Origin of the sequence: Streptomyces sp. NPDC087420, assembly GCF_044744165.1 — a bacterium.
GTDB lineage: Bacteria > Actinomycetota > Actinomycetes > Streptomycetales > Streptomycetaceae > Streptomyces.
In genome coordinates, this window is sequence record NZ_JBIUXU010000013.1 from 112,125 (window position 1) to 169,795 (window position 57,671).

40 protein-coding genes, 1 tRNA gene and 3 pseudogenes (1 of these 44 only partly in view) are annotated in these 57,671 nt (G+C 69.7%); 16 read left to right on the top strand and 28 right to left on the bottom strand.

All coding sequences use genetic code 11. The features are described 5' to 3' along the window. The 3 genes in view from ACIO1C_RS26665 to ACIO1C_RS26675 are tightly spaced (at most 7 nt apart) and all read left to right on the top strand, a layout consistent with a single transcriptional unit that may run on beyond the window. Positions 1 to 1,044 carry the 3' portion of a type III PLP-dependent enzyme gene (locus tag ACIO1C_RS26665; protein ID WP_401867702.1) on the top strand. Its footprint begins 165 nt before the window's first position, so 1,044 of the gene's 1,209 nt are visible here — the last part of the coding sequence; its start codon lies off the left edge, out of view; its stop codon occupies positions 1,042 to 1,044. Beyond that, positions 1,045 to 1,638 carry a GNAT family N-acetyltransferase gene (locus tag ACIO1C_RS26670; RefSeq protein WP_401867705.1) on the top strand — a complete coding sequence of 198 codons (594 nt, stop codon included), beginning with the start codon at positions 1,045 to 1,047 and terminating at the stop codon, positions 1,636 to 1,638. 7 nt (positions 1,639 to 1,645) lie between these two features. Then, a complete protein-coding gene (locus ACIO1C_RS26675; RefSeq protein WP_401868123.1) occupies positions 1,646 to 2,875 on the top strand; it encodes an MFS transporter in 1,230 nt (409 codons plus the stop codon). Between the two features lie 387 nt (positions 2,876 to 3,262). On the opposite strand, the gene ACIO1C_RS26680 is transcribed toward ACIO1C_RS26675, so the two are convergent. Beyond that, positions 3,263 to 6,361 carry an AfsR/SARP family transcriptional regulator gene (locus tag ACIO1C_RS26680; RefSeq protein ID WP_401867708.1) on the bottom strand — a complete coding sequence of 1,033 codons (3,099 nt, stop codon included), beginning with the start codon at positions 6,359 to 6,361 and terminating at the stop codon, positions 3,263 to 3,265. A gap of 523 nt (positions 6,362 to 6,884) precedes the next feature. Between ACIO1C_RS26680 and ACIO1C_RS26685 the strand changes: the two genes are divergently transcribed. Further along, the gene (locus ACIO1C_RS26685) at positions 6,885 to 9,230 is read left to right on the top strand and encodes a hypothetical protein (RefSeq protein ID WP_401867710.1); all 2,346 of its coding nucleotides are present in this window, start codon (positions 6,885 to 6,887) and stop codon (positions 9,228 to 9,230) included. Between the two features lie 667 nt (positions 9,231 to 9,897). Here ACIO1C_RS26685 and ACIO1C_RS26690 read toward each other — a convergent pair. The 5 genes from ACIO1C_RS26690 to ACIO1C_RS26710 all read right to left on the bottom strand — a co-directional run bounded on the left by ACIO1C_RS26690 (position 9,898) and on the right by ACIO1C_RS26710 (position 13,213). Then, the gene (locus ACIO1C_RS26690) at positions 9,898 to 11,112 is read right to left on the bottom strand and encodes a hypothetical protein (protein WP_401867713.1); all 1,215 of its coding nucleotides are present in this window, start codon (positions 11,110 to 11,112) and stop codon (positions 9,898 to 9,900) included. 179 nt (positions 11,113 to 11,291) lie between these two features. Continuing rightward, entirely contained in the window at positions 11,292 to 11,888 is a 597-nt protein-coding gene (locus ACIO1C_RS26695) for a hypothetical protein (protein WP_401867716.1), read from the bottom strand. A gap of 5 nt (positions 11,889 to 11,893) precedes the next feature. Continuing rightward, the gene (locus tag ACIO1C_RS26700; RefSeq protein WP_401867719.1) at positions 11,894 to 12,151 is read right to left on the bottom strand and encodes a hypothetical protein; all 258 of its coding nucleotides are present in this window, start codon (positions 12,149 to 12,151) and stop codon (positions 11,894 to 11,896) included. 424 nt (positions 12,152 to 12,575) lie between these two features. Beyond that, complete coding sequence (locus tag ACIO1C_RS26705; RefSeq protein ID WP_401867721.1) at positions 12,576 to 12,869, bottom strand: hypothetical protein; 294 nt, start codon at positions 12,867 to 12,869, stop codon at positions 12,576 to 12,578. Beyond that, the gene (locus ACIO1C_RS26710; protein ID WP_401867723.1) at positions 12,866 to 13,213 is read right to left on the bottom strand and encodes a hypothetical protein; all 348 of its coding nucleotides are present in this window, start codon (positions 13,211 to 13,213) and stop codon (positions 12,866 to 12,868) included. Before ACIO1C_RS26710 ends, ACIO1C_RS26705 begins: the two co-directional genes overlap by 4 nt. 796 nt (positions 13,214 to 14,009) lie before the next feature. Here ACIO1C_RS26710 and ACIO1C_RS26715 point away from each other — a divergent pair. Next, entirely contained in the window at positions 14,010 to 14,597 is a 588-nt protein-coding gene (locus ACIO1C_RS26715) for a WD40 repeat domain-containing protein (RefSeq protein ID WP_401867726.1), read from the top strand. Positions 14,598 to 14,977: 380 nt separating this feature from the next. Here ACIO1C_RS26715 and ACIO1C_RS26720 read toward each other — a convergent pair. The 10 genes from ACIO1C_RS26720 to ACIO1C_RS26765 all read right to left on the bottom strand — a co-directional run bounded on the left by ACIO1C_RS26720 (position 14,978) and on the right by ACIO1C_RS26765 (position 29,579). Beyond that, a tRNA-Thr gene (locus tag ACIO1C_RS26720) sits at positions 14,978 to 15,051 on the bottom strand. A 97-nt stretch (positions 15,052 to 15,148) separates the two neighbouring features. Continuing rightward, positions 15,149 to 16,681 (bottom strand): alpha/beta hydrolase, encoded by a 1,533-nt coding sequence (locus tag ACIO1C_RS26725; protein WP_401867728.1) that lies wholly within the window; start codon positions 16,679 to 16,681, stop codon positions 15,149 to 15,151. 189 nt (positions 16,682 to 16,870) lie between these two features. Further along, positions 16,871 to 18,076, bottom strand: a complete 1,206-nt coding sequence (locus ACIO1C_RS26730) for a DNA polymerase III subunit delta' (protein ID WP_401867731.1) — start codon at positions 18,074 to 18,076, stop codon at positions 16,871 to 16,873. 220 nt (positions 18,077 to 18,296) lie between these two features. Further along, entirely contained in the window at positions 18,297 to 22,325 is a 4,029-nt protein-coding gene (tmk, locus tag ACIO1C_RS26735; protein WP_401867734.1) for a dTMP kinase, read from the bottom strand. Positions 22,326 to 22,501: 176 nt separating this feature from the next. After that, on the bottom strand, positions 22,502 to 25,366 hold the full coding sequence (gene topA / locus ACIO1C_RS26740) for a type I DNA topoisomerase (protein ID WP_401867737.1): 2,865 nt from the start codon (positions 25,364 to 25,366) through the stop codon (positions 22,502 to 22,504). A 508-nt stretch (positions 25,367 to 25,874) separates the two neighbouring features. Continuing rightward, the gene (locus tag ACIO1C_RS26745; protein WP_401867740.1) at positions 25,875 to 26,072 is read right to left on the bottom strand and encodes a hypothetical protein; all 198 of its coding nucleotides are present in this window, start codon (positions 26,070 to 26,072) and stop codon (positions 25,875 to 25,877) included. Positions 26,073 to 26,194: 122 nt separating this feature from the next. Beyond that, positions 26,195 to 27,709 carry a methyltransferase gene (locus ACIO1C_RS26750; protein ID WP_401867743.1) on the bottom strand — a complete coding sequence of 505 codons (1,515 nt, stop codon included), beginning with the start codon at positions 27,707 to 27,709 and terminating at the stop codon, positions 26,195 to 26,197. Between the two features lie 130 nt (positions 27,710 to 27,839). Continuing rightward, positions 27,840 to 28,430 carry a small secreted protein gene (locus tag ACIO1C_RS26755; protein ID WP_401867746.1) on the bottom strand — a complete coding sequence of 197 codons (591 nt, stop codon included), beginning with the start codon at positions 28,428 to 28,430 and terminating at the stop codon, positions 27,840 to 27,842. A gap of 236 nt (positions 28,431 to 28,666) precedes the next feature. Continuing rightward, positions 28,667 to 29,122 (bottom strand): ATP-binding protein, encoded by a 456-nt coding sequence (locus tag ACIO1C_RS26760; protein WP_401867748.1) that lies wholly within the window; start codon positions 29,120 to 29,122, stop codon positions 28,667 to 28,669. 103 nt (positions 29,123 to 29,225) lie between these two features. Continuing rightward, positions 29,226 to 29,579, bottom strand: coding sequence for an STAS domain-containing protein (locus ACIO1C_RS26765; RefSeq protein ID WP_003967428.1), 354 nt, complete (start codon positions 29,577 to 29,579; stop codon positions 29,226 to 29,228). Positions 29,580 to 29,658: 79 nt separating this feature from the next. Here ACIO1C_RS26765 and ACIO1C_RS26770 point away from each other — a divergent pair, with 79 nt between their 5' ends. Then, the gene (locus ACIO1C_RS26770) at positions 29,659 to 32,460 is read left to right on the top strand and encodes a DEAD/DEAH box helicase (RefSeq protein ID WP_401867751.1); all 2,802 of its coding nucleotides are present in this window, start codon (positions 29,659 to 29,661) and stop codon (positions 32,458 to 32,460) included. Between the two features lie 40 nt (positions 32,461 to 32,500). Here ACIO1C_RS26770 and ACIO1C_RS26775 read toward each other — a convergent pair. From ACIO1C_RS26775 to ACIO1C_RS26800, 6 genes and pseudogenes are all read right to left on the bottom strand, one after another. Next, positions 32,501 to 32,761 (bottom strand): annotated as a pseudogene (locus ACIO1C_RS26775) (Rv3654c family TadE-like protein); the annotation flags it as partial. Next, complete coding sequence (locus tag ACIO1C_RS26780) at positions 32,758 to 33,210, bottom strand: TadE family type IV pilus minor pilin (RefSeq protein WP_401867754.1); 453 nt, start codon at positions 33,208 to 33,210, stop codon at positions 32,758 to 32,760. The pseudogene ACIO1C_RS26775 and the gene ACIO1C_RS26780, both read right to left, overlap by 4 nt. A 55-nt stretch (positions 33,211 to 33,265) precedes the next feature. Continuing rightward, positions 33,266 to 33,478, bottom strand: coding sequence for a DUF4244 domain-containing protein (locus tag ACIO1C_RS26785; RefSeq protein WP_401867757.1), 213 nt, complete (start codon positions 33,476 to 33,478; stop codon positions 33,266 to 33,268). Between the two features lie 80 nt (positions 33,479 to 33,558). Next, positions 33,559 to 34,338, bottom strand: a complete 780-nt coding sequence (locus ACIO1C_RS26790; protein ID WP_401867760.1) for a type II secretion system F family protein — start codon at positions 34,336 to 34,338, stop codon at positions 33,559 to 33,561. Further along, positions 34,335 to 35,228: a type II secretion system F family protein gene (locus ACIO1C_RS26795; RefSeq protein ID WP_401867762.1), complete on the bottom strand. Its 894-nt coding sequence runs from the start codon at positions 35,226 to 35,228 to the stop codon at positions 34,335 to 34,337. Before ACIO1C_RS26795 ends, ACIO1C_RS26790 begins: the two co-directional genes overlap by 4 nt. 11 nt (positions 35,229 to 35,239) lie before the next feature. Continuing rightward, positions 35,240 to 35,539: pseudogene (locus tag ACIO1C_RS26800) on the bottom strand (secretion protein); the annotation flags it as partial. Positions 35,540 to 35,715: 176 nt separating this feature from the next. Here ACIO1C_RS26800 and ACIO1C_RS26805 point away from each other — a divergent pair. Beyond that, a complete protein-coding gene (locus ACIO1C_RS26805; RefSeq protein ID WP_401867764.1) occupies positions 35,716 to 36,771 on the top strand; it encodes a hypothetical protein in 1,056 nt (351 codons plus the stop codon). 77 nt (positions 36,772 to 36,848) lie between these two features. After that, positions 36,849 to 37,853, top strand: a complete 1,005-nt coding sequence (locus ACIO1C_RS26810; protein ID WP_401867767.1) for a hypothetical protein — start codon at positions 36,849 to 36,851, stop codon at positions 37,851 to 37,853. A 35-nt stretch (positions 37,854 to 37,888) separates the two neighbouring features. Here ACIO1C_RS26810 and ACIO1C_RS26815 read toward each other — a convergent pair whose 3' ends face one another. The 4 genes and pseudogenes from ACIO1C_RS26815 to ssd form a co-directional block, all read right to left on the bottom strand. Then, entirely contained in the window at positions 37,889 to 39,784 is a 1,896-nt protein-coding gene (locus tag ACIO1C_RS26815; RefSeq protein WP_401867770.1) for a tyrosine-type recombinase/integrase, read from the bottom strand. A 569-nt stretch (positions 39,785 to 40,353) separates the two neighbouring features. Continuing rightward, on the bottom strand, positions 40,354 to 41,643 hold the full coding sequence (locus tag ACIO1C_RS26820) for a tyrosine-type recombinase/integrase (protein ID WP_401867772.1): 1,290 nt from the start codon (positions 41,641 to 41,643) through the stop codon (positions 40,354 to 40,356). A gap of 63 nt (positions 41,644 to 41,706) precedes the next feature. Continuing rightward, positions 41,707 to 42,606, bottom strand: a pseudogene (locus tag ACIO1C_RS26825) (TadA family conjugal transfer-associated ATPase); the annotation flags it as partial. After that, positions 42,603 to 43,700, bottom strand: coding sequence for a septum site-determining protein Ssd (gene ssd, locus ACIO1C_RS26830; protein WP_401867775.1), 1,098 nt, complete (start codon positions 43,698 to 43,700; stop codon positions 42,603 to 42,605). The pseudogene ACIO1C_RS26825 and the gene ssd, both read right to left, overlap by 4 nt. Before the next feature lie 533 nt (positions 43,701 to 44,233). Between ssd and ACIO1C_RS26835 the strand changes: the two genes are divergently transcribed. After that, positions 44,234 to 45,070 (top strand): HAD family hydrolase, encoded by an 837-nt coding sequence (locus ACIO1C_RS26835; RefSeq protein ID WP_401867777.1) that lies wholly within the window; start codon positions 44,234 to 44,236, stop codon positions 45,068 to 45,070. A gap of 564 nt (positions 45,071 to 45,634) precedes the next feature. Here ACIO1C_RS26835 and ACIO1C_RS26840 read toward each other — a convergent pair. Next, positions 45,635 to 46,513 carry an oxidoreductase gene (locus ACIO1C_RS26840; protein WP_401867780.1) on the bottom strand — a complete coding sequence of 293 codons (879 nt, stop codon included), beginning with the start codon at positions 46,511 to 46,513 and terminating at the stop codon, positions 45,635 to 45,637. A gap of 101 nt (positions 46,514 to 46,614) precedes the next feature. Here ACIO1C_RS26840 and ACIO1C_RS26845 point away from each other — a divergent pair, with 101 nt between their 5' ends. Beyond that, positions 46,615 to 47,601 carry an ATP-binding protein gene (locus ACIO1C_RS26845; protein ID WP_401867782.1) on the top strand — a complete coding sequence of 329 codons (987 nt, stop codon included), beginning with the start codon at positions 46,615 to 46,617 and terminating at the stop codon, positions 47,599 to 47,601. Between the two features lie 43 nt (positions 47,602 to 47,644). On the opposite strand, the gene ACIO1C_RS26850 is transcribed toward ACIO1C_RS26845, so the two are convergent. Next, positions 47,645 to 48,928 carry a hypothetical protein gene (locus ACIO1C_RS26850; RefSeq protein WP_401867785.1) on the bottom strand — a complete coding sequence of 428 codons (1,284 nt, stop codon included), beginning with the start codon at positions 48,926 to 48,928 and terminating at the stop codon, positions 47,645 to 47,647. 304 nt (positions 48,929 to 49,232) lie between these two features. Between ACIO1C_RS26850 and ACIO1C_RS26855 the strand changes: the two genes are divergently transcribed. From ACIO1C_RS26855 to ACIO1C_RS26880, 6 genes are all read left to right on the top strand, one after another. Beyond that, the gene (locus ACIO1C_RS26855; RefSeq protein WP_401867788.1) at positions 49,233 to 52,016 is read left to right on the top strand and encodes a bifunctional SulP family inorganic anion transporter/carbonic anhydrase; all 2,784 of its coding nucleotides are present in this window, start codon (positions 49,233 to 49,235) and stop codon (positions 52,014 to 52,016) included. Positions 52,017 to 52,289: 273 nt separating this feature from the next. Further along, positions 52,290 to 54,245: an acetate--CoA ligase gene (gene acs, locus ACIO1C_RS26860; RefSeq protein ID WP_401867791.1), complete on the top strand. Its 1,956-nt coding sequence runs from the start codon at positions 52,290 to 52,292 to the stop codon at positions 54,243 to 54,245. Positions 54,246 to 54,453: 208 nt separating this feature from the next. Further along, entirely contained in the window at positions 54,454 to 55,851 is a 1,398-nt protein-coding gene (nhaA, locus tag ACIO1C_RS26865) for a Na+/H+ antiporter NhaA (RefSeq protein WP_401867794.1), read from the top strand. 56 nt (positions 55,852 to 55,907) lie between these two features. Further along, on the top strand, positions 55,908 to 56,402 hold the full coding sequence (locus ACIO1C_RS26870) for a phage holin family protein (protein WP_401867797.1): 495 nt from the start codon (positions 55,908 to 55,910) through the stop codon (positions 56,400 to 56,402). Beyond that, positions 56,399 to 57,322 (top strand): alpha/beta fold hydrolase, encoded by a 924-nt coding sequence (locus tag ACIO1C_RS26875; RefSeq protein ID WP_401867799.1) that lies wholly within the window; start codon positions 56,399 to 56,401, stop codon positions 57,320 to 57,322. The genes ACIO1C_RS26870 and ACIO1C_RS26875 overlap by 4 nt, the downstream gene beginning before the upstream one ends. A 155-nt stretch (positions 57,323 to 57,477) precedes the next feature. Beyond that, positions 57,478 to 57,657: a hypothetical protein gene (locus ACIO1C_RS26880; RefSeq protein ID WP_401867801.1), complete on the top strand. Its 180-nt coding sequence runs from the start codon at positions 57,478 to 57,480 to the stop codon at positions 57,655 to 57,657. The last annotated feature ends 14 nt before the right edge of the window (positions 57,658 to 57,671 follow it).

The following is a 57,671-nucleotide window of genomic DNA, read 5'->3' on the forward strand; positions in this document are numbered from 1 at the left end:
ATCTCCTGCCTCGCGGAAAGAGGAGCGGGAGTCGACGCGGCGAACCCGAACGAGATCGCGCAGGCGATCAGTTCGGGTGTGCCGCTCGAACGCATTCATTACGGCAACACCATCAAGTCCGACCGGAACATCCTCGACGCACACCGTCTCGGCATCAGGGACTTCGCGACCGACAGCCTGGAAGACGTCACGGCGATCGCGGAAAACGCCCCCGGCTCCCGCGTGTTCTGCCGGCTGGCGACCGACGGGCAGGGCGCGCTCTGGGGCCTCACCAACAAGTTCGGCTGCTCGGCCGCCGACGCGGTGCTCGTACTGGAAAGGGCCAGGGAAACGGGCCTGACCCCGTCCGGCCTGTCCGTGCACGTCGGTTCGCAGCAGATGACCGCGGAAGCCTGGCGCAGCGCCTTCGACAAGCTGGTCGATGTGCTCGAAGTCCTGCACGGGCGAGGCATCTCCCTGGATCACGTCAACCTGGGCGGGGGTCTGCCGGCGCTCGGCTACCTCAACAAGCGGGGCGAGCGGCTCGACCCGCCGCTGGACAAGATCTTCGCCGTCATCCGCGAGGGCATGCGGCGCTGCCGCGAAGTGCCCGGGCACGACCTCGGGTTCATCGTGGAGCCGGGGCGGTATCTCGTCGCCGACCACGGGGCCATCCGGGCGCACGTCTCCCGGCTGTCCACGCGGCAGACGCCGGGCGGTGAACACGAGCACTGGCTGTATCTGAGCTGCGGGAAGTTCAACGGCCTTTATGAGATGGACGAGTTGCAGTACCGGCTCACCTTCCCGACGCACCGTGACGCCGTTCACGTACCGGCCGTGGTCGCGGGGCCCACCTGCGACAGCGACGACGCCTACTCACGTGAGCACGGGCTGGTCCTCGTGCCCGGGACGGTCGCGTCCGGCGATCCGGTCTGGGTGCTCTCCAGCGGTGCGTACGCCATCAGTTACATGACGCAGGGGTTCAACGGCTTCAGTCCGCTTCCCTACACGTGCATACGCGGCGACCGCCACCTGGCGGGAGCGAGCGGGGGAGGGAGGGGCTAGATGAACCACGACGTGCGCATACGACCGGTCTCCGAGGGTGATTGGGGCGGGATCGTCGCGCTGGAGTCCGGTGCGTACGCCGCTCTCGGGCTGTCCGAGGAGCGGAGCGCCCTGGAGTCCAGGGTGCGCGCGTCGCCGGGCACCTGCTTCGTCATCGACGCCGAACAGCAGCTGGCGGGCTACGTGTTGGCGCTGCCGTACCCGGAGCACGGGTACCCGGACCTGACGCGGGCGGAGGAGACGGTTGCGGTACGCGTACCTCACCCGAACCTGCATCTGCACGATCTCGTGATCGACGAGGGTCTTCGCGGCAGGGGGCTCGCGAAGACCCTCCTGCACCACCTCCTCGCCACGGCCCGGGCGGAGGGGTACGAGCAGATCTCCCTGATCGCCGTCAACGGCAGCGACACCTTCTGGGCGGCGAACGGATTCACCGCCCGCCACGGGGTCGCTCCCACGGAGAGCTACGGACCGGGCGCGGTCTACATGTCCAGGGCCGTACCAGCGGTTGCCGTACCAGCCCTGGCCGTACCAGCAGCACAAGCCGTACCAGCAGTACAAGCCGTACCAGCGGCACAAGAAGAAGTGGGCTGATCACACCATGTTCCGTGTTCACGACGATCCCTTCCGCCGGGCACAGTGGGCGATCGCCGCGCTGTTCAGCTCGCTGGGGTTCCAGTACGCCACCTGGGCCGCGCGGCTCCCCGCGATCAAGACCCACCTCGACCTGACCGCGGCGGAGGTCGGCCTGCTGCTGATGGCCACCGGCATCGGCGCGGCGGCGTCGTTCCCCCTGGTGGCCGTCCTCATGCGGCGGTTGGGCTCCCGGCGCCTCGCCCTGGTGTCGGCGCTCGGCCTGGCCCTGCTGCTCCTCGTCCTGGCCGAAGCGCCGAACTACCCCGTCGCCCTGCTGATCATGGCGGTCGACGGCGCTCTGGTGGCGTGTCTCAACGTCGCCATGAACGCGCAGGGCGCGGAGCTGGAGGTGAAGTACGAGCGCAACGCCATGTCCAAGCTGCACGCGACGTTCAGCGGCGGCTCGCTGGCCGCCGCGCTGCTGGCGTCGGGCATGAACACCGTGACGTCCACCGTGATCGTGCACTTCGGGGTGGCGGCCGTCCTGCTCCTGCTGCTGGCGGGGTACGCGCGGCCGGGGCTGCTGGCGCAGGAGCGGCCGGCGGAGGAGAAGGCGGACACGGCGGAGACAGCGGACGCACCGGAGAAGAAGACCCGCGCCAAGTGGACCTTGCCGGCCGCGATGACGCTGTGGATGGGCGCCGCGATGGCGTTCGGCACGGTCACCGAGGGCGCCATGAACGACTGGTCGGCCATCTACCTCAAGGACGTCGCCAAGGCGTCGGCGCAACTCGCGCCCCTGGGCATCGCCGTCGTCTCCGGAATGATGGTGCTGGCCCGCCTCTTCGCCGACGGCTGGCGCAGCCGCTGGGGCGACGCCCGCATCGTCCGTACCGGCAGCGCCCTGGCCGGCGTGGGCCTGGCCCTCGCCCTCCTCACCGGTGGCGTGGTCCCGGCCCTCATCGGCTTCGCCTGCGTCGGCCTGGGCATCGCGGCCGTGACGCCCTGTGTGTACGTGGCGGCGGCGTCGCAGGGCTCGGACGCGCTGACCCTGGTGGCCACGATGGGTACGGTGGGCCTCCTGGCGGGCCCCCCGGTGATCGGCTTCATCGCGAACGGGAGCGGCCTGGTGTGGGGCATGGGCGCGGTGGCGGCGTCGGCGATCGTCGTGTCGCTGTGCAGCACGCAGATCAGCTGGCCCACACCACACCAGGTGGCGGACGCGGACCCACTGGACGATCCCTTGGCCGCCTGACGCTTCCCGCCGACGTCGGACCCTACGCAGATGTGATGGTGTCCGACGTCGGCGCGGTGTGCCACACGACGTACGGCATGCACACCAGAGTCATCCCCAAGACGGAAGCTATTGCCCAACGGACCGTCCTGGGCGTGCGAGAACGCGCGACTTTACTTTCGCCAAGTGTCACAGGCGCTTTTCCTTGATTCCTAAAGCTTTTCCGGGCAGGTGTGAGGGCGTGGCGAAGTCCGCGAAAGCGGTGCGGATCGTCAACAACGCTCGAAGATCAGCCTAGCCCCTTCGGGTGACTGCCCGAACACGCGCACCCCTGCCCGTCGGCCCCCTCGGCGGAATGTTCATCACCCTCAGAACACCCCCGGTCACGCGGACGCCGGGCGTCGGCGACTACCCCGCGAAACCCCTCGCCCGCCGCAGCGACGACAGCGCCTCCAAGGCCCGCTCCTCCTCACCGCGAGCGCCCGTGTGCCGGCAGATCGCGAGGGTCTCCTCCAAGTGCGCCTCGGCCTGCTCCAGCCGCCCCGTATCCAGCTGGGCCTGGGCCAGATCGAACAGCACTTCGGCCACCTCCCCAGTGGCCCCGATCCGCCTCAGCACCGCCAGCGAGGCGATGAACTGGGCCAACGCCGGCTCACTGCGACCAGCCGTCCGGTACGCCCTGCCGATCCCGGCCAGAGCGATGCCCTCCCCCCGAAGGTCTCCCACCCCCCGCAGCACTGGCAGGACACGAGCGTAGAGACCGAGCGCTTCGTCCGTCTTCCGGAGCGGGGTCAACACGCTCGCGAGGTTCATCCAGAGCGTCGCGCGGTCACCCTTGCTCCCCAGGGTCCCCGCGACGTCGATCGCTTCTCGGTACGACCGCTCCGCGGCTTCCAGATTTCCCATCCGCTGCTGCAATTCCCCCAGATTGTTCAAGGTGCGATATCGACCTCGGTCATCAGTACCCGTAAAACCGGCGATAGCCCGCAGAAAATATTCGAGCGCGATCTCATTCTGCCCAAGCTGAAGATGAGTGATGCCGAGTAAATTCAGGCTGCGCGCCACCTGTAATCGATCGTTTGATCGCAGTCGCAAATCAAGAGAGCGTTCCAGGAGCGGCTGAGCCAATGCGTACTGCCCGGTGTGCCACAGAAGAATCGAAACCTGGTGCGCTGATTCACTTTCCAGATCTTCATCCTTCAACGACCGCGCGATACTGAGGGCCTCACGTGCCGTCGAGTCCCCCTCGTCGTACTGACCGCTGTGCGCACACACCGCACTCAGGTCCAGCAGAGCCCGCGCCCGCGCGCTGTTGTCCCCGACGGCACGCCAGTGGGCGACGGCGCGACGCAGAAGGGGTTCGGCCACCTCCAGATGGCCCTCCAGATCCAAGAACCCCGCCAACACGTGCGTATGCAGCGCCAGTTCGGCCTCGGAGCCGTACCGGCGCGTCCAGTCCAGCGCCCTCAGCAGATTGGCGCCCTCGGTGATCAACCACTGCTCGGCCGCCTGCGCGTCGACGATCTCCGGCTCCCGCGCTACAAACTGACCGCCACCGTCGGCATCGACAACGATCCGGCAGCGGAACGGATAGGCCAACCGGTCCGCCCGGTCGGCGACCCGTACGTAGTGATCGACAAGACGCCGAAGTGCCTGCTCCGAGGCCCCTTGGACTTCGCCGCCAGAACCAGGAGCGGAATCGCCAGTATTGTCGATCAACGTACGCGCGTATTCGCGCAGAAGATCGTGGACCGCGAACCGATGCGGTGACGGCTCGGAAATCAGGTGGTGGGCCTGGAGTTCCTCCAGCGCACGTTCGGTCTCCTCGAAGGAGAGGCCGGCCAGGGCCGCCACCGCATGTGCCCCGAACCGCACGCCGAAGTGCAGTCCCACATGCCGGAAGACAAGCTGTTGCACAGGCGTGAGTGCGCGGTACGACAATCCGAAAACATGGGACAACGTTCTCTCGCCGTCGCGCATTTCGGAGAGATGCTCCATCCCGCTCGTCAACTGCTTGAGCAGGTCGGACGTCGTCCACGAGGGCCTGGAGAGCAGACGGCTGGCGACGAGTTCGACGGCCAGCGGCAGATATCCACAGATGCGGACGATCTCCGCCGCGTCGGACGCCAAAACGGTACGCCGGCCACCGAGCCGCTGTGCGAAGAGCGCGACGGCGTCCTCACGGGGCAGCACGTCGAGGGAGACGGGCCGTACACCCGGCAGGCCGGGAAGCCGCTGCCGGCTGGTCACGATGACGGCCGTCGGAGACGCCCCCGGAAGCAGGGGCCGGACCTGGGCGGCCCCTGCGGCGTCGTCCAGGATCACCAGCATGCGGCGGTCCCGCACCGTGGTGCGCCAGAGCGAGACCAACCCGTCCAGATCCTTGGGCAGTTCCCCCGGCGGGGTGTCGAGCAGGCGCAGCAGTTCCGTGAGCGCGCGGACGGCCGTCAGCGGCTCCCGGTCGGAGGCGTGGCCGTGCAAATGAAGATAAATCCGCCCTTCCGGGAATTCCTCCCGCAGTTGATGCCCGAGATGCACCGCCATCGACGTTTTTCCGATGCCCCCCATGCCGTCGATGGCCTCGATGGTGACCACCGGAGCCGAGGTACGGCTCGTCTCGGAGAGCGCCGCCGTGAGCAGCCGCAGTTCGTCATGCCGCCCCACCCACGGAACATCACGCGGCAGGTTGTCGGGAACCCGGTTTGTTGTCCGGGAGGGGGTGCGCCTGCCGATCCCGGCCTGCCCCAACAGCGCTGAAGCGGGCGTTCCGGAGAGAATTCCCTGATGGACCCGGTGCAGGCGACGGCCCGCGTCGAGGCCGATGTCACGGACGACACGCTGCCGCGTCCTCTGCACCAGCTTGGTCGCCTCGGCGGAACGGCTGCTGCCGTACAGGGCGAGGGCCAGTCGTTCGACCAGGGCTTCGTCGACCGGATGCTCTTCGACCAGGGGCAGCAATACGGGAACGGCCTCCGCGAACTTCCCCGCCCCCATGAGGATTTCGGCCCGGACCATGGCGGCGGTGAGACTGCTCTCGGCGACCGTGGCACGCAGGTGAGCCGCCCAGTACGCGGAAATCCCGGCCAAGGCCTCGCCGCGCCAGAGGCCCGCCGCCAGGTCGAGCAGGCGAATGGCCTCGCTCTCGTCGTCGCTGTCCTTCAGAGAGCGGGCCTGGTCGACATAACTGGTGTAGCGCCGCAGGTCGACCCGGTCCGGATCGACGTTCATGACATACGAGTTCGTACGGCTGATGACCGCGGGCGCGTCACCCCCGGCGATCCGAAAGGCCTTTCGGATACGCGATACGTGCGTGTGCAGCGCTTCTCTCGCTTTGGCCGGCGGGTTGTCGTCCCAGATCCGGTGGATCAGCGTATCCACACTCACCGTACGACTGGCGTCCCAGGCCAGAGCGGCGAGCGCCAGGCGGGTCTTGGTGGAACCGAGATCATTGCGTCGGCCGAGGGCCCGTACTTCGACCGATCCTGAAAGTCGAATCTCGAACTCCACCAGCGTCCTTCCGCCGGTCCGGCCTCTCCTGGCCGGGTATCCGAGGATGTCACGCGGTACTCGCGCGTGGCTATCAAGGCCCTCTTTAAGTCCGAAACTGACTCATCCTCGAACGATTCTGTTCAGCCGTACCCGAGGCAGGGGAAGGACTCTACGACGGTCACTGACGAAGCACGTCTGGTGCATATGCTGTTGGCATGAGCCGGGCAGTGCCTATGGGGGTACGGACGTGCCATTTCCTCAATCCGGCAAACCGGAAGCATTGTTATCGGCCATGGCCCTATGCGCCACGGACCGCGAATCCCTCGCGTGGCGGGAATTGGCCCGCGTCCTTCGCGCGACGGCTCGGGTGGATCACGGGGTGGCCGAGTTGTGGCGCGCAGTGGAGACGGCCACGGCCGCTCCCGGCTCCCCGGACGCACCGGGAGCGGCGCCGGGAACGGTGTCGGGAACGGCGCCGGGAACGGTGTCGGGAACGGCGCCGGGAACGGCGCCGGAAGCCGTGCCCGGAGTCACCCCGGCGATGGCACAACTGGCCCGGGCGGTGGCCGCGTTGGCCTCCCACGACCCCGGCACGGACGCCGCGGTGACCGACTGGCTCCGGCGCCACACACCGCCCACGGTCGGCTCGGACCCTGCGAACGCGGACCGTACGAACGCCATCGGCGGGGCCGCCACCATCCACGGCCCGGCCGTGCAGGCACGCGACATCCACGGCGGCATCCATGTTCACCATTCCGCCCCGCAGGAGAGACCCCGGCCTCCGGCGCCGCGCCAATTTCCCCCTTTGCGGAGGCAGTTGGTCGACCGGGAGAGTGACGTACAAGCCCTGGACGCCCTCCGCGCGCAGCATCCTCCGCACACCCATCCACTCCTGGTGGTCAGTGGGTTCGCGGGCGTCGGTAAGACAACACTCGTCTCCCGCTGGCTGCGTGATCACGCGGACAGCTTCCCCGACGGCCAGCTGTACGCCGATCTGGGCGGTCACTCCACCGGCGGGGAGACCGGGGGGCCGGTACGGCCGGTCCGCCCCACCGCCGTACTGGAAGGCTTTCTGCACGCGCTCGGAGCCGCTTCCGTACCGGCGGACCTCGCCCAACGGATCGCTCTCTGGCGGTCGTTGACCGCGGAACTGCGGCTCGGCGTCTTCCTGGACAACGCGTTCACCGCGGCGCAGGTGCGTCCGCTCCTGTTCGGCTCCCCGACGGGCCTCACCGTGGTGACCAGCAGAAACCATCTCACCGGACTGCTGGCCGACGGCGCGGCCCTCCACCGCCTGGGAACCCTCACCACCGAATCGGCCGTCGAACTGCTGGCCGCCGGCGGTGGCGGCAGCCGTGTCGCGCGGGACCCGGCCGCCGCGCGCGAGGTCGTCACCCTGTGCGCCTGCCTGCCCCTCGCCGTCTGTCTGGCGGCGGCCCAACTCGCCGTCCGTCCGAACCGTTCCGTATCCGCCCTCGCCGCGAGTCTGTCCCAGGGACAAGGATCGCTCGACGCCCTACGTATCGATGGAGAAGCCGTGGTGCGCACCGCACTTGACCTCTCGTACGAACTGCTGCCCCAGGACAGCGCGACGCTCTACCGGCGGATGGGGCTCCTGCCCACGGACCGCTACGACCTCTTCATGCTGACCGCGAGCGCCGCCGACGACACCACCACAACCACCACCACGACAGGGGACGTCGAACTGGCCCTCGACGCACTCCTGGAGGCGAATCTCCTGGAGGAGACGGGCTCGGCTGTCTACCGCTTCCACGACCTCGTACGGCCCCACGCGCGGCGGCTCGGCACGGCGGAGGAATCCGCTTCGCAGCACGCGCACACACTGCGCCGCTACGTGGACTGGTGCCTGGCCACCGCGAGCGCGGCGGAGAGCATCCTCACGCCCAGCCACCGGATGCCGGCCCCCGATGGCGTGCCAGTACCGGATCCCGGTGACACACCGACCGCCGCACCGACCGCCGCACCGACCGTCACACCGGCTGTGGCACCGGCTGTCGTACCGACTCCGCTCGCGGGGCCGGCCGAGGCGCTGGACTGGCTCGACACCCACCGTGACGGTCTGATGGGCGCCGTACGGCACTGTGCCCGTGCCGGATGGCACACCGCCTGCTGGCACCTCGTGGACGTAATGTGGCCTTTGTTCCTTCGCCTCCGCCCTACGGAGATGTGGATCGAGGCACACCGCGAGGGCCTCGCGGCGGCCCGCGCATGCGGATCCAGAGCGGGCGAGGGACGCATGCTGACCTCGGGCGCGATCGGCCTGCGCACCGCCGGCCGGTATGCGGAGTCCGCCGACTGGTACAGGCAGGCACTGGAGCACGCCGCGTACGACGGCGACGTACGACAGCAGGCGCAGGCCCTCAACGGTCTCGGCCACCTCAGCCTGCTGACCTCACAACTGGACGAGGCACGCGCGTACTTCGAGAACGCCCTGGGGCTGAGGGAGTCCATCGGATACCTGCGGGGCGCCGCGCTCTCCCGAAGACGCTTGGGGGAAACCGCCCTGGCGGCGGGCGAACTCTCCACAGCGGCGAATCACTTGGTACGCGCACACGCCGAACTCGACGCGCAGGATGAGCACTACGAGGCGGCCCGCGCCCTGGCCCTCCTCGGGCACGTCCTGGCGTCCGACGGCGATCACGAAGGGGGCACGGCGCGGCTGCGGGAGGCGCTGGGGATGTTCCGCGGGGCGGGCGCCCGGTCGGAACACTGGCAGGCGCGCTCCCTGGAATGGCTCGGGCAGGCCGCTGAACAGCGGGGCGACGGGGAGGAGGCCGGTCGCTGTTACGAGGCGGCCCGGGAGCTGTACGGGCGCCAGGACCCGTCGGACGCGCAGCGCGTGGAGGAACGGCTGCGGCACCTGTGAGCGGTGCCGCAGCCGGTGCTGTGTTCCTACTCCCCGCCTCCCTCAAAGGCGACGGACCGCAGGTCTCCCAACGACCCCCCGGCAACAAGCCAGGCATGCGCCACAGAGGCAACAGCAAACGGAGGAGCCGGAAAGCGACCGACGGCCGGCCACGCGGGCAGGACGACACTCCCGCCACCCCGCGCCCCCAGCGCACACCCACCGCCCGACTCGGGTACGGCGGCGACGAGGCAGCCCGGCCACCGCGCGATCAACTCCTCCGCCCGGGTACGAGCCGCCGTCGGCGGACGCGGCACCCGCGCGACGAGCACATCGGCGTACTCCGCGCGGCCGACTCCGCCTGGGGCGTCCGGGTTCACCAACAGGTGCACATCACAAGCCTGTTGACGAGAGAACTCCAACGACCCCCCGTCCGACGGGACGGCCGCATCGACCCGTACGCGCACCACACCGCTCCCCGTCACCGACCTCCACGCGACGGAGGCGGCGACGGAGAACGTCCCGCCGAGGGAACCCGTAACGGTGTCGTCGTACCCACCGTCGAAGCGAACCCACCCCCACCACATGGCATCCGACACCCCACCCAGTCCCACGCAAGGCACAGGTCGCTCGAAGCGAGGTTCCTCAGTCCCGGCCCTTCCCCTCCCCCTTCCTCTCCCCCGGCCCCTCACTGCGCCATTCCCAGGTGACCGGCCTCCCACTGCTCCAGCGGAGAGGGCAGCGGCAGGGGCGGGACAGGGGCGGCGCTGGCGGGTTCGCCCAGCTCCAGCATGGAGTAGATGATCGTGCGCATCCGCTGGTGGAACTCTCCGGGCACCGACGAGAGCAGGGCGGCGACCTGGGCGTACTGCCCCGGACGATGCTGTCGCGCCGCGTACCGCAACTGCTCGTCCAGCGGATGCCCGGGGGTGACCACCGGCGCGACGGTGGCGAGAAGCGCCGCCGGGGAGTACGCCGCGATCTCACGCCTCGGTCCGGGCGTGAGCAGTACGGCGGCATCGGTGAGAGTGCTGTACGCCGTAAGGGATCCATGGTCCCCGATGACCCAGTCGGCCGCGATCAGCAGAGCCTGCCAGTCCGCCTCCGGTGGCACTACGGAGATCCCGCGCCCACGGCAGCCGGCCAGCCAGCTCCGTACCTGCCAGTTCCCGTGGCCCGAGAAGATGTTCGGGTGGAAGAGGAACGCCACCCGGTAGTCCTGGCCCGGGAGTTGACTCAACAGCTGTGGCAGCAGCGCGTCGATCCGCCCGAACGTGGAGGTGGGCCCCCAGGTCGAGGTAACCACCACAAACGGCTGCCCCTCGTCGAGCCCCAGCGCCCGCCGGTACTCCTCGCGCCGGGGCATGCCGGCCACGATGCGATCGACGCAGGGGTCCCCCACCACGTGGGCCACCGCCAGCGCCTCGGGGCACGAGTGCGCCAGTTCCTCCAGATCACGCTCATGCGCGTAGACGATCGCCGCGGGCCCAACGCGCCCCTCGTGCAGCAAATGCTGACGACTCAACATCCCCGGCACCCGCGCCTCCCCCGGCGCCAGCGACGAAGTATCGGTCAGCAGTTTGATGTGGCCGGCCCCGTGCGACATGCGCAGGACCGGCGCGTTCAGCTCATGCACCCCGCGGGACCCGGCCGCGAGCACCAGGTCGAACTCGGCGCGCAGCGCCTCTTCCCAGGGCACGGTGGCGATACCCAGACTCTCCAGGTACCGCCCGACACCGCCACCGAACGCGTGCGGCGCGGCGGTGAAGACCACCTGAATACGGAAGTCGGCCTCCAGCAGGCAGAAGGCCTCGCGCAGACGCTGGGCGAAGGCCACGGTGTGGACGACGACCAACATCTGCTTGCAGTCCGGTACGGTCAGCCACCGGCCTTGTTCGATCAACGCCGATTGAGTGGTTTTGACAGACACAACGCTCCCCCATGTTTGTCGGCTGCGTGCAGCAGTCGACGGGGGGATTCCCGGCGTGTACGACGCTTTCCTTGCAACCACCTTGCAGCCACCTTGCCCGACCGCACCTCACCGAGGAGGCCCCAGGTCAGGGCGAGATGTCCCGTGACAGATCAGACGGTTTCCCTCAAAGGGCCCATGGCATCGTCGGGTTCTTCCCGGCCCGCCAGGCGGGTTGTCATCATCAGTGTGGTGCCCAGGTCAAGGGCCAGGGCGGCCGGCACCGGAACTCGGCCGTCGGGGGCGAAGTCCCGGGTGGCGAAGTAGGTGAGGGCGGCGACGCTGGTCGGCAGACCGAGCCACGGGGGCCGGGCGCGGCGCACGTCGAAGCGCGGCCGGGTACGTTCGTACAGTCGCGCCTGCCACCGCTCCAGCGGCCGCAGCACCACCAGCACACCGACCAGAACCACACCAAGCACCAGCAGCCACGGCACCCGCAGCGCCCACCACGCCCCGGACCCGAATGCGGGGTCGGGCGCGATCCGGGGCAGGTAGAAGACGGTGGCGACTACCAGCACCGGCAGCGTGTGCCACAGGTAGAGGGACATGCTGGCGCCGCCGACGCGGCGGACGGCCCGCCACACCCGCTCGCGGCCGAGGAGCCGCCGTACCGCCGGCGCGGCGAGCAGACACAGACCGACCTGGGCCACCACCCAGGCCAGCATCGCCGCCGACGGCGGGTCGGCGTTGCTAGGGGTCTGCCCGGTCACCCGGATCAGACCGACCGGAAGGGCCCGAACGTGATCAACGCCGCGAACACCAACCCCCCGCCGACCACCAGAGCGGCGGCGCCCATCACCACCGGCACGTGGAGTCCCCAGCGCCGGTGCGCGGCGGGCAGCGGTGGAGTCAGGACGCCAAGGAGCAGGTACACCGGCAGGAACCAGAACTGCATCGCCATCGCCCACCCCACCAGCGCGAGGGTGCCCGGGTCCGCGCCGACGGCCGAGCAGATCCCGACGGCGAGCAGCACCAGCCCGCTGTACACCGCCGCCGGAAGCAGCAGCCGCGACGTCCGCCGCCCGACCCAACCGGCAGCCGTACCGCCCGCCGGCCAGGAAGAACAGCGGCATGATCTGGAAGCCCAGCGTCAGCCACTGGGTCCATGGAACGGTCGCCGGCAGCTCCGACGCGGTGATCTCACCGCCGGGCCCCTGAACCAGCGCGGTGATCAGCCAATGGCCCAGCACCACCAGGGCGATCGCCCATGCGCGTGTGAAGTCGACATAGCGGTCTCTGCCCATGCGTCGTCATGCTGTCGCAGGCCGGACGTGATCCCGTGGGGGGGGGAGCCGAGACCGCACCCAACTCGTGCTCGGTACGACACCACCGGGACGCGCGACACCTCCCGTACACGAGCCCGCCGTTCCCGCGCCGAATCCCACCGCCCAACAGCGTCAGGCGCGTTCGGGCTCGTCGACGTCCCCCTCGGTGGCTCTGTCCCGGTTACGACGACGGCTCAGCAGGGCGCTTCCCGCGAGCACTGTGCCGACGGCGAGGACTTTGGCTGCCTGGTAGTAGCCGGAGGCCGGGTTCTCCTCGAATCCGGGCAGCCCGAGAAAGACCCACGCCGCAGCGACCCCACCGAGAACGATCAGACCGACGGCCCCCACCGTCCCGAGCTCGGTCCACCAGGGCCCTGCGCCGTAGCCGTGTTCGTCGGTCCCCGCATCGGTCGGCTTGTCGGTCAAGGTCTCTTCTCCTGAGTGGTGGCGACGAGCGCGAGGAGGGAGCTGAGCCCGTACGCGTACGACGCATCGGACCTTCCCTCACTGGGAGTCGACATCCTGCCAGCCCTGAAGACCCCGCCACTCACCCACTCCCTCTCGAAGTCCCCCTCAGGCCGGCCGAACGCGTCACCGCCGCAGGTGCCGTGACCGCCACCGACATCGACGCGTCCCGGACCCGTTACGTCGCCGGGGAGGTGATGGAGGTGCTGCCCCACGACGTCCCACCCGACCTGCCACCACCCGAGGCGTTCGGCCTCATACACGCCCGGCTGCCCCTGGCCCACGTCACCGACCGCGCCCGCCATTCAGCGGCATTGGCGACGGAAAACAGTCACCCCGACACCAAAAGCCACGGAGTGGCCACTCTCCGCTACCGTTCTCCCCGTGACTGGCTTACAGGCTGCGCTCTGGGGATTGCTGGGAACCAGCATCGCCGAAGCACTGAATCTCTACACACTCATGTGTCCGAACGACCGCCACCGGAGATGGCGCTGGCCTTGGCACAGCAAGGCCGACCGGTCGGCGCTGCTGGTGGCGGTCGCGCTTCGGCTGTTCGCGGGGGCCGGGCTCATGGCAGCCCTGGGGGCATCCGGATATCTCGACAACGAGACGGCGGCACTGGTAGCCGGGGGCGCCGCACCGCCCATGGTCGCCAGGCTGTTCCTCTCCTTCCGTTGTGCAACGAAAATTCGGTGGTCGGCGAGCTCGTGCGGCATACCGAGGGAGAGGGCTGTGCGCCGCCGACACGTGAGAGGTCTAACGTCACGGCCTCGCCCCGCTCGTCCGGAACCCCGCTCTGCCGTCAGTTGGTCCCCCGGCCTCCCGGCCGCCTTCGCGGTGGCCTTGACCTGTCTCACGGCGGCGGTCGCTCAGGGGATTCTGCCGGCGCCCTGGTCTCATAAGGGGCCACAGAGGGAGGTCCCGATCGAGCAGTGGCGACTGGTCGACAACGGGAGGCTCTGGACGGACCAGGGTGCCGATGCGTTGGCTTTCTCACCGACGGACGACCATGTGCTGCTGACCGTCTCCCCCAAGGGACTGGACAGTTGGGATGTGAAGGAACCAGAGCACCCTGAACGGGTCACCCCGGGAGGACCCGGCGTGACGAGCAGAGCGCCCCTGGCGCTCAGCCCCGACGGCTGGACGCTCTTCGTAGCTGACGGCCGGGACGTCTTCGGGATGCGGACCGACACCGGGCAACGCGTCTGGTCGATCACCAAGCCGCCCAATACGGTGAAAGCGATCCACGCAAGCCAGTACGGCGTGATGCTCGCGGTGCCCGACGCGACCCACTTCACCCAGCTGCAGAGTGCGTCTCCGGCCGACAGCATGCGCCCCAGAGCGAGGGGGCAGATCCCGCTGGGCGCCGCAGCGGCCCAGTTCTCCCCGGACGGAAAGACCCTGGCCATTGCCACCGGCGACGGCACGCTGCACCTCTGGGACGTCTTCTCCCCCAACGAACCGCGCCGCGCCGGCCCGCCGTTCGCGGCGGAGAACGGCAGAACAACCGACCTCGCCTTCAGCGCGGACGGCCGCCTGCTCGCGGCGGTCGGCGCGGATCACGTCGCCCGGTTGTGGGACGTGGAGAATCCGAAACGGCCTCGGTCCCTCGGCAGTCCCCTGGCCCCGAACGTGCCTGTCAGCGCCGTAGCGTTCAGGCGAGATCCCCGCCTCGTCGCGACCCTCTGAACCGACCGCACCGCCTACCTCTGGCGACGAAAATGACGTTCGCCACCACATCGACGACGCACTTCCTTCCGCCCCAGGGAGTCGGCCCACACCTCACTCGAAGTGGCTGCCCCTGCTGCCCCGGTGGGCTACGTCGCAGCCCTCCCCGCACAGTCCAGCTGTTCGAAGGACAGCGACGGTCGGTGGCACACTCGCGTCACCATGGGCACGAGGAACGACGGGAGCCCGGACCACCGGCACCATCCTCAACGAGCTGGGCGTGGACATGCCCACCATCATGGGGATCCCACAGCCGGCCGAGCGGCCCGCGCCCGGCGCCGCAGGATCCGTGACATAGCAAAAGCCCCAGGTCATGGCGAGATGTCCTGGGGCTTCTACAGAGCCGCCTTCGGGATTCGAACCCGAGACCTACGCATTACGAGTGCGTTGCTCTGGCCAACTGAGCTAAGGCGGCTTGCCATCCGGACCATAGTGCGGTCAGCGGCGGGGCCAAGTCTACACAGTTTCCGGGGGTGCTCCTCACCCCCTGGGTGCTGGGGCCTTTTTGCAGGTCAGGAGCACTTTGTGGCGGGTTTGGGGGGTGTGCCCTCCAGGAGGTAGATGTTGATCGCCGTGTCGATGCAGTCGCTGCCCCGGCCGTACGCCGTGTGGCCGTCGCCGTCGTACGTGAGCAGGGTGCCCGAGGAGAGCTGGTCGGCCAGGGAGACCGCCCATTTGTATGGGGTCGCCGGGTCGCGGGTGGTGCCGACCACCACGATCGGGGCCGCGCCCTTCGCCTCGATGCGGTGTGCGGTGCCGGTGGCCTTCGTGGGCCAGTACGCGCAGTTCAGGGACGCCCACGCGAGGCCTTCGCCGAAGACCGGGGAAGCCTGTTCGAAGGAGGGCAGGGCCTCGGTGACCTCGGCGGGGCCGGTGAAGGCCGGCGGGAGGTCGAGGCAGTTGACGGCGGAGTTGGCGAACATCAGGTTCGCGTATGAGCCGTCGCCGCCGCGTTCGTAGTACGAGTCGGCGAGGGTGAGGAGCGCCGAGCCGTCGCCCGCCATCGCCGTCGTGAGGGCCTCGCGGAGCTGTGGCCAGGCGGACTCGTCGTACATCGCGGCGATCACCCCCGTCGTCGCCAGCGACTCGGTCAGGGGGCGGCTCTCGCCCGTGGCCACGGGTTTGGCGTCCAGGGTGTTGAAGAACGCCTTCATCCGGGCGCCGACGTCCGCGACGGACTTCGTGCCGAGCGGACAGTCCGTCTGCTTGACGCAGTCGGCCGCGAAGGACGTGAAGGCCGTCTCGAAGCCGGCGGTCTGGTCGCGGTTCAGCTCGCGGGCCGGGAGGGACGGGTCCATCGCGCCGTCGAGGACGAGCCGGCCGGTGTTCTTCGGGAACAACTCGGCGTACGTCGCGCCGAGGAAGGTGCCGTACGACGCCCCTACGTACGTCAGCTTCTTGTCGCCCAGCACCGCGCGGAAGACGTCCATGTCGCGGGCCGCGTCGACGGTGGAGACGTGCGGCAGGATCGTGGCCGACCGCTTCTCGCAGCCCGCCGCGAACTTCTTGAACGACGTGGTGAGGAGTGTCTCCTCGCCCTGGTCGTCCGGGGTCTGGTCGACCTGGGTGTACGCGTCCATCTCCTTGCCCGTCAGGCATTCCACGGGCTCGCTGTCGGCCACCCCACGCGGGTCGATCGCCACCATGTCGTACCGCGCGCGGACCGGAGCCGGGTAACCGATGCCCGCGTACGCCTGGAGGTAGCCGACGGCCGAACCGCCCGGGCCTCCGGGGTTGACCTGGAGGGAACCGAGGCGCTTGCCGGGGCCCGTGGCCTTCTTGCGGGCCACCGCCAGGCTGATCTCGGTCCCGTCCGGCTTCGTGTAGTCCAGCGGCGCCTTCATCTTGGCGCATTCAAAGCCGGTCACCCCGCACGAACGCCACGCGAGCTTCTGCCCGTAGAACTTCTTCAACGCGGCCGGATCCGCCGTCGAGCCCGCTCCCGTACCCGCTCCCGACGCCGAGTCGGAGCTGCAACCCGAGAGCAGGAGACCGGCCGCCACGAGGGCGGTGGCGGAGATGCGGAAGAGGCGCCTGGTGTCCATTCCGCGAGCCTAGCCGCCGTGTGTTGCGTCCCGTGTTTCCGCGCTCGAACGGGTGAATCCCAGGTCGTGCGGGTGCATCCCAGGTCGCACGGTCTCTGAGCGTGCTGCCGTGTCGGAGCTGGGCGTGTCCGCCGAGGTGCGACGGCAGGACGGGGCGTGTTCGTGCGCGGCCGGCGGTCCGGCTCCCGGTCAGCCCGCTCGCAGCGACACCGCCATCGCCTCGACCGCCAGCAGCGGCGCCACATTGCGGTCCAGCGCCTGGCGGCAGGCGCTGATCGACTCGATGCGGCGCAGCGTCCGCTCCGGGGTGGAGGCCCTGGCGACCCGGTCCAGCGCGTCCCGTACGTCCACGTTGGCGAGCTGGACACGGGAGCCCAGCTGGAGGGCGAGCACGTCGCGGTAGAAGCCGGTGAGTTCGGTCAGGGCCAGATCGAGGCTGTCGCGCTGCGTACGGGTCGAACGGCGCTTCTGGCGGTCGGCCAGCTCCTTCATCACGCCCGCCGTACCGCGCGGCATCCTGCCGCCCGCCGACGCGCCGAGCGCCGCCTTCATGTCCTCCGTCTCCTTGACGTCGACATCCTCGGCCACCTGCTTGGCGTCCTCCGTCGCGGCGTCGATCAGCTCCTGGGCCGCCCGGAGACAGCCCCCGATGTCGTCGACGCGCAACGGCATCTTCAGGACCGTGGCACGGCGGGCGCGCGCCCGTTCGTCCGTGGCGAGCCGGCGGGCCCGGCCGATGTGCCCCTGGGTCGCGCGCGCGGCGGCGTGCGCGGCCTCGGGATCGATGCCGTCGCGCCGGATCAGGACATCCGCCACCGCCTCCACGGACGGCGTACGCAGGACGAGGTGGCGGCAGCGGGAGCGGATCGTGGGCAGGACGTCCTCCAGCGAGGGGGCACAGAGCAGCCATACGGTGCGCTGCGCCGGCTCCTCCACGGCTTTCAGCAGGACGTTGCCCGCGCCCTCGGTGAGGCGGTCGGCGTCCTCCAGCACGTTGACCTGCCAGCGGCCGCCGGCCGGGGAGAGCTGCGAGCGGCGGACCAGCTCACGGGTCTCCTTCACCCCGATGGAGAGCAGGTCGGTACGGATCACGTCCACATCCGCGTGCGTCCCGATCAGGCTCGTATGGCATCCGTCGCAGAACCCACAGCCCGGCTCGCCGCCCAGCGCCCGGTCCGGGCTGGTGCACTGGAGGGCGGCGGCGAAGGCGCGGGCGGCGGTGGAGCGGCCGGAGCCGGGCGGTCCCGTGAAGAGCCAGGCGTGCGTCATCCTCGACGCCTCGGGGGGTGCGAGGCCCGCCGCCTCGGCCGTGACACGCGCGTCCGCGTCACGCGCGGCCGCGGCCAGCGTCGCCTGGACGCGCTCCTGCCCGACCAGGTCGTCCCATACGGTCATGTGCCGCCATCACCTCCGTGCCGTGCCGGTATGCATGCCGTACGGCGCGGGTGTGCCGTACGGAATCCATTGTGGGGCCGGGGTCTGACACTCCCGGCCCCACCAAGGTCATCCGCAGGCTGATCCCACGAACCCATGAACCCGCGAACCCATGAACCCGCGAACCCATGAACCCGCGAATCCGCGAACCCGCGAACCCGCGAAGATCCGCCGGAAGGCCCTAGCGCCGCCGCCGCCGTCCGCCGTTGTCGTCGCGGTCGTCGTCGTGCGGGCCGAGCAGTTCGTCGGCCAGGGTCGGGAGGTCGTCCAAGGGGGTCTCCTCCGCCCAGTCCGAGCGGCGGCGCGGACGCTCCGCCTCCGGCGCCTGCGCGTATCCGGTCACCAGCCCCTGTCCGCCGTCCGGATACGGCTGCGGCAGCTCACGCGTGCGCTCGTTGGCGCCCTCGGCGACCGCCGGATCCGGCGTCTCCTCGCGGAAGAAGCCCGGCGGCACCCTGTCTGCCGGAACAGCGTCCTGTACGGGTCGTACCGGCGGAAGGACGGCCGTCTCGTCGGTGGCGCGCACCTCACGCGCGTCCCTGGCGTCCCGTCCGCCCCGGAGACCAGGGGTGGACGGCGCGTCCCACGACTGCCTCGGATCGCGCGCGTCACGCGGATCCCGCGAGCCCGGAGCGTCCTGCGAACCCCCGGCATCCGCCGAGCCGTTCCGGCCCCGCGAATCCTCCGTGTCCCTCGAATCCCCCGCGTCCCGCCGATCCTCCGCGTTCCCCGGACCCTCGGAGTCCCGGGGATCGCGCGTGTCCCGCTCCCCCTGGCGGTCCGCGTCCCGCTGCCCGTCCCGTACCGGCGGAATCACCGCCGTCTCGTCGGCCGCCGGATCCTGGATCCGCGGGATCACCCGGGTCTCGTCTCCCGCCGGTTCCTGGACCTGCGGGATGACCGCCGTCTCCTCGGCGTCGGAGCCCGCCGCCGGCCGCTCGTCCTCCGGCTCCGGACGTACCGCCGGGACCTCCCGCGTCACCTCGTCCGGAGCGAACTCCGGCTTCTTCAGGAAGCGCGAGCCGGGCGCAAGCGGCGTCTGAACCGTGGTCTCGTGCGGCGGATACGCCGGCGGCGCAGGCCGTGCAGCCTCTACAGAAGCGTGAGCAGACGCCTGTGCGGCAGCCTCGTCGGCGGCCTCGGCCGCCTCCCGGGCAGCAGCCGCCTCCCGGGCAGCACCCTGACGCGCCGCCTCCTCAGCAGCGGCCCTCTCCGCGACAACCCGCTCAGCGGCGGCCCGTTCAGCGACAGCCCGCTCCGCGGCGGCCCGCTCGGCGGCAGCCCTCTCCGCAGCGGCCCTTTCCACAGCGGCCCGTTCAGCCGCCGCCTTCTCCGCAGCGGCCCGCCCCGCAGCCGCCTCGGCCTCCGCCACCCTGGCCGAAGCCGCCGCAGCGGCAGCCGCGGACTCCTCCGCGAGCCGCCGCGCCTCCTCGGCCCTCAGCAGCGCCTCCTCCGCCTTGCGCTGCTTCTCCCGGCGCCGCTCCTCCGCCTCGGCGCGGAGCCTGGCCTCGTCCTCGGCCTGCCTCCTCAGACGCGCCTGCTCCGCCTCGTGCGCCTGCTGCTCGGCCTCCCGGCGCCTGCGCTCCTCCTCGGCCAGCCGGCGCTCCTCCTCGGCGCGCTGCCTGGCCTCCTCCGCCTGCCGTTCGGCCTCGCGCTGCCGCGCCTCCTCCAGCTCACGGCGCTTGCGCTCCTCCTCCTCGGCGCGGAGCTTGGCCAGCTGCGCCTGGCGCTCGCGCTCCAGCCGCTCCTCCTCCGCCTTGCGCGCCGCCTCTTCCTCGGCCCGGCGCCTGGCCTCCTCGATGGCGGCCCGCCGCGCGTCCTCCCGGGCCTTCACCTCGGCCTCGGACAGCGGCAGCATCTGGTCGAGCCGGTGCCGTACGACCGTGGTGACGGCGGCGGGATCCTGTCCCGCGTCCACGACCAGGTACCGGGCGGGGTCGGCCGCCGCGAGCGTCAGGAAGCCGGACCGTACGCGCTGGTGGAACTCGGCGGGCTCCGACTCCAGCCGGTCCGGCGCCTCCGTGAAGCGTTCACGCGCCGTCTCCGGGGAGACGTCGAGCAGCACCGTCAGGTGCGGTACGAGACCGTCCGTCGCCCAGCGCGAGATCCGCGCGATCTCGGTCGGCGAGAGGTCACGGCCCGCGCCCTGGTACGCGACGGACGAGTCGATGTAGCGGTCCGAGATGACGATCGCACCGCGCTCCAGGGCGGGACGGACGACCGAATCAACGTGCTCGGCGCGGTCGGCCGCGTACAGCAGCGCCTCCGCGCGGTTCGACAGACCGGCGCTCGACACGTCGAGCAGGATCGAACGCAGCCGCTTGCCGACCGGCGTGGCGCCGGGCTCGCGTGTGACGACCACTTCGTGTCCCTTGCCGCGGATCCACTCCGCCAGCGCCTCCACCTGCGTGGACTTGCCGGCGCCGTCACCGCCCTCCACCGCCAGGAAGAAGCCCGACGCGGCCGGGGCCTGCGCCGGGTCGGCGCCGCCCCGCACCGCGTCCCTCAGGTCCCTGCGCAGCGGCACTCCGGCGCGGTCGTCGGTCTTGGCGAGCACCACCGCCGCGACGGGCAGCAGCAGCGCGCCGACCAGCATGAGCGTGAAGGCAGCGCCCCCGTGCGCGAAGACGAAGTCCTCGTTGGCGAGGCGGTGCGGGCCGATGGCGGCGGCGAGCAGGGGCGCGATCACCACGCCGGCCGCCACGAAGAGCCGTACCACCGCGTGGAGGTGCTCCGTCACGCGCGTACGGAGCGATTCCTCGGTCTCCAGGTCGATGAGCGTGTGTCCGGTATTCGCCGCGACACCGGCGGCGAAGCCGGTGAACAGCGCGAGGAACAGCACGGTCGCCGTGTCCGGTACGAGGCCCATGGCGAGCAGGGCGATACCGGTGAGCGCGATCGCCAGCGGGAGCAGGCGGCGGCGGGACAGGGAGGGCAGCACCTTGGCCGCGCCCCGGATGCCGAGCCCGGTACCACCGGTCAGGAAGAGGACGAGCAGCGCGAACGCGACGGGGCCGCCGCCGAGGTCCTTGGCGTGCAGGACGGACACGGACACGGCCGCCGCGACGGCGCCGGCCACGGCGGAGCAGGCCAGGACGAACAGCGGCACGCCGCCCGTACGCCCCTTGCCCGCGCCGGAACCAGAGCCGGAGCCGGAACCAGAGGCGGAAGCCGAACCAGAAGCCGAAGAAGAGCCGGACGCCGAAGAGGAGCCGGAAACGGAAGCCGACGGCCGCCGCAGCCCCGCCAGCGGGGAGCGCGGCCGGGGCGTACGCCCGTCGGGCAGCTCGATGAAGTAGAGCGTCGACACGGAGGCGGCGAAGAGCCCCGCCGCCACGTACGACCCAAGGGCCGCCTGGTGCAGCGAGAACCAGTCGATGCCCGTACCGAGCAGATTGCCGATCAGCGTGGCCACGAGCAGCACGGCCGCCGCCGCGGGCACGGCGAGGAACGCCGTACGCAGCGAGAGGCGGTGCAGGGCGTCGAAGTGGTCGGGCAGCGGGCGGACCGCCGCGCCCTCCAACGGAGGCGCCGGGAGCAGGGCGGGAGCCGCGCTCTCCTTGGCGACCGTCCAGAAACGCTCGGCGACCCCGGCCACGAAGACCGTGCTGAGCAGGATGGGCAGGGCGCGGTCGGGGGTCCAGTCGATCCACAGCGGCGCGATGATCAGGAGCGCGAGGCGTACGACGTCCGCGCCGATCATCGTCCAGCGACGGTCGAGCGGCCCGCCCTCCCGCGGCGGCTTGCGCGGCTTGGCGCGCTTGCCGGAGGTGGCGCCCGGCAGGGGACGGCCGTCGGCCCCGACGGCCGAAGCCCCGGTCCCACCGCTCTCCCCCGCTCCGGAAGCGGCACCGGCAGCTGCCCTGGGACGATTGCCCGGCGTCACCAACGCCGTCAGCGGTCCCAGAAGCACCACCCCGAACAGCACCGTGGCCACGACCCGCGCCCCGAACACCGCCGCGACGGCGAACGCCGCCCCCCGGTATCCCGCGCCGAACGAGCCCTCGGAGATCGCCGCTTGCAACGACAGGAGCAGAAGCACGAGAACGGCGAGCGCGTCGCCCACACCGCCGATGAGCTGGGCGCCCCACAGCCGCCGCAGCGGTGGGAGGCGCAGCAGTGATCGTACGGCGCGCTCTCGTGAGTCTGCGGCAAGTGCGTCGGAGTCGGAGGTGGGGCTCACGACCGTTGGCTGCTCGGCTCGCGTCATCCGCCCAGCCTATCCGCAGCCGGTGACAGTCCGTGCGGCCGGTGCGGAGCGGGTGGTCCCGGTGTGGTGATTACCGCCCGGTTGCCGCCCTGTTGCCCTCCCCGACCCGCCTATTCGTCCGCTTTTATTCGCCGGCTCTTATTCGTTCTACTCGTCTTAACTCGTCTTACTCCGTCTTACTCGTCTGCTTTCGCCGACCTCGACGCCGATGCGGTCGACTTCTTCGCCGCGGTCGCCTTGGTCGTCCCGCTCGTCTTCTTCGCCGTCGTCTTCTTGGCGGCCGTCGCCGTGGTCTTCTTCGCGACGGCCTTCTTCGCCGTCGTCGCCTTCTTGGCCGGGGCCCGCTTCGCGGGAGCCTTCTTCGCCGTCTTCTTCGCCGGCGACTTGGCGCGCTTCTCCGCGAGCAGTTCGTAACCCCGCTCCGGGGTGATCGCCTCGACGCTGTCGTCCGTCCGCAGGGTCGCGTTGGTCTCGCCGTCGGTGACGTACGGCCCGAAACGGCCGTCCTTCACGACCACGGGCCGCTCGCTCACCGGGTCCGTACCCAGCTCCTTGAGCGGCGGCTTGGCCGCGGCGCGGCCCCGCTGCTTCGGCTGCGCGTAGATCGCCAGCGCCTCGTCCAGCGTGATGTCGAAAAGCTGGTTCTCGGTCTCCAAGGACCGCGAATCGGTGCCCTTCTTAAGATACGGGCCGTACCGGCCGTTCTGCGCCGTGATCTCGACCCCCTCGGCGTCCGTCCCCACCACACGCGGCAGCGACATCAGCTTGAGGGCGTCGTCGATGGTGACCGTGTCCAAGGACATCGACTTGAAGAGGGAGGCGGTACGCGGCTTGACCGCGTTCTTGCCCGTCTTCGGGGTGTTCTCCGGGAGGATCTCGGTGACGTACGGGCCGTACCGGCCGTCCTTCGCCACGATCTGGTTCCCCGTCACCGGGTCCGCGCCCAGCTCGAAGTCGCCGCTCGGCTTGGCCAGCAGCTCCTCCGCGTACTCGACCGTCAGCTCGTCCGGTGCCATCTCCTCCGGCACGTCGGCGCGCTGGTGGCCCTCTTCGTCCTTCTCGCCGCGCTCCACGTACGGCCCGTACCGGCCGACGCGCAGCATGATGCCGTCGCCTACGGGGAACGAGGAGATCTCCCGGGCGTCGATGGCGCCGAGGTCCGTGACCAGTTCCTTGAGGCCGCCGAGGTGGTCCCCGTCGCCGTTGCCCGCGGCCGAGGCGGCGCCGACGTCCTCGCCGTCCCCGCCCTCACCGAAGTAGAAGCGCTTGAGCCACGGCACGGAGTGCGCCTCGCCCCGCGCGATGCGGTCGAGGTCGTCCTCCATGCGGGCCGTGAAGTCGTAGTCGACCAGCCGGCCGAAGTGCGTCTCCAGCAGGTTGACCACGGCGAAGGAGAGGAAGGACGGGACGAGCGCCGTGCCCTTCTTGAACACGTAACCGCGGTCGAGGATCGTCCCGATGATCGAGGCGTACGTGGACGGGCGGCCGATCTCGCGCTCTTCCAGCTCCTTGACCAGCGACGCCTCGGTGTAGCGGGCCGGGGGCTTGGTGGCGTGGCCGTCGACCGACAGCTCCTCGGCGGAGAGCGCGTCACCCTCGGCGACCTGCGGCAGCCGGCGCTCGCGGTCGTCCAGCTCGGCGTTCGGGTCGTCCGCGCCTTCGACGTACGCCTTCATGAAGCCGTGGAAGGTGATCGTCTTGCCGGACGCGGAGAATTCCGCCTCGCGGCCGTCGGAGGCGGAGCCGACGATCTTGACGGTGACGCTGTTGCCGACCGCGTCCTTCATCTGGGAGGCGACGGTCCGCTTCCAGATCAGCTCGTAGAGGCGGAACTGGTCGCCGGACAGACCCGTCTCGGCGGGGGTGCGGAAACGATCACCCGAAGGCCGGATCGCCTCGTGCGCCTCCTGCGCGTTCTTGACCTTGCCGGCGTACGTGCGCGGCTTGTCCGGCAGGTAGTTCGCCCCGTAGAGCTGCGTGACCTGCGCGCGGGCCGCCGAGATCGCGGTGTCGGAGAGCGTCGTGGAGTCCGTACGCATATAGGTGATGAAGCCGTTCTCGTACAGCTTCTGCGCGACCTGCATCGTGGACTTGGCCCCGAAGCCCAGCTTGCGCGAGGCCTCCTGCTGGAGCGTCGTCGTACGGAAGGGGGCGTACGGGGAGCGGCGGTACGGCTTCGACTCGACGGACCGCACCGAGAACGAGGCGTTCTCCAGCGCGGCGGCCAGGGCGCGCGCGTTCGCCTCGTCCAGGTGGAGCGTCTGGTCGGACTTGATGCGGCCGTCGGAACCGAAGTCACGGCCCTGGGCGACCCGCTTGCCGTCGATCGCGTTGAGCCGGGCGATCAGCGAGGACGGGTCGGAGGCGTCACCGGCGCGGCCGGTGGAAAACGTGCCGGTCAGGTCCCAGTACTCGGCGGAGCGGAACGCGATGCGCTCGCGTTCGCGCTCGACGACGAGGCGGGTGGCGACGGACTGCACGCGGCCGGCGGACAGGCCCCGCATGACCTTCTTCCACAGGACCGGCGAGACCTCGTAGCCGTACAGCCGGTCGAGGATCCGGCGTGTCTCCTGGGCGTCGACCATGCGCGTGTTCAGCTCGCGCGGGTTGGCGACGGCGGCCCTGATCGCGTCCTTGGTGATCTCGTGGAAGACCATCCGGTGGACGGGGACCTTGGGCTTGAGGACTTCCTGGAGGTGCCACGCGATGGCCTCGCCCTCGCGGTCCTCATCAGTGGCGAGGTAGAGCTCGTCGGACTCGGCCAGCAGCTCCTTGAGCTTTCTGACCTGCGCCTTCTTGTCGGCGTTGACCACGTAGATCGGCTGGAAGTCGTTGTCCACGTCGACGCCGAGACGCCGTACCTCGCCCGTGTACTTCTCCGGCACCTCGGCGGCACCGTTCGGGAGGTCGCGGATGTGACCGACGCTCGCCTCGACGACATAGCCGGGGCCGAGGTAGCCCTTGATCGTCTTCGCCTTGGCAGGCGACTCGACGATGACAAGTCGGCGGCCGCCGTGTGCGGCTTCGCTGGTCGGGGACAACTTCGCTCTTCTCTCCGGATCGACACTCGGTGGGCCCGTACGCCAGTACGGCAGAACGGCACGGCGGGACCGGTACGGCCCAGCGGTGACGCTGCTTCGCTGCGGAGTGTGACGGTACAACCCGCCCCCGTGTCAAACGGCAAAAGACCGCAACGGCCACTCGAACGGTAACCCGACTCCGGGCATTCCTGCCGCCCGGACCCCCGGGCCCGTCGCGTCGGAGCACTTCCCCGGTGGTTCCGGGGCGGCCCGGGAGAGGGGTAGTGCGCCGGAGGTACAGGGAGGGTCCTGCGCAGGTCCGGCGGGTTCGGGGCGCTGTGCGGAGGTGCCTGTCGATCATGGACGGAAGATTCCGGTCCTGGATCGGAAAGCAAGGCTCGAAAGCAAGGCTCAGATCGACGATCAGATCTCGGATCTCAGATCGAGGACCGGATCGGAGCGCACGGACCGGACGCGGGAATCAGGCGCGGGAATCGGCGAGGGGCTCGGACGCGGGGATCGGAGGGGCTCAGATACGACCGAAACACCAGACGCCGAGCGCGAGAAAGACCACGCCCGAGAGTGTCGCGACCGTGATGGAGGCCGCGGCACCGACCCCGTGGGCCACCGGCACGCGGTGCAGGACCCGCACCCCGGTCCACAGCAGCAGCGCGGCGCCGAACAGCGCGAAGGCCGTCCCCGCGAAGATCGCCGGTCCGCTCTCCATGCCCGCACCCCGTTCACTCCGTCGTACCCGGCGCCCGTTCCGGACCGCCGGGACCCAGGAGCCCGAGGCTGGCACCCCGGGACGTCAGGAGTACGAATTTCGGGTGAACGCCACGCGCGGGTTCACCCGGAAGCCGGTTCCCCGGAAGCCGGCTCCAGGAAGCCCTCCTCCACCAGCAGCCGGATCGACCCCGGCGTACGGTCCCGGAGCAGCACCGGGTCCTCGCCCATGACCTGCGCGATGGCGTCCAGGATCCGGCCGGCGCTCAGCGTCCCGTCACAGACCCCGGCGAAGCCCGCCCCGACCGTGTCGACCTTCGTCGCCCGCCGCATCCCGCGGTGCTGGCGCAGCACCACATGCTCGGGGTCCTCCGCGCCCGGCAGCCCGACCTGCTCCTGGACCACCTCGGTCGCCAGCACGAAGTGGTCGGCGAGCAGCGCCGCGTCGTCGTGCGCCCGCAGGTAGTCCTGCCGCTCGAAGTGCGCCTGTACGGCGTCGCCGAGCGGCTGCTCCACCGAGTGCGGCCACTCCTCCGCGACGACCGACGGCTGCTCGGCGCCGGACTTCCTGAGCGTGATCCAGCCGAAGCCGACCGCCTTGGTCTTACGGGACTCGAACTCGTCCAGCCACGCCCCGTACCGCTCCGCGTACGCCTCCGGGTCGCTCCGGTGGTCGCCGCTGTCGCGCAGCCACAACTCCGCGTACTGCGTGATGTCCTGGACCTCCCGCTGGACGATCCACGCGTCGCAGCCGCGTGGCACCCAGGAGCGCAGCCGCTCCTGCCACTCCTCCCCCTCCACGTGCTCCCAGTTGGCGAGAAACTGCGCGTACCCGCCCAGGTTCAACCGGTCCCCCGCCTGCGACACCAGCGTCCGGCACAGGTCGTCGCCCGCCATGCCGCCGTCCCGGTAGGTGAGCCGGGCGCCGGGCGAGATCACGAAGGGGGGATTCGACACGATGAGGTCGTACGTCTCGTCCGCGACCGGCTCGAACAGGGATCCCTCGCGCAGGTCGGCCTCGGGCGCCCCGGAGAGCGCCAGGGTCAGGCGGGTGAAGGCGAGGGCGCGCGGGTTGAGGTCGGTGGCCGTCACGCGTGTGGCGTGCCGGCTCGCGTGCAGCGCCTGGATGCCGGAGCCCGTGCCGAGGTCGAGGGCGCTCTCCACCGGGGTCCGTACGGTGATTCCGGCCAAGGTCGTCGAGGCCCCGCCGACGCCGAGCACGACTCCTTCGTCGTGGTCCCCCACGCCTCCGGCGCCACCGACGGCGCAGCCGAGGTCGGAGACGATGAACCAGTCCTGCCCCTCGGGGCCGCCGTACGGCCGTACGTCGACCGTGGCGCGGATCTCGTCCCCGTCCTCGGCGATCCAGCCGCCGGCCAGCGCCTCGGGGAGCGCCAGGGCGCGCTCCGCGTGCTCCCGGGCGACAGGGCGCTGGAGCAGGAAGAGCCGTACGAGCGATTCGAGCGCGGTGTGGCCCTGGGTGGCGCGCAGGGCGGGAACGGTCTCGCTGCGGGCGAGCGCGGTGTAGGCCGGGGCGCCGAGCAGGTCGAGCAGACCGTCGGCGGTGAAGTCCGCGGCGAGGAGGACCTCACGGAGTCGGGACGAGTGGTCGGGCGAGGGAAGGCTGGTCGTACTCACGCCTCCATTGTGGCGGTTGTCACTGACAGCGGCCTGCGGCCCGCCGCCCGGAAGGGGCGACGGGCCGCGGTGTCACACGTCTTTCCCGTCCATACCGGTCTGCGGACGGGGTCACGAGTCCGCAGACGGGTTACGACTCCGCGGACGGGCTCGCGGCGTCCGAGGCGGACGGGGAGGGCTTCTGGCAGCCGGGCTGCTTCGCCATGGCCTTGCCGACCTCGCCGGACTGGAGCTTCTGGAGCGCGTCGTCCCCGCTCTTGCTGAGCTTGTCGAGCTCGTCGGCGACGCCGGTCAGGCCGTCGGCGAACTTCGCCTGGTCCTTGGTGTCGAGCGCGTCGACCTTCTGCTTGAGGCCCGCGTAGGCCGCCGAGGTGGCGTTGAGTTCCTTGACGGCTTCCTGCTGGGTCGTCTCGCCGTCCTTGACGGGCGGGGCGCCCGCGCCGTTCACGGCGGATCCCAGGGCCTTGTAGGCGTCCGAGATGGACTGGAAGGCCGCCGAGTCCGTCTTCTGGACGTCGGCCGGCTTGCTGCTGTCCGAGGTCACCTGCTGGATGGAGACGTTGGCGTCCGCGATCTTCTTCAGCTGTGGCTGTACCTGGTCGCAGACCTGCTTCGCCCAGTCGTTCACCTTGTTGTCGCTGTCGTCGCCGCTGCTGCAGCCGGTCAGCGCCATGAGCAGTGCCGCACCGCCGGACAGCGCGGCCACAAGCTTCTTGTTCACCGGTTTGGTCCCTTCCAAGGCTCTCGGCCCCGGAACATACACGCCATGTGGGCTACATCCGCGCGCCGGACGTCCGGTTCATATCGCATTGGAGCCATTTGCACCAGGACCAGGGGAGAGACACCTCACCCTCCCCGCCCTTCTGTGCCTGGGGCGATGGGCAACGCGGCGGGCAACGCCCCGGGAAACAAGAAGAGCCCTGCTCGGCAGGGCCTTTCTTGAAGGGAATCAAGAATTCATGGCAGCGCCACGGCGTGGGCCGTCGGCCAGGTCATCCGGATGACACCACCGTCGTCGTCCGAGGTGACTTCGACGTCGTCGACGAGCCCGCTGATGACCGCGAGTCCCATCTCGTCCTCACCGTCGGCGTCATGGTCGTAGAGATCGCCCGCCGGCGCTCCACCGCTCGCCTCCGGGGCTTCGGTGGCGGCGCTGCCCGTGCTCGGCACCTCGTCGCCGACCTCGATGGAGAAACTCTTCTCCTCCTCGATCAGGACAACTCGCACCGGGGCGGTGATGCCGTGACTGCGATGCAGCCCGACCGCCCGGCTGCATGCCTCACCGACCGCGAGTCTGACCTCGTCCAACACAGCTTCATCGACGCCGGCCCGGCGCGCCACGGCGGCCGCCACCAGACGGGCCGTCCTGACATGTTCGGGCTGGGCGCTGAAGCGGAGTTCAACGGTGGCCATGCGATCCCCCTCGAACGTACGAGCGTGCAGACTCACAGGACGCGGGCGCCCGGGCACACGGCCCGGAGCCCACCGTCCTTCCTCCGGAAGGTGACGACCGACCTCAGTCGGTGGCCGCCACGGCCTCGTCGACCGTGGTGTGGATGGGGAACACCTTGGTCAGACCGGTGATCCGGAAGATCTTGAGAATGCGCTCCTGGTTGCAGACCAGGCGCAGCGAGCCTTCATGCGCACGCACCCGCTTGAGTCCGCCCACGAGCACGCCGAGACCGGTGGAGTCAAGGAAGTCCACGCCTTCCATATCGACAACCAGGTGGTAGCTGCCGTCGTTCACCAACTCGACCAACTGCTCGCGCAGCTTGGGCGCGGTATACACATCAATCTCGCCACCGACCTCGACGACCGTACGGTCGCCACCAGGGCCGGACACATTGCGAGTCGACAGAGACAGGTCCACGGATCCTCCAGCACCTTGCTATCGAGCGGTCGCCCCTCGGGTCTCCCCGACGGAGCCAGGGGACGTATCGCCAGCCGCGATGGCATTCAATCACTTACCAGCAGCCATGCACGACGCCTTGGGACCATTGTCCGTCATGCCAGTGACACACTCGATGCCGATGGCCAGGAATCACCGCCCCCAAGGACCCGCCGCGAGCGGGGAAAGCCGCCCCTCCCCCGGTACGGTCCTCGACCGGCTCGCCGCGGGGGCGGGCCGTGCTGCGCGCATCACCCATACGGAGCACCTGCCCCCGAGGGCGGGTCGTCATGCGGTCTGGCCTGATCGCATCCGCGCGGAGGTGATCGACGCGATCCAGCGGGCCGGGATCGATCATCCGTGGGTCCACCAGGCGACCGCCGCCGAGCACGCCCTGGACGGCGAATCCGTCGTGATCGCCACCGGCACCGCCTCCGGCAAGTCCCTCGCCTACCTCGCTCCCGTGCTGAGCACCCTCCTGGACGGCTCCGAGGCTCCCAACGGGCGTGGCGCGACCGCCCTCTACCTGGCCCCCACGAAGGCCCTGGCCGCCGACCAGCGGCGCTCCGTGAAGGCACTCGCCGCCCCGCTGGGCACCCGCGTACGCCCCGCCGTCTACGACGGGGACACACCCGTCGAGGAACGCGAATGGGTCAGGCAGTACGCCAACTACGTCCTGACCAATCCGGACATGCTGCACCGGGGCATACTCCCGTCCCACCCCCGCTGGGCCTCCTTCCTGCGCTCCCTGCGCTATGTCGTGATCGACGAGTGCCACACCTACCGCGGCGTCTTCGGCTCCCACGTGGCCCAGGTGCTGCGCCGGCTGCGCCGCGTCTGCGCCCGCTACGGGGCGGACCCCGTCTTCCTCCTGGCCTCCGCCACCGCGGCGCGGCCCGCCCTGGCCGCCGGCCGGCTCACCGGCCTGCCCGTCCACGAGGTCGCCGACGACGCCTCCCCGCGCGGCGAGCTGGTCTTCGCCCTCTGGGAACCCCCGCTCACCGACCTCCACGGCGAGAAGGGCGCCCCCGTCCGCCGTACCGCCACCGCCGAGACGGCCGAGCTCCTCACCGACCTCACCCTCCAGGGCGTCCGTACGGTCGCGTTCGTACGCTCCCGGCGCGGCGCCGAGCTCATCTCCGTCATCGCCCAGGAACGGCTGGCCCAGGTCGACCGCTCCCTGGTCCGCCGGGTCGCCGCCTACCGGGGCGGCTACCTGCCCGAGGAACGCCGCGCCCTGGAGAAGGCCCTGCACTCCGGCGAACTCCTCGGCCTCGCGGCCACCACCGCCCTGGAACTCGGCATCGACGTGTCCGGCCTGGAGGCCGTCCTGATCGCCGGCTACCCCGGCACCCGCGCCTCGCTGTGGCAGCAGGCGGGGCGCGCGGGACGCGCCGGGCAGGGGGCGCTGGCCGTCCTGGTCGCTCGGGACGACCCGCTGGACACCTTCCTCGTCCACCACCCCGAGGCGCTGTTCCAGCAGCCCGTGGAATCGACCGTCCTCGACCCGGACAACCCGTACGTCCTCGCCCCCCACCTGTGCGCGGCCGCTGCGGAGCTGCCCCTCACCGAAGCCGACCTGCCGCTCTTCGGCCCGGCCGCCGCGGGCCTGCTCCCCCAGCTGGAGAGCGCGGGGCTGCTGCGGCGGCGCGCGTCCGGCTGGTACTGGACCCGCAGGCAGCGCGCCGCCGATCTCGCCGACATCCGGGGCGAGGGGGGCCGGCCCGTCCAGATCGTCGAGGCGGCGACCGGCCGGCTGCTCGGCACCGTCGACGAGCCCGCCTCGCACGCCGCCGTCCACGACGGCGCCGTCCACCTCCACCAGGGCCGCACCTACCTGGTGAAACAGCTCGACCTGGAGGACTCGGTCGCCCTGGTCGAGGAGGCCAGCCCGCCGTACTCCACGACCGCCCGCGACACCACCGCCATCTCCGTCCTGGAAACCGACACCGAGATCCCCTGGGGCGCCGGACGCCTTTGTTACGGCTCCGTCGAGGTCACCAACCAGGTCGTCTCCTTCCTTCGCCGCAGGCTCATCACGGGCGAGGTGCTCGGCGAGAGCAAGCTCGACCTCCCGCCCCGCACCCTGCGCACCCGGGCGGTCTGGTGGACGGTCACCGAGGACCAGCTGGACGCCGCCCGGGTCAACCCGGAACAGCTGGCCGGCGCCCTGCACGCCGCCGAGCACGCCTCGATCGGGATGCTCCCGCTCTTCGCGACCTGCGACCGCTGGGACATCGGCGGGGTGTCCGTACCGCTCCACCCGGACACGCTGCTGCCCACGGTCTTCGTGTACGACGGCCATCCCGGCGGCGCGGGCTTCGCCGAGCGGGCGTTCCAGACGGCCCGCGAATGGCTCACGGCCACCCGCGAGGCGATCTCCTCCTGCGAGTGCGAGGCGGGCTGCCCCTCCTGCGTCCAGTCCCCGAAGTGCGGCAACGGCAACGAGCCCCTGCACAAACGCGGCGCCGTCCGCCTCCTCACCGAACTGCTCAAGGGGTCCCCGGCGGACTCCGGGGCAGTGGCCGCCCCCAGCACACGGCCTCCGGCCGCGTCACGGGACCCAGAGCACGAGCCGACGGCGCAGGCCCCGCACCGGTCACAGGCCCCGCAGCCCGAGCCGGACCAGGCCCCGACACCGGCACGGCAGCCGGAGCACGGGCCGACGGCAGCGGCACCGGAGCCGACGGCAACCAAGCCGCCTGCCACCACCACGCCGACCGTGCCGTCGGCCCGGACCGATCCCGACCCCCGGCCGGAACCTGAGCCCCGGTCGGGACCTGAGCCCCGATCCGAACCTGAGCCCCGACCCGGACCCGAGCAGGGACCGGCGCCGGTGGTGGTGGCCCCGCCCGGGCCCTGACCACCGGGCCATACGGGCCGAAGCGCGCCCGTACGCTCACATCCGCGATCTCCCCCGTCAGCGCGCACCGCACCAGCTCCGCCCCCTGGGCCGCGGCCACCTCCGCCGCCCGGTCGCAGGCGGCGGCCCGGCCCTGGAGCGCCCGCCCGGCCGCGCCGAGGGCCGCCAGGTCGGCGGCGCCCCCGGCGCGGTGACGGGCGGCGACCGCCTGGCCGAGGGCGAGGACCACCGCGAACACCGCGCACATCGCCGTCGTCGCCATCGCCGCCCAGACCGTCGCGGACCCCCGGTCCCCGCTCATGACGCCACCCCCACGGTCCCAGGGCCTCCAAGGCGCCCTCCAGCGCCGTCCCGGGCGTCCTCAGCCGGAGCCACCGCCTCCGCACCGAGCGTCAGGGCCAGCGCACCCGGCCCCGGGGTCGGCGCCTCCACCCGTACCCGCCACAGGTCCCCGGACCGCGCCATCGTGATCCGCGCGCCGTCCGGAGCGGCCGAGCGGGCCGCCGCCAGTGCCTCCGCCTCCGGCTCCGACCGGGCAGCGGCCCGCGCCCCGGCCCGCGCCGCGTCCACGCACCGGATCTGCGCGGAGGCCGCCGTCAGGGCCCAGACCAGCGCCAGGGTGAACGCCACCAGCGCCGGCACGGCCATCGCCGCCTCCACCGTCACGGACCCCCGGTCGCCCGTCATCAACCGTCGTCGCCCCGTCGTGGATCGCCCGGTGGCCGACTCGGATCGACGGACCTGCCCCATCGGCCGCCGGTGGGCCCTCACCGGTCGCCGGTGGCCCCTCGCCAGGCGCCCACCGTCAGAACCGCGCACCGAGCGCCTCCCCGATCACCGACCGCAGCGCGTCGGAGACCTGTCCGCCGGTGACCACCTTGTAGAGCACCGCCGCCAGCGCGGCGGCGGCCAGCGTCACCATGGCGAACTCCGTCGTCGCCATCCCCGCGTCCGTCCGCGTCCCGCGCAGCCGCAACCACCGCACACCCGCACGCACCCCCATGCCGATCCCCCGCATGACTACCTCCTGTGATCCGTGAAATGAACATGAATTCGAAGAACGAAAAACACCCGCTGCCGCCGACGGCGGCCTCGATTTCACCCGCCGCGCAGCAGGCCGCCCGCCAGACCGATGACCACCGGAGCCACCCCCACGGCCAGAAACGCGGGCAGGAAGCACAGCCCCACCGGCGCGGTGATCAGCACCTGCGCCCGCTGGGCCCTGGCCACCGCCGTTCGGGCCCGTTCCGCTCGCAGGCCTTCGGCCAGCCGCGCCACCGGCTCGGCCGCGGGCGCCCCGCTGACCCCGGCCCGCTCCAGGCACCTGGCCAGCCCCGCCGCGCCCGGTATCGCGCCGAACCGCCCCCACGCCGCGGCCGATTCAGCGCCGAGCCGAAGCTCCGCCGCGGTCCGGGCCAGCCGGTGCCCGACCGGTCCGCCCAGCGACTCACCGACCGCCTCGGCGGCCTCACGCGGACCCGCCCCGGCGGCGATACAGGCCGCCAGCAGGTCGGCGGCGAGCGGGAGTTGGCGCGCCGCCTCAGCCCTGTCGGCGGCGACGGCGGCGTCGTCGGGGGCCCGGCTCCGCAGCCACCGCCGCACCCCGTACGCCCCCGCGCACCCCACGATCCAGCCGGTCACGCCTCCGACGAGCGCGTAGCCGGTGACCAGGGCGGCGAACACCGGACCCCACCGCCGCGCCCAGGCCCTCGCGTCCGGCCACGGCCGCCGCCGCCCGTACTCCACCGCCAGGACCACCGCGAGCCGCTTGCGCACCCGCCGCTCGTACCGCACCGCCACCACCGCGGAGAACAGGCACCCGACAGCGGCCAGCACCCAACCCACCACCCACAGCCGATGGGTCAACTCCCCGCTCATGTCCCCACCCCCGTCCGAACGATCCGGCCGGCCCACCACAGACCGGCCCCCTCCAACAACCCGCCGACCACCAAGCAGCCCAGCCCGGCAGGGGTGTGCAGCAGTACACGCAACGGATCCGCCCCGAGTGCCCAGCCCATCGCCAGACCCAGCACCGGAAGGAGCGCGAGGACCATGACCGTCGACCACGCGCCGGCCAACTGGGCCCGCAGGCCCTCCCGCTGCTCCCTCTCGGCCCGCAGCGCGGCCTCCAACCGGTCGAGACCGGCGGCCAGACCCGCCCCGCCGTCCACGGCCACCCGCCAGCAGGCCGCGAGCCCGGCCAGCCCCTCGCACCCGGGCTCACACGCGGCCCGCCGCAACGCCTCGGGCACCTCCCCGCCGAACCGCGCGGCGGCCACCACCCGGGCCTCGGCATCCCCCAGGCCACCGGTCGCCACCGCGGCCGCCAGCAGGGCCTGGACCGGCTGCGCACCGGACCTCAGCTCCCCCGCCGCCGCCCCGCACAGCGCCACCACACCCCCGGCCCGCCGCTCAGCGGCTCTGGTCCGCACCCGGGCCCGCAGCCGCCGCCGCACGAGCGGCACCGCGACCGCGCCCCCGATCAGCGGCAGCACGGAGTCCCCCAGCACGGCGAACACCCCCGCCACCGGCAGACAGAGCCACTCCCCACCCAGCCGGCGCGCCCACAGCACCACACCCACCCGCCACCGCCGCCACGCCGCCGCCCGCCGGCCGTCCCCCGCACGGCCACCGTCCACGCCGTCAACGTCCGCGCCCTCGCCGTCCACGAACAACACCGTGGCCCGTCGCGCCGCCGCGTTGCGGTCGACCGTCAGCCAGGCCGCCGCCCCCGCGCAGACCATCGCCGCGTATGCCGCCACCGACATCGACACCGTCGTCACAGCGCACCCCCGATCAGCATCAACAGCCGTGGCCAGCCCCGGTCGTACGCGAACGCCTCCGCGCCCCACCGCAACGCGGGCACCGGCACCACGAGCCCCGCGCTGTCCCGTTCCAGCACGTCCACCTCCGCGAGCCGCCGCCGCCCGTCGCGGTCCCGCACCAGATGGATCACCACCGACAGCGCGGCCGCCAGCTGACTGTGCAGCGCCGCCCGGTCCAGCCCCGCCGCCGTCCCGAGCGCTTCCAGCCGGGCGGGCACATCGGCCGCCGTATTGGCGTGCACCGTCCCTTCTCCGAACTACGCGACCCAGGTTTCCGCCCCGCGCACGTCAGACCGTACAGAAATGAACGAACCAATGGACGCGCGACCTGCCCTCATGCTTCGATGCGATCAGCGCCATGTGATCGGAGGCCGACTTGAGACAGTCAACGCGGGTGCTGAAGCGAAAGGCTCTCGCTTCACTCAAGAGAATGACGGTCGCCTTCAACTCCATAGACGACGATGGTCGTACCTCAGCCGTATTGCTTAGCCTTCAGCACTCCTTCGAGATGCTCCTCAAGGCAGCTCTCGTTCACAACGATGTGCAGGTCTTCGATAAGAGCCTGGGACGGTCGATCGGATTCGAGAAATGCCTTGAGCTATCTCGCCAGCAGCCGAACATTAAGGTCGCTGATCCTGAGGCGGGAACCCTCCGTGCGATCGACGCTCTCCGCGATGATGAGCAACACTGGTTCAATTCTGTCAGCGAACCCATCTTGTTCGTCCATGCCCGCGCCGGCGTCACGCTCTTTGACGACCTGCTGAACAGGGTATTCGGCGAGCGCTTGGCGGATAGCCTACCGCTACGCGTACTGCCTATTTCCACTGAGCCTCCGATGGGTCTCGAAATTCTGATTGACCAAGAGTTCAGCCAGATCCAGAACCTGCTGCAGCCGGGTCGCCGAGCCCGGAACGAGGCTCGGGCGAGAATCCGAACCCTATTGGCGATCGAGGGCCACGCCTCGGAAGACAGTCGCGTAAGCGAGAGGGACGTCGATCGAGTCGAAAAAGGGATAGCGGACGGCAAATCCCGCGATGCCGTATTCCCAATCCTTACGCAAGTTTCTACCGAATTTTCGGGAGAAGGCCCCACACTGACCGTCCGCTTTGACAGAAAGGGGCCACCGGTCAAGTTTGCCGACGACACCTCGGACGCGGCAGCCATTCGCGAAATCGATCTCCAAAAAAAGTTCCACTGGTCAGCTACCGAACTAGCGCAGAAGCTGAAGATCTCACCTCCCAAATCGTTGGCCCTGCGACAACACCTGGGAATTGACGAGGATCCGCGATGCTTCTACGTGTTCGTAATGGGATCTCAACAGCATCCGCGATTCTCAGATAACGCGCTTAAGGTCATGAGGGATTCCATGCCCATCCTCGACATGGACGACATCTGGGAGGCACACAAACCAGTCGGCCGCGGGAAGACTCCTCGCTCGTGCCCCATCGAGGGATGTGCTCAGGTAACGAACGGTCAATCTGCGTAAATCACGCTGCCGCCTCGGTGGGACGTTGACCATACACGCCCGCCAGACGATACCTAGCGACCTTGCGGAGTTGAAGCATGAACTTCAAACGACGAACAGTAATGCAGCTCGCTGACATGATTTGCGGCAATACCCCAGAAGGGAGGAGCCACGAGGAGAATTATTTCAAATACCGAAGCAGCATGTACTTGACCGAGTTCTTTGCAGATATCGAAACAGATTTTCAGCATGACGGGTCAACACGCAAAATTTGGGTGGCGGAGACACTGGAAATCATTTTGTCCGAACCCCATTCCAGTGCACAGATGGTACCTGACACTTTCGCTCGCGCAATGTCCCGCCTCATGGACCCCGATGAAGCAACGAACGAAAGAGACGACCGGGGAAAGGCGCTCACCGATCTGAATCGAGCTCTCGCGCGAGAGGGGATAGAGGCCTTCTACGCGGAGGACAAGCAATGCTACCTGCGTAATTTGAACACAAACACAGTCATTACTCCGTCCCCTAACCCTCATCGCCCTTTCACGAAGGGAGAAATCGAACGCCGAGCAAATCTGTCACAGTACCTGGATATCGCATCGGAAGACGCACTAATCGAGGAAGTCCTCCTCCCGCTTTTTCGCCAGCTCGGATATCACCGCGTGACTGCTGCGGGCCACAAGGACAAAGCGCTCGAGTATGGCAAGGACGTGTGGATGCGGTACACGTTACCAACTCAACACGTGCTCTACTTCGGCCTCCAGGTGAAGAAAGGTAAGCTGGACGCCTCTGGGGTAACCAGGGGAAGTAACGCCAACATGGCCGAAATCTACAACCAAACCCTCATGATGCTGGGCCACGAAATTTTCGATCCCGAAATTGGTAAACGCGTCCTCGTGGATCACGCTTTCATTGTCGCCGGCGGAGAAATAACGAAGGCCGCCCGGAACTGGCTGGGTAACAAGCTGGATGCTTCCAAGCGAAGCCAGATCCTTTTTATGGATCGCGAAGATATCCTGAACTTGTTCGTGGTAACGAATCTCCCATTGCCCGATGCCGCTCGGCCTAACATGACTGACTACCCAGCAGATCCCCCGTTCTGAGTCGCGACTGGAGAGATCAACGGATGTGCCTCTCCTCAGATGAGTTCAGAGCTTCTGACAGTCACCTGGCTAAGTGTCGGGAGCCCGAGGAAAACAGACGTTTCCTGACGATCAAATCGCGCGTCCAGCTGCGCAATCTTCTCCTCGGCGGCAGCAAGACTAACCGATAGCCCTTCAACTTCACCGAGCCAGCCTTCAGTTTGGGCTTCGACGATTCGGTCCTTGAGGTTCTGCCTGATCTCTACCAGGCGGCCGCGGTCTTCCGCACCGACGATGAGGACGGGGCATCGAACGCATGCGTGCTCGTGGGCGCAATCCGTCCCGTAAGCGCGGCCGCATTGTCCAAGGGCTAGCTTCCTCTGCTCAAAGTGGCCAAGGAACTCTTCCCATTCCTCTGAAGTAACGGCCCGATACTCTTCAGCGGGCCTGAAAGTGCGGCGTCGGGCGATGAACGCGCGATGCGCCTCGATCGCCTCTGCAGGGTAGATCGCGGCATATCCCATGGTGGTGTTGATGTTGCGATGCCCTGCGATCACTTGCGCAATGTGGGGCGGTAGGCCGTTCATGATGGCGTCTGTGATGAAGATGCGACGGAAGTCATGTGGCTGGAACCGCAGAGGCCGCCCGGTACGGTCGACGAGACCTGACGCAGCGAGTGTGTTATTCAGCGCGCGACGGATGCTGCTGATGGAGATGTGTCGATTCTCGCCGGACACCTGCCACTGGTAGAGGACCGGCATGGGAGGGTTCCAGGTCCGCTCGTTGGAGTCGTAAGTCCCAACGGACGGGATTGTTCCACCTGCCCCGCGGACCCGCTGAATGACCGCGCTGAGAACGTCCGCCAGTTCCGGGTTGATCAGCAGAAGTCGCTCCTGATCCGTCTTGGACGGAGCAATCTGCAACAAGGGAACAACATTCCCCGTAGTGGGCAGCTTGTAGCTGATGATGCTGTGGTGCCCAAGTTCTAGTAGTTCCTCGATGCGGATGCCGGTATTCCTCAGGATCTCGATGGTCGCCCAGGCGAAGAACGCTTGCTTTTCCTCAGCGCGAAGACTACGGACCTTGCCGTTAGTGTCGAAGACCTTGTCCGGTTTCCCGTCGACTCTCGCCGCTTTCATGGGCAATGTGAATGTTTCACCCAAGACCGTGATTTGGGAGCCAAGTGACGCCCCCTCGACCGCTTCTAGGCGGGTCTTGGCCTCCTTGAGGCGCCGGTTCGCCGTGCGGACCAGGGCTGGCAGAACAGGCAGTCGTTCCCTGGTGCGCTGGTCGGTTCTGGCCTTCTGCTCACGTTCGACCTTCTTGACTGTGCAGTCGGCCTCGCTGATCGGATTCGGAGCCGCCCAGGGACCCCAACGTTCCGGCTCTTCTAGCGCCCAAGCGGCGATGTCCAAGTAGAAGGCCCGTACCAGCATCTTCACAGACGCCGCGCTCGTGCGGGGTGCAAATTCCTTCACGATGGATCCGTCGAGTTGACGTCGGTGAACGGTCTTGACCGCGATACGGGCTTTCCACCCCTCGGCCACCTCAGGCGACAGCCGAAGACTGTCGATTCCTGGGTGGTGCCGTTCGAGATCCGCCCAGAAGAGTCTTGCGAGAGCGGCCGACATCCCTTTCAGGGAGTTGTAGTCGAGAGCCGGCTGTCGTTCTTTGAGGTAGTCGACGATCAGATCGCGAACCGGCTTGCACTGGAGGTCGTATCGGTCAACGAGGTCTTCCGCGCTGACCTGCCCAGTTCGAACTCCCAAGTGGTGGAACGTCCCCGGGGCATGAGCTGGGAAGTTACCTCGGTCCCTGAGCCAGACGTACGCAAGGCGGATGCCACTGTGGGCGGAACGTCCCGTCACAGGATAGAAGGACAGCAAGTCTCCGACAGTGATGTCCTTGAGACGGCCACCGTAAGCGGCGACGGTCCGTGCCAGGGTATGCACGGCTCGTTTTCCTACCCTCGAATCCCATTCGGCTTCTGGCATAGACGCCTGCAGATCCTGGAATCCGTCGGGATCACGTGTGTGAATAATCTCCGCCGGTAGGTATCTCGAGGAGTTGCTCGCGAGCCACTGAGGGCTGGGACGGATAACATCTGCACAGGTCAGCGTCAGCATTCCGGCAGCGAGATAGCCCAGGCTGGACCTTTTAGCGGTGGCGCGTCCGGTGGTGTTGAGCCAGTCCTGTGGGGCCTCAGCCCAGCCAGCGTAGATAGCGGACGCGCTTGAGTTCCATCGCTCTTGCCAGGTGTTTCCGGGTTGCGTCTCAAGCCACTCCAGCATGTGCTGGCAGCCAGTTCTTCGGGCGTATTGCGTGAGCTCCCTGTCGTGACTCAACGGAGGATGCTCAATGCGTGCCATGACTGCCTCGAGAGGCGCACAGGTTGCCGGCCAGTCTGTGTTCCGTGGTCGGGGTGGGAAGGATCGGATGACGTTGGCAGCGTCTCGCCCCCGAAGCGGCCTTGTGCTCGTGGGGCCTGCCGCAACTGGCGAAGAGAACAGGAGGTCGATCGTCATGAAGGCCCGCCCCCGAAAAGGATGTTGAGAGACATAGGGTTGTACTCGGGGTCCCGCCGCTTCGGCTGAATCTTGCGCCGCTGTTCCACTCGAGCGTGGTGAGCTAGTCCAGCTGCAATAACGTCGTCCCGGCCGGGGCGGTTGTAGATTTCTAGCGTCGACAACTGCGCGTGACCGAGGATGTGTTGGACGTAAACCGGCGGCATGTCCGGGTCGTCGAGCATCAGGAACGTCGCGGTGTGACGAAGGTCGTGAAGCGTCCAGTTGGAGCTCAGAAGCTCGTTGGCGCGGTTGAACATCATTCGGGCCGCGTCGTATTGGAGAGGCCTCCAGGGGCGGCGCAGGGTCCACCACAGCGGCTGCCGACTGCCTCGAGGGACGCCCTTCTTCCAGGCTGCTTCCTGGTAGAGGCGAAGCCAGACGAACGCGTCCGGAGTTGCAGGCAGTTCCTGATAGTCGCGTGTGCCTTTCCGGATCACCCCGATGGTCTGCTGGCCTACGATCGCACCGCCTTGCGTGGCGGTAAGAAGTTCTTCTGAGCGGGCGCCGGTAGCGACCCAGAAAGCGAGCAGAGCGCGGTCCCGGTGCGAGCGAAGTCCGGCGAAGACCTCCGTGTACTTGTCCTCAGGGATGCGACGCGGGATCCGCTTCGGGATCTTGGGCCGGTAAAGGCCGGTGCGCTGCTTCTTGTGGTCGTCCTCGGGATTGTGGTGGGCGTTGGCACGTGCTGAACGCCGGTTTCGGACGAGAGGAAAAGGGTTTACCAGCAGCGATGCGCTGTTACGGTCCAGGTGGAAGTCGTAGAAGGATCGCAGCACCGTCTCGCAATGCGCCCGGGTCCTTGGCGCGTACTTCGTACCGATAGTGGGCTTCCCGGTCACTGAGTTCGGTGTTCCCGGTGCTGGTTTGTCGGGTCGAGAAAGGCGGGGAATTTCGGCGGGATCCTTGCCGCGGTGCCGCCAGTGGACGCGCACCGGCTTGTCTGCCAGTTTCATCCACAGCATGAAGTCCCGAGCGTCCTCTCGCGTCGCGCGATCCCACTCGATCTCGAGAGCCCACAGGTAGCGCCACCAACGGAGCAGATCCATGCCATACGAGCGCGGCGTCAGCACCGAACTATCCGCTGCCATCAGATCCTTGAAGTACACGGCGGCCGGCTCAAGCAGTCTTCCAAGTGGGTCGAGCAGTTGCACAGGCTCCCAGGGGTCTTCGGTCTCGAGTAACTGACCGATCTCGGGCAGCACGAAGCTCTTCAGGTCCCTTCCGGGACGTTGTTCAACAGGCATGCCGGGAAGCTAGCAGAAACACTGTCTGACCTGCGAAAATGACCGAGTTAGTTCGGTCAACAGGCCGCAGCCGCCCTCATGGCCCGTGTTGAGCGCGGCCAGAAGATCCGTCACCTCACGCCCCCTCACCTCGCCGACGACCAGCCGGTCGGGCCGCATCCGCAGCGCCTGCCGGACCAGGTCCTCCAGCGTCACCAGGCCCGCGCCCTCCTGATTCGCCGGCCGGGACTCCAGCCGCACCACGTGGGGATGGTCGGGCCGCAGCTCCGCCGAGTCCTCCGCCAGGACGATCCGCTCCCGCTGACCGACCAGGCCGAGCAACGTCGACAGAAGCGTCGTCTTTCCCGTGCCCGTACCCCCACTGATCAGGAAGGACTGCCGCGCCTGCACCAGCGCGCGCAGCACCCGGTCGCCGCCCGGCGGCACCGTCCCCGCCGCGATCAGTTCCCCCAGGGAGAACGCCTTGGGCCGCACCACCCGCAGCGAGAGATACGGCGAACCGACCGCCACCGGTGGCAGCACCGCGTGCATCCGTGTGCCGTCGGGCAGCCGGGCGTCCACCCAGGGCCGCGCGTCGTCCAGCCGCCGCCCGGCCACCGCCGCCAGCCGCTGCGCGAGCCTCCGTACGGAAGCGGCGTCGGCGAACGCCACACCGGTCAGTTCCAGCCCGCCTCCCCGGTCCACCCACACCCGGTCGGGCGCCGAGACCAGGACGTCCGTCACCGAGGGGTCGGCGAGCAGGGGCTCCAGCGGCCCCGTGCCCACCAGCTCACACCTCAACTCCTCCGCCGCGCCCAGCACTTCCGCGTCCCCGAGCAGCCGCCCCTGGGCCCGCAGCGCGGCCGCCACCCGCGCCGGGGTCGGTTCGGCCCCGCTCTCCGCCAGCCGCTGCCGCACGGCGTCCAGCAGGCCGCCCGCCGGCGTCCCGCGGTACGGGACCTCGTCCCGCGCACGGCCGGTCACGGGCTCACACTCCCCTCGCCGGTCAGCGCCCGCTCCCAGAAGGCGGTGCAGAACGCGGCGAGCGGGCCCCGGGCACTGGATCCCGGCGGCGCCCCGCCGTCCTGCGCCTGGGCCAGACCCGGCTCCCAGGGCAGCTCGCCCACCAGCGGCAGCCGGAGCGCGCCCGCGATCCACCGCTCGTCCAGACCCGTCGCGTACGGCCCGCGGACCACGGCCCGCAGGTCCTGGAGGACCATGCCGACCATGGAGGCCACCCGCCCGGCCGCCGCCACGGCCCGCAGCTCGGCGGGCACGACCAGCAGCCCGAGATCCACCTGGGCCAGGGCCTCCGCCATGGACTCGTCGATCCGGCGCGGGAGGTCCACCACCACGACGCCGCCGCGCCTGCGGGCCGCGGCGAGCACGGACCGCATGGCCTCCGGCTGCACCACCACCGCGTCACCGCGATCCCAGCTCAGCACCCGTAACTCGTGCAGCCGGGGCAGCGATTCCTCCAGCGCGCCCCCGGCGACCCGGCCCTTCGAGGCCGCGAAATCCGGCCACCGCCGGCCTTCGGTCTGCTCTCCGCCGAGCAGCACGTCGAGCCCGCCGCCCAGCGGATCGCCGTCGATGAGCATCGTGCGCTGCCCGGCCCTGGCCGCGGTAACGGCCAGGGCGCATGCCAGGGTCGAGGCCCCCGCGCCCCCACGCCCGCCGATCACACCGACCGTGAGCGCCTGCCGGCCCACGCCCTCCGCCGCGTCCGCGATCCGGTCGACCAGCCAGCCTTCCGCGTCAGGAAGCCGCAGAACACAGTCGGCGCCGATCTCCACCGCCCGCCGCCACACGTCAGGATCATCCTGATCGCGCCCGACCAGCATCACCCCCCTCCTGCGCGTGGCACCGCGGCAGCGCGCCGCCGCGTCGTCCCCCACGAGGACCATGGGCGCGTCCTCCCAGCACCCCTTCGCCTCCGGCACCCCGTGGTGCACCTGCGGCTCCGCGCCCGCCGCCGCACACAGCCGCAGCAGGTCGTCGAGCAGATCCGCGTCCTCGGTGACGATCAGCGGTCCCGCCCGCCGCCCTCCGGCGACCTGTGCCCGATCGGATGTCATGGATCCCGCCACGATCTCCGCCCCCTCATCTCTGCCTCGATCCGGGATCTGCGAGCGCTTCTCAGCGGTCTCGCAGGTATCCGGTATCTGTGATTCCGGCTTCCGCGAACTTCGCGGTCGGAATCACCGTGCAGGGGAACGAAAAATCGTGTGGATCTTGCTCAAAAACTGTGGACAACTCACAGGTTGTGAATATCCCGCTCGCTCATACCGGTGACTTCCGCAGCGCAGCGCGTCGGCTACGCAGAGTGAGGGGTATGAATGGAAACACGCCGCGCACACCGAACCGCCGACAGGGATCGGGAGAGGTCAGGAGAGGGGGGACAACGGGATTCGAGAGCCGAAAACGCGTCCGGACATGCGACGACCCCCGCCGGGGGGGAGAGCGGGGGTCGTCCCCACAGCCAGACTCGGGGGGGGAGGAGTCGGGCCGGGTTAGCACGGTCGCGAACGATCCGTGACTTCCATGGTGTACCCGACGGCCTTCTCAGGCAAACCCACGCGCCGGACCTTACGCCGAATGGTGGGCGCATATGCTCACCCTCGTGGAAATCCGCTCCTTGCCGCGCACAGCTGCCTTCTTTGACCTGGACAAGACGGTCATTGCGAAGTCATCGACGTTGACCTTCAGCAGGCCCTTCTACCAAGGCGGTCTGATCAACCGCCGGGCGGTACTACGGACCGCTTACGCGCAGTTCGTCTTCCTCGCCGGAGGCGCCGATCACGACCAGATGGAGCGGATGCGCGAGTACCTCTCCGCGCTCTGCAAAGGCTGGAACGTCTCACAGGTCAAGGAGATCGTCGCAGAGACCCTGCACGATCTCATCGACCCGATCATCTATGACGAAGCGGCGTCCCTCATCGAGGACCACCACACCGCCGGCCGGGACGTGGTGATCGTCTCCACCTCGGGCGCGGAGGTGGTCGAGCCGATCGGTGAACTCCTCGGCGCCGACCGGGTGGTGGCGACCAGGATGGCCGTCGGCCCCGACGGCTGCTTCACCGGCGAGGTGGAGTACTACGCGTACGGGCCGACCAAGGCCGAGGCGGTCAAGGCGCTCGCCGAGTCCGAGGGCTACGACCTGTCGCGCTGCTACGCGTACAGCGACTCCATCACGGACGTACCGATGCTCTCGTCCGTCGGCCATCCGTACGCGGTCAATCCGGACCGGGCGCTGCGGCGGGAGGCGATCGCGCGCGACTGGCCGATCCTGGTCTTCAGCAGGCCCGTTCGGCTGAAGCGGCGGCTGCCCGCCCTGTCGATGCCGGCGCGTCCGGCGTTGGTGGCCGCGGCGGCCGTGGGTGCGGCGGCGGCCACGGCGGGACTCGTCTGGTACGCGAGCCGCCGCCGGGCGACGGCACCCGCGTGACCACTTCACCCCGCCCGACCGTTCGTTTCCTTACCACCCGCCGCACCGCCCGCCGCACCACCCGCCGCCCGTTTCCTCGTCATTCGCCGCCCGTTTCATAATCGCCGGCCGCCCGTTTCGCACCTGTTTGAACGTGAAAGTAAAGAAGTCAGGCCGGGGGTTTCGCATCCCTGGGGAGAGGAGTACAAAGGAATCAACGGCCCGCGAGACCAAGGACATCCGAGAGGATCACCTGAGAAACGCTAGAGGCCCCACGGACCGAAGCACGGAAGTCGAGAACCCACGCGACGTCGACCCGTCGATTACGGGCCAGCCGCACCAGGTGACGGGCGAAGTTCCCGACCTGATGGGCACTACATCGAGGACGCTTGGTAACTCGGCGGACGTGTTGGCGGCGGCATCGAAAGTGATGCCGCCGCAATTCTGTCCGGTCCGTCCGGACGGCGGGAATGCGGGCCGGGCCACCGTTCACCACAATCGCGTGAGCGAATTCAGGGGCGCGGCAGGTTCAGGCGGCGCGTCCGGGGCGTGAGAGATCGGGAGAGATACAGAACGTGCCCGAGTTCAAGCCGCGCCGCGCTGGAGTGCCTCGCACACCGCCGTGGACTCCCGTACCCCCAGTTCGATCGCGCGGCCGCAGTGCGCGATCCACGTGACCATCCCGTCCGGGGTGCCCGACAGATAGCCCGCGAAGGCGGCGGCGTACGCGGCACGGCCCAGCTCCGCGTGGCCGACCTCCGCCGGGCAGACCGACTTGGGGTCCAGCCCGCTGCCGGTCAGCACGATGCGTTCGGCGGCGCGCGCCACCAGGCCGTTGTACGAGCCGAACGGGCGCAGCGCCAGGAGTTCGCCGTGCACCACCGCGGCCGTCACCAGCGCCGGCGCCGAACTCCCCGCCACGACCAGGGCCGACAGCCCCTCCAACCGCCCCGCCACCTCGTCGGCGCCGGGCAGCGGCGCCTCGGTCAGCGGTCCCGTGGCATCGGCGCCGGGCGTCTCCGTCACACGTTCGCCGGCCAGCCGGGGCCGTCCGACCGTGTCGTCGTCCGGGCCCGCGCCGCCCGCCGCCACCAGATGCAGCCGGGCCAGCACCCGTACCGGTGACTGGTCCCAGATGGAAAGGAGTTGGCCGGCCTCGGCGGTCAGGCGCAGTGCGGCGCCGACTGTACGAGCCTCGTCGTCGGCGCCGAAGTCGCTGCGCCTGCGTACCTCTTCCAGTGCCCAGTCGGCGCCCGACAGCGCGGCGGAACCGCGCGCCGCGCGCAGGGCCGCCTCCGAGGTGACCTCGTTGCTCCGGCGGCGCATCACCCGGTGGCTGTAGACGCGGTCGACCGCCCTGCGTACGGAATCCACCGCGTCGGGGACGCCCGGCAGGGAGGCCAGTGCGAGCAGGGGTTCCTCCGGCCGCGGAGCGGAAGAGGCGTCAGAGGAAGTCGTACTCATAAGTAGCAAGGCTACGCGCCCGCGGCGGGCGCCCCACCTTGGAGTGGTCTTCTTCACTGAATGTGACCGGCGAACACGGTGAGCCGCTAACCTACGTGAACATGAAGATCGCTTTCGTGGGTAAGGGCGGCAGCGGCAAGACCACGCTGTCCTCGCTCTTCATCCGCCATCTGACCGCCAATGAGGCTCCCGTCGTCGCGGTGGACGCCGACATCAACCAGCATCTGGGGGCCGCGCTCGGCCTCACGGACGAGGAGGCGGCCGCGCTGCCCGCGCTCGGCGCGCACCTGCCGCTGATCAAGGACTATCTGCGCGGCAGCAACCCGCGGATCGCTTCCGCCGAGGCGATGATCAAGACGACGCCGCCGGGCGAGGGGTCGCGGTTGCTCCGGGTGAACGAGGACAACCCGGTGTACGACGCGTGCGCGCGGACCGTCCGGCTGGACGACGGGGAGATCCGGCTGATGGCCACGGGGCCCTTCACGGAGTCCGACCTCGGGGTGGCCTGCTACCACTCCAAGGTCGGCGCGGTCGAGCTGTGCCTGAATCACCTGGTCGACGGGGCGGACGAGTATGTCGTCGTCGACATGACGGCCGGTTCCGACTCCTTCGCGTCGGGGATGTTCACGCGGTTCGACATGACGTTCCTGGTGGCCGAGCCGACCTGCAAGGGTGTCTCCGTCTACCGCCAGTACAAGGAGTACGCGCGGGACTTCGGCGTCTCGCTGAAGGTCGTCGGCAACAAGGTGCAGGGGGAGGACGACCTGGACTTCCTCCGCCAGGAGGTGGGCGAGGACCTGCTCGTCACCGTGGGTCACTCCAACTGGGTCCGGGCGATGGAGAAGGGCCGCCCGCCCCGCTTCGAACTGCTGGAGGCGGACAACCGCTGCGCGCTCCAGACCCTCCAGGACGCGGCGGAGGACTCGTACGAGAACCGCGACTGGGAGCGGTACACCCGGCAGATGGTCCACTTCCACCTCAGGAACGCGGAGAGCTGGGGCAACGCGAAGACGGGGGTCGACCTGGCTTCCCAGGTCGACCCCGCCTTCATCCTCAGCGAAGCCTCGGCCGTGCCTCAGCCGGGCTGAACCTCTGCCGTGCCCCAACCGGGCTGACGTTCGGTCGGGTCGGTCAGTTCTTCTGTTCGGGGCCCGCAGGGGCAGGGGCCCGGGATGTAGTGAGGGCGGTCGGGTCCGTCATGTACGGGGCCCAGCCGCCCTTCGGGGCCTGGCCGACGGCGAGGCCGCGCAGCTTTTCCAGGGTCTGCGGGTCCTGTACGTCGAGCCAGTCCGCCAGCTGACGGAACGACACGCAGCGCACGTCCCGCTGGACGCAGACCGTCTTGATCGTCTCCTCGATGGCACGCATGTACGTGCCGCCGTTCCAGGACTCGAAGTGGTTGCCGATGATCAGCGGGGCGCGGTTGCCGTCGTACGCCCGGTCGAAGGCCTTGAGCAGGCCGTCCCGCATCTGGTTGCCCCAGTACGTGTGCTTGGCGGGGTCGCCCTTGGTCGTCCCCGACTGGTTGAACATGAAGTTGTAGTCCATCGACAGCGTCTCGAAGGCGCGCCCCGGCACGGGCACCAGCTGGAGCGGCAGGTCCCAGAGGCCCTCGGTCTTCTTCGGCCAGACCTGGTTACCGACACCGCTGGAATCGTAGCGGAAGCCCATCGTCCGCCCGGCCAGCATCATGTTCTTCTGCCCCTCCAGGCAGGGCGTGCGGCCGCCGACCAGCTCCTTGTCGTAGTCGAAGGGCAGCGGCGCCTCGGTCGCGAGCCCCGCGTTGGTCTTCCAGCCCTTCACGAACGCCTTGGCCTGGCTGATCTCGCTCTTCCACTCGTCGACCGACCAGGTGCCAACGCCCCCGTCCTTGCCGCAGAAGTGGCCGTTGAAGTGTGTGCCGATCTCGTTGCCGTCGCGCCAGGCGCCGCGCAGCTGCTTCAGGGTGTCCGAGATCCCCTTGGTGTCGTTGAAGCCGATGTCCGAGCTGCCGGACGCGTGCTGCGGCGGGTCGTACTGCCGGGCCTTCTCCTTGGGGAGGAGATAGACCCCGCTCAGGAAGTACGTCATGGTCGCGTCGTACTTCTTGCCCACCTCGCGGAAGTGGGAGAAGAGCCGCTGGCTGTCCTCGCCCGCCCCGTCCCACGAGAACACCACGAACTGCGGGGGCTTCTGACCGGGCTTCAAGCGCTGCGGCTTGGCCAGTCGCGGCTGCGCACCGGTGTACGCGGTGGAGCCGTCACCGATGAGCCGTACGACGTTCTTGGGCGCCGCGGGCGCCTTCCTGGCGCCGTACGCGCCGTTCTCGGCCTCGGGCCCGCTCCCCGGGCCACCGGTGCCGGAACAGCCGGTCAGACCGACGGCGAGCGCCGTGACGGCGGCACCGAAGGTGATTCTCTTTCTGGCGGCCAGCATCCGCCCACCTCTTCCTTCAGGGTTCGCGTACCGAAGTGCCGAGCGGCGAGGTGCCGGCACGGCGCCGAGCGCCGCCAACGTCGCACTACGAACAAAAGGAAGATGAAACGACAAGCCGTACAAAATGACTAATCGCTAGTTCGAGTGATTGATTACCCCATTTGCCCTGAAAGTCATGCCTGAGTCTTTACTCTCCATTACGATCTGTTTACCAAGAGTTGCACTGAGCATCCCGCTGCACGCCGTGACCCACGGCCGCGACCCCACGTTCCGCGACCGCGCTGCCCCGGAGGAGACGGGAATCATGTCTGCCCGCGTACCCACTCGCGCCGCCCGGCCCGCCCGTACCGACCCGCCGTCCCCCGGCTCCCGGCCCCCGTTCCGATCCCGGTTCCGGTTCCGGATCGCCGGGGCCGACCTGTCCGCCTCCGTCACCGTCTTCCTGATCGCGCTGCCGCTCTCGCTCGGCATCGCACTCGCCACCGGCGCGCCGCTCCAGGGCGGCCTGGTCGCGGCGGCCGTCGGCGGCCTGGTCGTCGGCCGTCTCGGCGGCGCCCCGCTCCAGGTGAGCGGCCCCGCCGCCGGGCTCACCGTCGTCACGGCCGACCTGATCCAGCTGTACGGCTGGCGCACGACCTGCGCCATCACCGTCTGCGCCGGCCTCGCCCAACTCGGCCTCTCGGCGTTGCGGGTGGCCCGCTCGGCCCTCGCCGTCAGCCCGGCGATCGTGCACGGCATGCTCGCCGGCATCGGTGTCACGATCGCGCTCTCCCAACTCCACATCGTGCTGGGCGGCTCCCCGCAGAGCTCCGCGGTCGCCAACGTCAAGGGACTCCCGGCCCAATTGGCGGACCTGCATCCGGGCGCGGTGTCGGTCAGCGCGTTCACGATCGCGGTCCTGCTCACCTGGCCGCGGATTCCGGGGCGCGGGGGCCGCATCGTACGGAAGGTCCCCGCCACGCTCGCCGCGGTGGCCCTGGCGACCTCGGTGGCCGCCGTGCTCGGGGTGGGCCTCCCGCGCGTCGACCTGCCCTCGTGGCGCAACCACGCCCTGCCGGAACTTCCTCAGGGTCCGGCGCTCGGGCTGATCGCCGCCGTGCTCACCGTCACCCTGGTCGGCAGCGTCGAATCGCTGCTCTCCGCCGTCGCCGTGGACAAGCTGGTGGCCATGCGGAAGGAGCCCTCCGTCCGGATCCCCCGCGCCCGGCTCGACCGCGAGCTGTTCGGACAGGGCTCGGGCAACATCCTCTCCGGCGCGCTCGGCGGGCTGCCGATCACCGGCGTCGCCGTGCGCAGCTCCGCCAATGTCGCGGCCGGCGCGGTGAGCCGGAATTCGACGATGCTGCACGGCCTGTGGGTCGCGGTCGCGGCGCTGCTGCTGGTGCCGGTGCTCGACCTGATCCCGCTGGCGGCGCTGGCCGCGCTGGTGATGGTCGTGGGGATCCAGATGGTCAATCTCGTCCATCTGCGGAGCGTGAAGCGGAACCGCGAGATGCTGGTGTACGCGGTGACGCTGGCCGGGGTGGTGTTCACCGGCGTCCTGGAAGGGGTGGCGATCGGGATCGCCGTCGCGGTGGCGGTCGCGATGCACCGGCTGACCAGGACACGGATCACGGTGGTCGAGCGGAACGGGGTCCACCGGATCCGGGTCCGCGGCCAGTTGACGTTCCTGGCGGTGCCGCGGCTCAGCCGGATCCTCCAGGAGGTTCCGCACCGCGCGGACAGCGTGGTCGAGCTGGACGGGTCCTTCATGGACCACGCGGCGTACGAGGCCCTGCACGACTGGCAGACCTCGCATCTCGCGCAAGGCGGGACGGCGGAGTTCACCGGCCGGGACGGCGGGCGGATCGCGGACCCGACGACGGAGCTCCAGTCCTGCTGCCGTCCGTGGACGCCGTGGCGCAACCACCACTGCGGGGAGCACCCGGCGGCGGAGCCGGCTCTCGCCGAGGTGTCGGGCGCGAGCCCGTCGGGCTCGGTCGCCTCCGACGCGGTCTCTTTCGGTACGGGATCGTTCGGTGCGGTTTCATCCGATACGGGCCCGTCGAATACACGACCATCCGGCACGGGTTCGTCCGATACGGGCTCGCCCAACACACGGCCGTCCGGCATGGGTTCGTCCAGCATGGGTTCATCCAGCATGGGTTCATCCAGCACGACGTCACCCGGTCCCGGCCCAGTCACCCCCGGCGCTCCCACCCCGTCGGCCCCCGCCCCCTCACCTGCGTCCGCCTCCGCAGCCCCCGCCCCCGCTCCCGCCCCCTCGACCACGGGCCCCTCCGTGCTCCGTAACAGCACTTCGAGCATCGACAAGTCGGCCCCCCGCGTCACCGAACCGCACCCCGACGGGCGGCGCCCCGTCGGAGGCGGAGTCAGTAGTCGTCAACTCGCCAGCGGCATTAGCTCGTTCCAGCGCAACACGGCCCCCCGCGTCCGGGACGAGCTGGCGCGGCTCGCCCGGGAGGGGCAGCGGCCGTCGCAACTGTTCCTCACCTGCGCCGACTCCCGGCTGGTCACCAGCATGATCACGTCCAGCGGCCCGGGCGACCTCTTCACCGTACGGAATGTCGGCAACCTCGTGCCGCTGCCCGGCGCCGACGCGCACGGCGCGGACGACTCGGTGGCGGCCGCGATCGAGTACGCCGTGGACGTCCTCCAGGTCCAGTCCATCACCGTCTGCGGACACTCCGGATGCGGCGCGATGCAGGCCCTGTTGAACACGCCGGACGTCAACGGCGAGCCCCGTACCCCCCTCCGGCGCTGGCTGCGGCACGGACAGCCGAGCCTGGAACGGATGAGGAGCAAGCACCACTCCTGGGCCAGGATCTCCGGCCGGCTGCCGGCCGACGCGACCGAACAGCTCTGCCTGACCAACGTGGTCCAGCAGCTGGCGCATCTGCGCGCCCATGACGCGGTCGCGCGCGGACTCGCCGAAGGAAGGCTGGAGTTGCACGGCATGTACTTTCACGTCGGCGAGGCGCAGGCCTACCTGCTGGCCGACGGCAGTACGACGGGGAGTTCGGGGGGCGGCTCGGAAGAGGTGTTCAACCGCGTGGCCCCCACGGCCCTGGAGGGGTCGCGCGCCTGAACCGTCCGCGCCCGCCATCCGTGAGAGTGTGTGGCCCCTTGTGGCCCTCTTCCCCGCCGCCCGGGGCGGAGGGCCACGCCCCTGCGTACGTGAAGAACGCCTCGTACGCGAAGATCCCCCACGTACACGCAGACCGCACCCCACACACAAGAGCCGCACCCCACACAGGTCTAAACCAATTACCGGAAGGGCCTTGTCACCCGGGCATCCGCCTGATGAGCTAGGCCAGGGACACATAGGACGCCCTGGGGACGCCCGGGAGAGGGAGATGTCGTGAGCAACGAAAGCCTGGCCAATCTGCTCAAGGAGGAGCGGCGGTTCGCGCCGCCGTCCGAGCTGGTCGCGCACGCCAATGTGACGGCGGAGGCCTACGAGCAGGCCGAGGCGGACCGGCTCGGCTTCTGGGCCGAGCAGGCGAGGCGGCTCACCTGGGTCACCGAGCCGACCGAGACGCTGGACTGGTCGAACCCGCCCTTCGCGAAGTGGTTCGCCGACGGTGAACTCAACGTCGCGTACAACTGCGTGGACCGTCACGTGGAAGCCGGCAACGGTGACCGGGTCGCGATCCACTTCGAGGGCGAACCGGGCGACAGCCGCGCGATCACCTACACGGAGCTTCAGGACGAGGTCTCCCGCGCCGCCAACGCGCTGACGGAGCTGGGCGTTCAGGCCGGCGACCGGGTCGCGATCTACCTGCCGATGATCCCCGAGGCCGCGGTCGCGATGCTCGCCTGTGCCCGGATCGGAGCGGCGCACTCCGTCGTCTTCGGCGGCTTCTCCGCCGACGCGGTCGCCTCCCGGATCCAGGACGCGGACGCCAAGCTCGTCATCACCGCCGACGGTGGCTACCGCCGTGGCAAGCCGACCGCCCTCAAGCCCGCCATCGACGAGGCGGTCACGAAGTGCCCGCAGGTCGAGCACGTACTGGTGGTCCGCCGTACGGGGCAGGACACCGCCTTCGACAGCACCCGTGACGTGTGGTGGCACGAGATCGTCGCCCGCCAGACCGCGGTCCACACCCCGCAGGCGTTCGGCGCGGAGCACCCCCTCTTCATCCTCTACACGTCCGGCACGACGGGGAAGCCGAAGGGCATCCTCCACACGTCCGGCGGCTACCTCACCCAGGCGGCCTACACCCACCACGCCGTCTTCGACCTCAAGCCGGAGTCGGACGTCTACTGGTGCACGGCCGACATCGGCTGGGTGACGGGCCACTCGTACATCGTGTACGGGCCGCTCGCCAACGGCGCCACGCAGGTCATGTACGAGGGCACCCCCGACACCCCGCACCAGGGGCGGTTCTGGGAGATCGTCCAGAAGTACGGGGTGACGATCCTCTACACCGCGCCGACCGCGATCCGTACGTTCATGAAGTGGGGCGACGACATCCCCGCCAAGTTCGACCTGAGCAGTCTGCGGGTCCTGGGCTCGGTCGGTGAGCCGATCAACCCCGAGGCGTGGATCTGGTACCGCGAGCACATCGGCGCCGGCACGACCCCGATCGTGGACACCTGGTGGCAGACCGAGACCGGCGCCATGATGATCTCACCGCTCCCCGGGGTCACCGAGACGAAGCCGGGCTCCGCCCAGCGCGCCCTGCCCGGCATCTCCGCCACCGTCGTGGACGACGACGCCAACGAGGTCCCCGACGGCGGCGGCGGCTACCTGGTCCTGACCGAGCCGTGGCCCTCCATGCTCCGTACGATCTGGGGCGACGACCAGCGGTTCATCGACACGTACTGGTCCCGTTTCGAGGGCAAGTACTTCGCCGGTGACGGCGCGAAGAAGGACGACGACGGCGACATCTGGCTGCTGGGCCGCGTGGACGACGTCATGCTGATCTCGGGTCACAACATCTCCACCACCGAGGTCGAGTCCGCCCTGGTCTCCCACCCCAAGATCGCGGAGGCCGCCGTCGTCGGCGCGGCCGACGAGACCACCGGCCAGGCCATCGTCGCCTTTGTCATCCTGCGCGGCACGGCGAGCGTGGACGACGGGCTCGTCGCCGAGCTGCGCAACCACGTCGGTACGGCTCTGGGCCCGATCGCCAAGCCCAAGCGGATCCTCCCGGTGGCGGAGCTGCCGAAGACCCGCTCCGGGAAGATCATGCGGCGCCTGCTGCGCGATGTCGCCGAGAACAGGACGCTCGGGGACGTCACCACGCTCACCGACTCCTCGGTCATGGACCTGATCCAGACCCAGCTGCCGTCGGCGACCAGCGAGGACTGAGCACGACCCGCACATACACGCGCTGTCCGCGTGGGGGCACCCGGAGTCCACCGACCCGGGTGCCCCGCCCCCACCTGGGTAGAGTGTGCAGAGCGCCAACAACTGTGCGGAACATCAACAAATGAACAAGAAAATCTGGGTGCGCCGGGAAGTCTGGTCGGCAACGTGATCCGCCATGTCCGCCGAACCGCCCCGGAGGTCCGACCCCGTGCCAGCCCCCACGGCCACCGCCCGTAAGTTCCTCGGCCGGCTGTCGCTGCCCGAGCGCAACTACGTCGCCGACGCGCTCCGTACCGAAACCGTGGGTGGACTGCTCCTCCTCGCCGCCGCCGTAGCCGCCCTGATCTGGGCGAACACCCCGGTCAGCGCGTCGTACACCACCGTGCGGGACTTCCACCTCGGCCCCTCCGCCCTCGGCCTTCACCTCTCCGTACAGCACTGGGCGGCCGACGGACTGCTCGCCGTCTTCTTCTTCGTCGCCGGGGTGGAGCTGAAGCGCGAGCTGGTCGCCGGTGAGCTGCGCGATCCCCGCGCCGCCGCCCTGCCCGTCGTCGCCGCGCTCTGCGGAATGGCGACCCCCGCCCTCGTCTACCTGGTGGTCAACGTCGTCGGCGGCGGGTCACTGGACGGCTGGGCCGTCCCCACGGCCACCGACATCGCCTTCGCCCTCGCCGTCCTGGCCGTCCTCGGCACCTCGCTGCCCGCCGCGCTCCGCGCCTTCCTCCTCACCCTCGCCGTCGTCGATGACCTCTTCGCGATCCTGATCATCGCCGTCTTCTTCACGAGCGACCTGAACTTCGCGGCGCTCGGCGGCGCGTTCGCCGGCCTCGCCGTGTTCTGGTTCCTGCTGAGAAAGGGGGTGAGGGGCTGGTACGTGTACGTCCCGCTCGCCCTCGTCAACTGGGCGCTCATGTACAACAGCGGCATCCACGCCACCATCGCGGGCGTGGCGATGGGGCTGATGCTCCGCTGCGTCAGGACCGGCGACGAGACGCAGTCGCCGGGCGAGCGCGTCGAGCACCTGGTGCGGCCCCTGTCGGCGGGACTCGCCGTACCCGTCTTCGCGCTCTTCTCCGCGGGCGTCCTGGTGACCGGCGGTGTCCTCGGCGATGTCTTCACCCGCCCCGAGACCCTCGGTGTGGTCCTGGGGCTGGTGGCGGGCAAGGCCGTCGGCATCTTCTGCGGTACGTGGCTGGCCGCGCGCTTCACCCGGGCCCGGCTCAACGAGGACCTGTCCTGGCCGGACGTGTTCGCGGTCGCCGTCCTCGCCGGGATCGGCTTCACCGTGTCGCTCCTCATCGGCGAACTGGCCTTCTCCGGGAACGCGGCCCTCACCGACGAGGTGAAGGCCTCCGTCCTGCTGGGCTCCCTGATCGCGGCGGTGCTCTCGGGCGTCCTGCTCAAGCTCCGCGTACGTACGTATCGCGCGCTGTGCGACGACGAGGAGCGCGACGAGGACCAGGACGGCGTACCGGACATCTATGAACAGGACGATCCCGGGTATCACCTGCGCATGGCCGCGATCTTCGAGGCGAAGGCCGCGGAACACCGCCGTCTGGCGGAACACGCGGGGGCAGCGCGCGATGACGGCCACGGTCCGGCATGATCTGACACACGCGAGAACCAGAGCGAGAAGAATCAGAGCGAGAAGAGGGAGTCACCGTGAGCGACCCCGGCAGGCAAGCCGCCGACGCAGTCCGGACCGGCGTCATCGTGGAACCCGTCAGTGCCGACCGCAGCCTCGGCCAGCTGGTCGCCGAGGCGACCACCGAGCTGTCCGGACTGGTGCACGACGAGATCGCGCTGGCCAAGGCGGAGATCCGGCAGGACGTCAAGCGGGGTGCGATCGGCGGCGGGGCCATCGCCGTCGCGGGGATCCTCGCCCTGTTCTCCCTGCCGGTGTTCAGCTTCGCCGCCGCGTACGGCATCCACAACTGGGGACTCGGGCTCGCCTGGTCGTTCCTGATCGTCGGCGGGGCGTTCGTGGTGCTCGCCGGCCTGCTGGGCGGGTTCGCCGTACTCAAGTTCAAGAAGATCAAGCCGCCGGAGAAGTCCATCGCCTCGTCCAAGGAGACGGCGTCCGTCCTCCAGAACGCGAAGCCCCACCCCCGGGGGGTCGGGCAGGAGACCAAGTCTGTGGCACGCTCGTCCGCATGACCGCCCCTGATTCCGCCTCCGCCGTCCGCCTCGATGGTCCGTGGGTCCACCGCGATGTGGCGGCCAACGGCGCGCGCTTCCACATCGCCGAGGTGGGCGACGGGCCGCTGGTGCTGCTGCTGCACGGCTTCCCGCAGTTCTGGTGGACCTGGCGGCATCAGCTGACGGCGCTCGCGGACGCCGGGTACCGCGCGGTGGCCATGGACCTGCGCGGGGTGGGCGGCAGCGACCGTACGCCGCGGGGGTACGACCCCGCCAACCTGGCCCTCGACATCACCGGCGTCGTACGGTCCCTCGGCGAGCCCGACGCGGCGCTCGTGGGACACGACCTGGGCGGCTACCTCGCGTGGACCGCCGCCGTGATGCGGCCCAAGCTGGTGCGCAGGCTCGCGGTGTCCTCGATGCCGCACCCGCGCCGCTGGCGCTCCTCGATGCTCTCCGACCTGTCGCAGAGCCGGGCCGGCTCGTACATCTGGGGCTTCCAGCGGCCGTGGCTGCCGGAGCGTCAGCTCGTGGCGGACGACGCGGCGTTGGTGGGGCAGCTGATCCGGGAGTGGTCGGGGCCGACCCTGCCGGACGAGGAGGCGATCGACGTCTACCGGCGGGCGATGACCATTCCGTCCACGGCGCACTGCGCGATCGAGCCGTACCGCTGGATGGTGCGGTCGATGGCGCGCCCGGACGGCATCCAGTTCAACCGGCGCATGAAGCGGCCGGTACGGGTGCCCACCCTCCAGCTGCACGGGTCGCTGGACCCGGCGATGCGTACGCGCAGCACGGCGGGGTCCGCGGAGTACGTGGAGGCGCCCTACCGGTGGCGGCTCTTCGACGGGCTCGGGCACTTTCCGCACGAGGAGGATCCGGCGGCGTTCTCGTCGGAGCTGATCAACTGGCTCAAGGACCCGGAACCGGACCGCTGAGCGCGAGATCCAGCACCGTCGGAACCGGCGTCTCGAACACCACCGCGCCCCCATCACGAACACCTGTCCTACGAATGGCCACTTGCCGGGCGCATAGGCCAATTGGCCCTCCCCGGCGCGGTTATCGACCTTGGGGCCCGGGCAGACGTCCCCGTATGGGCTGGACGCACGACTACGGTGACGCACCACGCAAGCGCCGCTCGGCCACTGTGCCGATCACCCACGAGAGGGGCGGCCCGCAGGATCAGGAGCATGATCCGAGGCTCGGGATCCCCCTCATTCTCCGCCGCAGGGCCCGCTGGGTCTCGGCCCGGCTGCGCCACCCGCGCACGTAGGCGCGATCGCGCGG

Excerpts from the sequence above, each read along its gene's own strand:
- ACIO1C_RS26670 (WP_401867705.1), top strand. The coding sequence starts at position 1,045 with ATGAACCACGACGTGCGCATACGACCGGTCTCCGAGGGTGATTGGGGC.
- ACIO1C_RS26675 (WP_401868123.1), top strand. The coding sequence starts at position 1,646 with ATGTTCCGTGTTCACGACGATCCCTTCCGCCGGGCACAGTGGGCGATC.
- ACIO1C_RS26685 (WP_401867710.1), top strand. The coding sequence starts at position 6,885 with ATGGCACAACTGGCCCGGGCGGTGGCCGCGTTGGCCTCCCACGACCCC.
- ACIO1C_RS26710 (WP_401867723.1), bottom strand. The coding sequence starts at position 13,213 with ATGGCGGGCGCGGTCGGTGACGTGGGCCAGGGGCAGCCGGGCGTGTAT.
- ACIO1C_RS26725 (WP_401867728.1), bottom strand. The coding sequence starts at position 16,681 with ATGGACACCAGGCGCCTCTTCCGCATCTCCGCCACCGCCCTCGTGGCG.
- ACIO1C_RS26730 (WP_401867731.1), bottom strand. The coding sequence starts at position 18,076 with ATGACCGTATGGGACGACCTGGTCGGGCAGGAGCGCGTCCAGGCGACG.
- tmk (WP_401867734.1), bottom strand. The coding sequence starts at position 22,325 with ATGACGCGAGCCGAGCAGCCAACGGTCGTGAGCCCCACCTCCGACTCC.
- ACIO1C_RS26745 (WP_401867740.1), bottom strand. The coding sequence starts at position 26,072 with ATGGAGAGCGGACCGGCGATCTTCGCGGGGACGGCCTTCGCGCTGTTC.
- ACIO1C_RS26760 (WP_401867748.1), bottom strand. The coding sequence starts at position 29,122 with ATGGCCACCGTTGAACTCCGCTTCAGCGCCCAGCCCGAACATGTCAGG.
- ACIO1C_RS26770 (WP_401867751.1), top strand. The coding sequence starts at position 29,659 with ATGGCATTCAATCACTTACCAGCAGCCATGCACGACGCCTTGGGACCA.
- ACIO1C_RS26780 (WP_401867754.1), bottom strand. The coding sequence starts at position 33,210 with ATGGGGCAGGTCCGTCGATCCGAGTCGGCCACCGGGCGATCCACGACG.
- ACIO1C_RS26785 (WP_401867757.1), bottom strand. The coding sequence starts at position 33,478 with ATGCGGGGGATCGGCATGGGGGTGCGTGCGGGTGTGCGGTGGTTGCGG.
- ACIO1C_RS26790 (WP_401867760.1), bottom strand. The coding sequence starts at position 34,338 with ATGAGCGGGGAGTTGACCCATCGGCTGTGGGTGGTGGGTTGGGTGCTG.
- ACIO1C_RS26795 (WP_401867762.1), bottom strand. The coding sequence starts at position 35,228 with ATGTCGGTGGCGGCATACGCGGCGATGGTCTGCGCGGGGGCGGCGGCC.
- ACIO1C_RS26805 (WP_401867764.1), top strand. The coding sequence starts at position 35,716 with ATGACGGTCGCCTTCAACTCCATAGACGACGATGGTCGTACCTCAGCC.
- ACIO1C_RS26810 (WP_401867767.1), top strand. The coding sequence starts at position 36,849 with ATGAACTTCAAACGACGAACAGTAATGCAGCTCGCTGACATGATTTGC.
- ACIO1C_RS26820 (WP_401867772.1), bottom strand. The coding sequence starts at position 41,643 with ATGCCTGTTGAACAACGTCCCGGAAGGGACCTGAAGAGCTTCGTGCTG.
- ssd (WP_401867775.1), bottom strand. The coding sequence starts at position 43,700 with ATGACATCCGATCGGGCACAGGTCGCCGGAGGGCGGCGGGCGGGACCG.
- ACIO1C_RS26835 (WP_401867777.1), top strand. The coding sequence starts at position 44,234 with ATGCTCACCCTCGTGGAAATCCGCTCCTTGCCGCGCACAGCTGCCTTC.
- ACIO1C_RS26840 (WP_401867780.1), bottom strand. The coding sequence starts at position 46,513 with ATGAGTACGACTTCCTCTGACGCCTCTTCCGCTCCGCGGCCGGAGGAA.
- ACIO1C_RS26845 (WP_401867782.1), top strand. The coding sequence starts at position 46,615 with ATGAAGATCGCTTTCGTGGGTAAGGGCGGCAGCGGCAAGACCACGCTG.
- ACIO1C_RS26850 (WP_401867785.1), bottom strand. The coding sequence starts at position 48,928 with ATGCTGGCCGCCAGAAAGAGAATCACCTTCGGTGCCGCCGTCACGGCG.
- ACIO1C_RS26855 (WP_401867788.1), top strand. The coding sequence starts at position 49,233 with ATGTCTGCCCGCGTACCCACTCGCGCCGCCCGGCCCGCCCGTACCGAC.
- ACIO1C_RS26875 (WP_401867799.1), top strand. The coding sequence starts at position 56,399 with ATGACCGCCCCTGATTCCGCCTCCGCCGTCCGCCTCGATGGTCCGTGG.
- ACIO1C_RS26880 (WP_401867801.1), top strand. The coding sequence starts at position 57,478 with ATGGGCTGGACGCACGACTACGGTGACGCACCACGCAAGCGCCGCTCG.